Source organism: Novosphingobium sp. NDB2Meth1, assembly GCF_900117425.1.
Classification (GTDB): domain Bacteria; phylum Pseudomonadota; class Alphaproteobacteria; order Sphingomonadales; family Sphingomonadaceae; genus Novosphingobium.
Genome location: NZ_FPEH01000021.1, coordinates 57,258 through 111,966, shown reverse-complemented (window position 1 = coordinate 111,966; position 54,709 = coordinate 57,258). Strand labels below are relative to the sequence as shown.

The following is a 54,709-nucleotide window of genomic DNA, read 5'->3' as shown; positions in this document are numbered from 1 at the left end:
AGCGGCTCCTTCGACTTGGTGAGGCCGAAGAAAGAGCAATTATCTGGAGTAAAATCATGACCAATCGACGCAATCCCACGCCTCCGGCCGCAATGCTCGACATAAATGTCGACTGCAAAGAATACGTGTAATGTTGAGGTCCAGATTACACGATCTCGCGGGGGCTGAGATCGATTTCGAGCGCCTCGCGTTCCTCGTCGGTGAGATCGGCAAGACGGCGGTCGAGCATGGCCTCGGCGGTCGAGACAAGCTGGACCACGACGGCATTGCCTTCGGCAATGGCGGTATCGATGGCAGGCAGCAAGCTCGGCAGCTTCATGGACAGGAGGAGCTGCGCGAAGAAGCGCTGCTTCGTGCCCTCGAAGACCGAGAGCGCCGCGGACTTCGCACCGCTGTTGAGTGTGCCACCGGTTTCCCCATCAACGATGCGGGTGGCTTCGAGGGCCTCGCGGAGGTTTGCATGGATGATGGCCCATGCCTCGGCATAGGCATCGTAGACCGAGACCTGATCCGCACTCAGGGCATGTTCGAGAATCTCGTACTCGACCCCAGCAAACGACAGAGCGCGCGCGGTGTAGAGCCCAAGCGCCTTCAGATCGCGTGCGACGAGTTCCATCGCCGCGATGCCGCCAGCGCGGATGTCGGTGACGAACTCCTCCCGGGTGGCGAAGGCCGTTTCGGGACCCCAGAGGCCAAGCCGGGTCGCATAAGCCAGATTGTTGACGTCCGAGGCGCCGGTCGCCGAGGCGTAGAGGACGCGGGCGCGCGGCAGCAGGTTTTGCAAGCGCACGCCGGCGACACCTTGCTCCGAGCCTTTGACCTTGCCGCGCGAACCTTCGCCGCCTGCGGCATTGGCCATGGCATGGGCTTCGTCGAAGACAATCACGCCATCGAAGTCCGCCCCAACCCAGGCAAGGATCTGGTCGAGCCGGGTTGCATCGGCCCTTCCAGAGCGCAGCGTGGGATAGGTCACGAAGAGGATACCTTCCTGCATCGTGACGGGACTGCCCAGCTTCCAGGTCGCGAGCGGCTGGATGTCGATGGGCAAGCCCCCGAGTGCGGACCAGTCGCGGCGTGCATCCTCGAGCAGCGCTTCGTTCTTCGATATCCAGATATGCCGACGAAAGCCCTGAACCCAGCGATCCAGAATGACGCTCGCAACCTGGCGGCCTTTGCCGGCACCAGTGCCATCGCCGAGGAAATAGCCCATGCGATAGGCTTTACCTTCCGCGCTGGGCTTGAGGATGCAGCCCTTGTCCTCGGGCTCGAACAGTCCGGGAAGGTCACGGGCATGGGCATTCACCGCATAGATGAGGCTCTCGATCTGGGCGGCAGAGAGCAGGCCCTTTGCGATGACGTGGCCCGGAAGCTTGGGCACATTAGTCGGGACGGGCGCGGTGATTGAACCCATCGCGACAGATTCCACGAGGGGGGTCGGGTGCTCCGCAGCGCCCGCTATGGCAATCCGGCTCGGGCGGTAGGGCAGATAGTGACCGACCTGATCGGGCGTCGCAGCCGGCACTTCGAGCGCAGAGAACGCGACAGGCGATGCTCCGGCAGACGATACTGTCCGGGGCGATGGCGCCGGGACGGGTCGTGCCGACGGGCGCAGCAGCGGCAGGACGTTGATCGTCCGTCGCGGCGCGGACGATCCGGTTGCAATAGCGGCGCGCGGCGGCAGTGCGTCAACGAGCGCGCATTGTTCGCCGAAGTCCGAAGTCCGGCCGGTGAGAGTCTGGCCGCTACAGTCGACCTTGTCGATCACCAGCAGCCGCGTCGTGATCGACGTCCCATGCGCGACAAACCCGCGCTCGATTGCGACATCGAGGCGTAGGGTAGCCGGACTGGCAGTACGGTCGAGAAAGCCCGGGAGGTCGAACCACTCGGGCATGATGGCCGTAAGCCGTCCGCCCGCAGCGAGACGGTTCCATGCTGAGCGGAGGTGGCGAATGGCGGTCTTGCCATCGCGGCCCCGCTCGGCGCTCCATGAATAAGGCGGGTTCATGAGGACGACGCTGGGCCGCACGTCAGCAGGCAGGAGCTCATGAATGAGCTCGCCATCATGGCCGGTGATTGCTGCATCGGGGAACTGGTGCCCGAGGCACTCACGGCGCAGCGCTGAAATCTCGTTGAGAACGAGGCCGCTGCCGACCTTCGCTGCCCATACCGCTAGCATGCCTGTCCCGGCTGAGGGCTCTAGGACAAGGTCGCCGCTCGCGGGCGCAGCGGCGCGCGCCGCCAGCCATGCGAGGCGCGGCGGCGTCGCGAACTGCTGCAGTTCGATCTGCTCGTCACTGCGAACGGTCTGACGCGGAACGAGTGCGTCGAGCTTGTCAAACAGCAATGCCGCGTCCGCTGGACTGGAGCTCAAGGCAATCTCCGCCCTTCGCTGCAGCCAGATGATCTGCGCCAGTTCGAGCGCGGCATGAGCATCGCGGACCGACCAGCGCCCGGTAGCGTCGGTTCCGCCGAACTGGGCGCTCAGTTCGGCGTTGAGGATCGATCGTAAGATCGGCTCTGACCGGTCGAGCCGGGCGGCAAGTGCCCGCGCAACCGAGAGGACCGCAGGCTCACAGGATAGCTGCATGGCAAGAGTGGGGTGAGTGGACATGGAAAACCTCCTGACGACACCCGCGCCATGCGGGTCTCGAAAGGCTCCACGCCCCCTCCCCTCTCCTGTGGGTCAGGCTGTGACAGGCTGCCAGGCCCGCAGAACATCGTTGAAGTCAGCACCCGGCTGCTCGGGACGGTGCGTCACGATCACGCGCCCTTCCAGTTCGTAAGCGGCCCGGGCGCGGCGTTCTGCCTGTTCGCCGGCAACGTCGTGATCGATGAAGAGATGTAGCTCGCTCACGCTCTCCGGGATTGAGACCAGCCCGTAGCGTTCGGTACCGAGCGTCGCCCAGCATGGGATACCGAAGAGCTCCCGCGCGGAGAGCGCCGTCTCGATCCCCTCTGCCAGACCGAGCTTGCCGCCGCGAGGCCCATGAAGCCGCACCGCACCCCGACCAAGCGCGCCGAGAGCGCGCTTCGGCCCGTCGAACCGAGCGACCGTAAAGGTCTTGAACTCGAGAAAGGTGCGATGCAGCGCAATAACCCCGAGGTCGGTGCGCACGGCCGCGAGCAGCGCGGGCAAGAACCGCACGGCTCCCTTGGGTCCGAGCGGTGTGCGTGGGTGATACCGCAGATCGGGCGATCCCACGGAGATGCCGCGACCTGCAAGATACCGCTCGGCTGGGCTGTCCGCGAGGCACGTTGCTTCCCGCCAGAGCCGCTGGATGCTCTCGGTCGGCACGGCTTCCGGCAGAGCGGTCCGAACCACCTCCGCCTGCCCATCGAACAGGGAGGAAGCCTTCACGCCCCGCTGGGCCAGCGCAGCCAGCACGGCGTCACTCGTGCATCCGGCAAAGCAGTGGAACAGGATGGCCCGCGAACCCAGCGTCACGCTGAGCGACGGGGTGCGGTCTTCATGGGCCGGACATCGGCACATGCCGCGCGAACGCGACCAGGTGCCACCAAGGTCGGCAACGATCTGGCGAGCACGGACTTCGAGGCGATCGGTAACAAGGGCATTCGGCATCGGGCATCTCCATCAAGGATGCCACCGCCCGCGCAGCCTCCGCTCTGCGCCCATTCGAAACGCGCTTTATTGCGCGCTTTGTTCTATATATGTTCTCACGCGAGTCGGCTAGAGGAACGTTCGAGATGACCAGACTATCAGGGTGTGTCTTGCCATTGGCGCTGGGACTAGCATCGACAAGCACTGCATCGGCCGCCGAAGCTCCACTCGCGATGCCCGCACACGCTTCCAATCCTACTTCAGGCGTAACGACTCAAACTGGCCAAGGCGGGTTTGCGCTTGTGACGTTCGGTGCTTGGCCAAATCAGGAACTGAATCCGCGTCGCAGTCCATCACACCCAGTGACCGTTCGCCCTCTTCGTGCGGTGGCGGGTGGCGATAGGCCTGGGAGTTTCAGACGGGCAATCTACCTCCCCCATGTAGCCGCAGCGGAGCGACAGTTCGCGCTGCCTCCCGGACTGCTCGACGCTCTGATCTGGACAGAATCCCGTTATAACCCCTTGGCACTGAGCAGGGCAGGTGCAGCTGGCCTTGGCCAGTTGATGCCTGGAACAGCTCAGGCCCTCGGAATTGGCAATCGCTATGATCCGCTTGCCAACATCACCGGGGCTGCGCGCTATCTCAGGACGCTTCTTGACCGCTTTGGCATGGTGCATCTTGCTGTCGCTGCCTATAACGCAGGCCCGGGCGCGGTCGAGCGTGCTGGGCGAATTCCGATGAACGGTGAAACGCCGGGCTATGTACAGGATGTTCTGCGCAATTGGCGCTGAAAATGAGGGTATCAGTGAGTACAGAACGCCAGCGAATTGCTGGAACTTTGGATCGTGCCAAGCGCGGACTGATCCTCACAACCGATCAGCACGAGATCTGGGTGATTGAAGCTGAAGACAACGTTGACTCCCTCCTTGGCTCCAAGGTGATCGTCGACGGAGTGATAACTGGCATTGACCGGGTGCGCGCAGACTGGATCGGGCCACTTTGACCAAGGCGGTTACGCTGCGCGCTTGCGGCCACGCTTGATGTCGACGACCGTTCCACCGTTCAAGAAGTCCGCCCAGTCCTGCATCATGAGGCGGCGTGGTGTGAGATACTCTGCGGCGTTGTAGGCGCTGCGAACCTCGTCCTTGTCTGAGTGGGCAAGTTGCATCTCGACCCAATCCTCATGATATCGCCGGATCCAGATTGCCGGCTTGCCGAATTCGACCAGTTGTTCGTTTGCCCAAGTGCTAGCCAGTCCTCGAAAGCCGTGGACTGTCTGACGACTGTGATAGCCGAGCCGGTACAGAGCGTAGATCATCGTGTTTTCCGAAATCGGCTTGTCCGGATGAGTGCCCGGAAAGAGGTAATCGCCTGGCGATGAGGCAATCATCTTTTTGGCAATCGCAGTGGCTTGAGCGGAAAGCGGCACAAGGTGCTCGCGCCCCATCTTCATTCTGTGTGCAGGAATGCGCCAAATGGGTTCGGAGCCATTCAATCCTTCAAACTCCGACTTGACGGCGAACCGGAGTTCCTTGGTTCTGACCCAAGTCAGCAGCGCAAACATGACCGCATCACGCGTGATCGCCGAGCGCCGCTCACCCTCCTCCTGATAGCAACGCAGCTTTTCGAGAAACGCCGGGAGTTCGCTCAGCGGCAGGCGGCTCATGTGCTGAACGCGGGGCCGAGGCTTCAAGGCCCCGCGAAGGTGCGTCGTCGGATCATTGGCAGCCAGACCACATGCTATTGCGAACTGGAAAACCTGGCCAACCCCCTGCTTGGCGCGGCGGCTGATGTCGAGCGCACCGCGTTTTTCGATCTCCCGGATCATGGCGAGCACGTCAGGGGCGGTGATGTCGCTAATGGGCTTGTGGCCGAGGGCAGGAAAGACGTCCCGTTCCAACCGGGACCAAACACGCTCGGCATGAGCCGGATTGAGGGCAGACTTGCGGTTGTCGTGCCAGCGTTTCGCGACCGCCTCGAACGTTTCCAATTCTTCTCGCTGGCTCTGACCCTTCGATTGCATGGGGTCCTGACCTTGGATGAGCAGGGCTTTGGCCTCGGCTCGCCTTTCTCTGGCAGCTGAAATGCCCACCGCCGGATAAGCACCGAACGAAAGCAGCTTCTCCTTGCCCGAATGGCGGTACTTCATCCGCCAAAGCTTCGTTCCGTTTGGCTGTACGAGCAGGAACAAACCTTCACTATCTGAAAGCTTGTAAGCCCGCTCGCGTGGCTTCGCATTCCTGGCCTGAGTCTCTGTGAGAGGCATTGGGGGTATCGCTCCTTTCCGACACTCCGCGAAAATACCCCCAAAATACCCCCACACCAAATCTGGCTGCACGTGGAAGGCACAGGGCGCATGCGGACGCGAATCACCCGCAACCCTCTGCTTTTCTGCCGATTTTTGGAAAAATCCGGACCTTCGTGGAGGTCTCCGGAAACAGGATTGGTAGCGGAGGAGGGACTCGAACCCCCGACACGCGGATTATGATTCCGCTGCTCTAACCGGCTGAGCTACTCCGCCCCGAAGGGATTGCCGCGCGGGGTCAGGCAGGCTGGCCGGGCGGCGTGAGGGCGCCTATTAGGCGCGGCTTGGCGCGGGGTCAACCGGGGAAATGGGCCTTTTGCAGGGTCATTTCAGCGCGCCCGGCCGCGGAAGGCCCAGCGGCCTGCATCCTCCCATGGCCCGCCCAGCCAGCGGTGCATCGCAAGGCCTGCGAAGGTGAAACGTTCCGCGCGGAACGTGACGGCAAGCGCCGCCTGCAGCGCCCTGGCCTCCGCCCGCAGGACCTTGTTCTGCACGGTCACGTGGAGGCGCGGTTCGCCTTGATCCTGCAGCGTCAGCATGCCGTGAAAGCGTTCCGCGATCAGCCCGCGCAAGTCGAGCATGGCGGGGCTGTCGATGGCAAGGGCGGTGCCTGTGCCGAGGTCCATCACCCCGGTGAGCGCCGCGGGCACCGGCGGCATCTCTGCCGCAAGTCCCGCAAGCAGGCTGCGCGCTTCGGCCTCCAGCGAAGGCGGCAGCGCGCGCAGCAGCGTGACGTGCGCCGGCACCTGATTGCGCTCCGCCGGATAGTGCGCGCGGCGCAGGCCCTCGGCCCTGCCCTGAAGCGCTGCGGGCAGCACCGCCGTCACGACCAGCGGCGCCCGCATCATCGCGCCCTATAGCTCCCCGCGCGCACGGCGCAGCGCGAACCAGCGGGCGACGTTGGCATTGTGCTCTTGCAGCGTCGCGGCGAACACGTGGCCGCCCTTCCCGTCGGCCACCATGAAGAGCACGTTGGTCTTTGCCGGGTGCAGCACTGCCTCGATCGAGGCCTTGCCCGGATTGGTGATCGGCGCCTTGGGCAGGCCGACCATCGTGTAGGTATTGTAGGCGTTGACCGCCTGGATCTCCGACTGGCGGATGCGGCGCCCCAGCGGCTTGCCCTTGGTGATCGGGTAGATGATCGTCGGATCGGCCTGGAGCATCATCCCCTGCCGCAACCGGTTGGAATAGAGCCCCGCCACCATCCGCCGCTCGGACGGCTTGCCCGTCTCCTTCTCGACGATCGAGGCGAGGATCACGGCTTCTTCCGGGCTGCGCGCCACGGTATCGCTCGCGCGCTCGGCCCAGAGCTTCTCCAGCACGCGCGCCATCGCCTGCTGCATGCGCATGGCGACCGCGGTGCGGCTCTCGCCGCGCTGGAAAGCGTAGGTATCCGGGAGGACCGAGCCTTCCGCCAGCGTCGGCACCGCGCCAGTCAGCAGCGTGACCTTGGCGAGGCGCTCCTGCACCATGATCGAAGGCATGCCTTCGGGCACGGTGACCATGCGCCGTACCTCGCCGCCCTCGCCCTGCAGGATCGCCAGCACGGCCGAGCCGCTGGCATGCGCCGGGATCGAGTACTCACCCGCCTTCAGTGGCTCGCTCCCGCCCAGCAGACGCGCCCGCAGGCGGAACGTGCTGGCCGAGGCGACGATGCCTTCGGCCTCCAGCTTCTCCGCCACGCCGGCCAGCGTCGCACCATCGGGCACGGAGAATGTGGTCTCCTTGACCAGCGGGCCGCTGCCGTACCAGCCGTAGAGGAAGTGGACGCTCCACGCGCCCACCACCAGCAGCACGGCCAGCGCAATGATCCTGAGGCGGCCAGACTTTCGCATCGGACGCCGCCTCCTGCGCTGCGGGCTCAGATCGCCTTCACGATCACGCTGGCGTTGGTGCCGCCAAAGCCGAACGAGTTGTTGAGCGCCGCACGCACCACGCGCTTCTTGGCGACCTTGGGCACGAGATCGACGCCTTCGGTGCCTTCATCCGGGTTGTCGAGATTGAGCGTCGGCGGCACGATCTGGTCGCGGATCGCCAGCACGCAGAAAATCGCCTCGACCGCGCCGGCACCGCCGAGCAGGTGGCCGATGGCGGACTTCGTGCTGCTCATCGAAGCCCCCGAAAGATCGGGGCCCAGCACGCGCTTCACCGCGCCGAGCTCGATCGTGTCGGCCATCGTCGAGGTGCCATGGGCGTTCACGTAGTCGATGTCGCCCGGCTCCATCCCCGCCTTGCGCAGCGCCATGCGCATCGCCAGTTCCGCACCCTTGCCTTCGGGGTGCGGCGCGGTGACATGGTAGGCGTCGCCCGAGAGGCCATAGCCCACGACTTCGGCATAGATCTTCGCGCCGCGCGCCTTGGCGTGCTCGTATTCCTCGAGAACGAGGACACCCGCGCCCTCGCCCATCACGAAGCCGTCGCGGTCCTTGTCATAGGGGCGGCTCGCTTCTTCCGGACGGTCGTTGAAGCTGCAGTTGAGCGCGCGGGCCTGCGCGAAGCCGGCGACGCCGAGCGGGTTGATCGTGCTTTCCGAACCGCCCGCCAGCATCACATCGGCATCGCCGTCGCGGATCATGCGCGCCGCGTCGCCGATCGAGTGCGCGCCGGTCGAGCAAGCGGTGACGACGGCGTGGTTGGGGCCCATCAGGCCGTACTTGATCGAGACCTGGCCCGAGATCAGGTTGATCAGGCGGCCATGGACGAAGTGCGGGGAGACGCGGCCGGGGCCCTTCTCGTGCAGCACGATCGATTCGTGCTCGATCCCCGGCAGACCGCCGATGCCCGAACCGATCGAGCAGCCCGTGCGCATCTTGAGATCGTCGTCCATGTCGGCCAGGCCGGCGTCTTCGAGCGCCTGTCCGGCGGCATCGATGCCATAGACGATGAACGGATCGACCTGGCGCTGCACCTTGTGATCGACGCGCTTGTTCGCGTCGAAGCCCCACGGATGGTCCGCCGGCTTCACCTCGCAGGCGATCAGGCACTTCTGGCCTGTCGTATCGAAGCGGGTGATCCGCCCCGCGCCGGACTTGCCGGCGATAAGGTTGGCCCAGGTGGTTTCGACATCGCCGCCCAGCGGGGTGACGAGGCCAAGTCCGGTGATCACGACACGGCGCATTGCAGTCTCCGAAACGTCCGCCACGATATGGGCAGACGGACCTTTAAGCACAACAGGCCCAGACCCTTTCGGGGCCGAGCCTGTCGAAGCCCCGGCGGATCAAGGCCGGGGGACGACCGACGTTCCCGTCATGCCGCAAAAAGCCTGCACAACGGGAAGGTTCGGACGGGTGGGCAATCCGAAAGGATCAGCCCTTGTTGTCGTCGATGTACTTGATCGCGTCCGACACGGTGGCGATCTTCTCGGCCGCGTCGTCGGGGATCTCGACACCGAATTCTTCTTCGAAGGCCATGACCAGCTCGACGATGTCGAGGCTGTCGGCACCGAGATCGTCGATGAAGCTCGCGTCTTCGGTGACCTTGTCGGCCTCTACCCCGAGGTGCTCGACAACGATCTTCTTCACGCGGTCGGCGGTATCGCTCATTCTTTTGCCCCTTCAAGGAACTGGGTTGGTATCATCAAATCCGGCCTTCGCCCTAATGTCCCGATTGCAGGCTGGCAAGTGGCCCAGTGCATAGGAGCCATGCAGACGAAGTGTGCGTTATGCGTGACGAGCCGTGAGACTTGTGGACAAACCGCGCGATTGCGCCACTTGCCCCAAGTCGCTCAGCCCTTCGAGGGTTCCACCGTGCGCAGATGAAGTTCACGCAGCTGCGTGTTGGTCGCCGGCGAAGGCGCCCCCATCAGTAGGTCCTCGGCGCGCTGGTTCATCGGGAACAGCGTGATCTCGCGCAGGTTCTGCGCGCCGCAGACCAGCATGACGATGCGGTCCACGCCCGCCGCCATGCCGCCGTGCGGCGGAGCGCCATACTGGAAAGCGCGGTAGAGCCCGCCGAAGCGCTCCTCTACATCCGCCTTGGTGAGGCCGACGAGCTCGAACGCCTTGACCATCAGCTCAGGCGACTGGTTGCGGATCGAACCCGAGGCGATTTCGTAGCCGTTGCACACGAGGTCGTACTGGAACGCCTTGATCGAAAGCGGGTCCTTGCTCGTCAGCGCCTCCATCCCGCCCTGCGGCATCGAGAACGGGTTGTGCGCGAACTCGACCTTCTTGGCATCCTCGTCCCACTCGTAGAACGGGAAATCGACGATCCAGCACAGCGCGAAGCGGTCCTTGTCGATCAGGCCCAGCTGCTCGGCGACGCGTGTACGCGCCGCGCCCGCCAGCTTGGCCGCCTGCTCGGGCTTGCCCGCGGCAAAGAACAGGCCGTCATCCGGGCCGAGGCCAAGCGCCGCGTAGAGCGCTTCCATGCCCTCTTGCCCGTGGTTCTTGGCAATCGGGCCGCCGAACTCGCCGCCCTTGCGGGTCACATAGCCGAGCCCCGCATGGCCTTCGCCGCGCGCCCATTCGTTCATGTCGTCGAAGAACTTGCGGCTCTTGTCCGCCGTCCCCGGCGCCGGGATCGCGCGCACCGTGCCGCCGCCCGCGACGATCTTTTCGAACAGGCCGAAGCCCGAAGTCGTGAAGTGGCTCGCCACATCGCTGATGATCAGCGGGTTCCTGAGGTCCGGCTTGTCCGAACCATACTTCAGCATGGCGTCATCATATGCAATGCGCGGAAAGCTGCCCGAGGGCGTCACCGGCTTGCCGTTCGCAAACGTCTCGAACACGCCGCCGATCACCGGCTCCATCGTCTCCCACACTTCTTCCTGGGTGACGAAGCTCATCTCGAGATCGAGCTGGTAGAACTCGCCGGGCAGACGGTCGGCGCGCGGGTCCTCGTCGCGGAAGCACGGCGCGATCTGGAAGTAGCGGTCGAAGCCCGCCACCATCAGCAGCTGCTTGTACTGCTGCGGCGCCTGCGGCAGCGCATAGAACTTGCCGGCATGGATGCGGCTCGGCACGAGGAAGTCGCGCGCGCCTTCGGGGCTCGAGGCGGTGAGGATCGGCGTCGAATACTCGGTGAAGCCCGCATCTTCCATGCGGCGGCGCATGTCGCGGATCACCTTGGTCCTGGTCATGATGTTGGCATGCAGCGTCTCGCGCCGCAGATCGAGGAAGCGGTAGCGCAGGCGGATATCCTCGGGATAGTCCTGCTCGCCCGCCACCGGCATCGGCAGTTCTTCGGCCGCCGAAAGCACCGTGGCGCCGCGCGCATAGACTTCGATCTCGCCCGTCGCGAGCGCGGGATTGATCGTGCTCGCACTGCGGGCCTTCACTTCGCCGTCGATGGTGATCACGCTTTCGGTGCGCGCAGCCTCCAGAATGGCCAGCGCCGCGCTGTCGCTGTCGGCCACGATCTGGGTGATCCCGTAGTGATCGCGCAAGTCGATGAACAGCACGCCGCCATGGTCGCGCTTGCGGTGCACCCAGCCCGACAGACGCACGTTCTGCCCGACATCCGCCTGTGCCAGCGCGCCGCAGGTGTGAGAACGATATGGATGCATGAGGATAGGTTCCAATTTGGCTGGCAAACCGGCCAGCATTCGGGCAGGGAATGGATGCGGCCAAGAGGCGATGGCCGCGAATTTGTCAAGCCGCAGGCCCCGGACGGGGTCACCACCAGCACCGGTCGGGCATGAGGGTCCGGCCCGGCGCGCATATAGAAAAGCACGATGAAGATACATCCGCTGATCACCACGACCCCGGCCCTCGCCGAGCTGTGCGAGCGCCTGTCCAGGGCCGATTTCATCACGGTCGATACCGAATTCATGCGCGAGAACACGTACTGGCCGGAACTGTGCCTGGTGCAGATTGCCGACGACAAGGAAGCCGCCGCGATCGACCCGCTGGCACCCGGTCTCGATCTCGCCCCGCTGCTTGAACTCCTCGTCGACAATGAGGACGTGCTCAAGGTTTTCCACGCCGGCGGGCAGGACGTGGAAATCATCTACAACCTGACCGGACGCACACCCCATCCGATCTTCGATACCCAGATCGCGATGATGGCGATCAGCCAGTCCGAGCAGATCGGCTATTCGAACCTCGTCGAAAGCTGGCTCGGCTTCAGCATCGACAAGGGTGCGCGCTTCACCGACTGGTCGCGCCGCCCGCTCACCGAACGGCAGATCGAATATGCCATCGGCGATGTCACGCACCTCTCGAAGATCTTCCCGCGCATGCTCAAGCGGCTGATCAAGACCGGGCGCGGCGAATGGCTCGATGCCGAGATGGAAAAACTGGCCGATCCCGAGAACTACCGCTCGGATCCGGATGCAGTCTGGCAGAAGATCCGCGCGCCCAGCCGCAGCCCCGCCGTGCTCGGCCGGCTCAAGGCCATCGCCGCCTGGCGCGAGGTCGAGGCGATGGACAAGAACATCCCGCGCGGCCGGATCATGCGCGACGAGACACTGGCCGATCTCGCCAGCCATCCGCCGCGCGAACAGCACGAACTCGCCAAGGTGCGCGGGCTTTCCGCGGGCTGGAAGGACAACGACATCGGCAAGCGCTTGATGCAGGCCATCGCCGATGCCAAGCCGATGACCGATGCCGAACTGCCCCCGCGCGCGCCGCGCGGCGCGCCGCTCGGCAAGGAAGGCGCGCTGGTCGCCGATCTCCTCAAGCTGCTGCTCAAGATCCGCAGCCGCGAGATTGATATTGCAGCGCGTTTGCTTGCCCGCAGCGACGATCTCGAGGCACTCGCCGCTGGGCAGCGCAAGGGCCTCCCCATCCTCGAAGGCTGGCGCTTCGACCAGTTCGGCCGCGATGCGCTGGAGCTCGTCGAGGGCAAACTCGCCTTCGCAGTGGTCAAGGGCAAGCTCAAGATGGCGCATATCGACGATATCGCCGGGAACAACGATGCGCCCCCCGCCCCCGAGCCGGACGAGGACGACGGCTTCACGCCCCCTGCCGAGGCGGACGAGCTGCCAGCCGACGACGCCTGATGAACAACCCCGAAGTCCCGTTCGTGTCGAGCGAAGTCTGATGATCCGCCCAAACACCCCGTTCGTGTCGAGCGAAGTCGAGACACCATGCGCGGCGCCCGGTGTCTCGACTTCGCTCGACACGAACGGCTGTGGCTGTATTCAGGGCCGTCTAAAGCACCCGGCACGCATCAGATGACCACCTACCTCCCCACGCTCAAGCAGCTGCAATACCTCGTCGCGCTGCACGAGCACGGCCATTTCGGCCGCGCCGCGGATGCCTGCTTCGTCTCGCAGTCGACGCTGTCGGCGGGCCTGCGCGAACTGGAAACCTTGCTCGGCGTGACCTTGGTCGAGCGCACCCGCCGCGTCGTGCGCTTTACCGCGCTCGGCGATCAGGTCGTGGCCAAGGCGCACCGCCTGCTGCGCGAAGGCGAGGAACTCTCCGCGCTCGTCCAGGCCCACGGCGCGCCGCTTTCGGGCGAACTCAGGATGAGCGTGATCCCTACCATCGCGCCATTCCTCCTGCCCCGCATCCTCCCCCGCCTGCGCCATGAGCGGCCCTCGCTGAAGCTGTTCCTGCGCGAGGAGCCCAGCGCCGCCGCCGTCGAATCGCTGCACCATGGCCGCGCCGACTGCGTGCTGCTCGCCTTGCCCTTCGCAACCGGCGAGGTGGAAACCGCGCACCTGTTCCACGACCGCCTGCTCGTCGCCTTCCCCAAGGACGACCCGCGCGATCCGCCGCAGAGCATATCTCCCGCCCTGATCGACGAGGCCCGGCTGCTCCTGCTCGAAGACGGCCACTGCCTCAAGGACCACGTCCTCGCCGCCTGCAACCGCCCCGAACTGCGCGCCAGCGCCAGCGTGATCGGCACGAGCCTGCACACGCTGGTGCAGATGGTCGACAATGGCCTCGGGCTGACGATGCTCCCCGAAATGGCTGTGAAAGCGGGTATCCTGCAAGGCACCCAGATCGTCGCCCGCCCGCTGGAGGCCGAACACGCCAGCCGCGAAATCGCACTCGTCTGGCGCAAGAACTCCCCCCGCGCCGAGGAATTCCGCCTGCTGGCAAGCGAACTGGCAGCGGGTTGATAACTGTTGATAAGAGGATTACCCTCTGCGCGGTATCAGATGCAGCGAGGCAGCCATGATCAGCGCCGATCTCGGACCCAAGCTTGAAGAGTTCGTCGCCGAACTCGTGGCCAACGGCCGCTACAACTCCAAAAGCGAAGTCCTGCGCGAAGGCGTCCGCCTGATTCAGGACCGCGAGGCGCGGCTGGCTGCCATTGATGCGGCGATCATGCGCGGCGTGGCTCAGGCGGATGCAGGTCTCGGGACGCCGGCGGAAGAGGTATTTGAACGGCTGGAGCGCAAGTACCGGGCGATGCTGTGAGGACCTTGCCGGTCATCATCACTCCCTTGGCGCAATCGGACATCGAAGCGATAAGCGACTACATCGCGCAGGACAACCCGGCCAAGGCGCGCGCCTTTGCTCGGGAACTTATCGACAAATGCCAGTCCCTTTCAAAGAACCCCGCGCGGTACCCGCTCGCAGAGCGCCTGCCGGGCAACAGGGTCCGCAAGGCGACCCATGGCAATTATCTGATCTTCTATCTGGTCTACCCTGATGGGGTCAGCATCGCCCGCGTGCTCCACGGTGCCACCGACTACGAAGCAAAGCTGGGCGCCTCATGAACCTCCCCCCCGCCCTCACGCTTGCCATCGCCATCGTGGCCGAAGTCATCGCGACGACCGCGCTCAAGCAGTCCGCCGGCTTCACCCGCCCGCTCCCTCTGGTCGTCACCGCCATCGGCTACGCTGTGGCGTTCTGGTTCCTCGCCATCGCGCTGGAGAAGATCCCGACCGGCATCGCCTATGCGATCTGGTCGGGCGTCGGCATCGTGCTGATCACCGCGCTGGCATGGCTTGTCCACGGCCAGAAGCTCGATGCGCCCGCCTTTGCCGGGATCGGCCTGATCATGGCCGGTGTGCTGGTGCTCAACCTGTTCTCGAAGGCCGGGGCCGGTTAATCCATGTGCTTGAGGCCGACGCGCAGGTAATCCCACCCGGTAATCACCGTCAGCACCGCTGCCGCCCATAGCGTGACGAGCCCCACCGTATGCGGCACATTGGCGTTGATCCCGGCAATCATCACCGTCCATCCCGGCGCCCCCTGCCCCAGGATCAGCGCGCCTAAGGCCACAAACTGGAACGTCGTCTTCCACTTCGCCAGCTTCGAGACCGGCACCGAGACCTGAATGCCCCCCAGAAACTCGCGCAGGCCCGATACCGCAATCTCGCGGATCAGGATGATGAGCCCCGCAATCACATGCAGATCGCCGACATAGGGTCCGGTCAGCACGCCCTGCGCCGTCAGCACGAGGATCACCGCCGCCACCATGATCTTGTCCGCGATCGGATCGAGGAAGATGCCCAGCTTGGAAACCGTCCCCTGCGCGCGGGCGAGGTAGCCGTCGAAGTAGTCGGTCACGCCCATCAGGCCATAGACCGCAAAGCCGATCGCATAGCCCATGTGCCATTCCGGCCACCACAGCAGCGCGGCAAGAAGCGGCACGGTGACAATTCTGGACAGCGTTAGCAGATTGGGAAGTGTCAGCATCGTAGGGGCACCATAAGCACGATGACGATGCGAAGAAACTGCAAGTTGTTCACCATGCCCCTTGTCCGCCCCGTGCACCGCGCTATGGGAGGGGCCGACGATGCGAAAGCTGGCAAAACCCGAATGATCACGCTTAAATGACAACAACCGCGCTGCTCATCCGGAAACGCCGCTTTCTGCCGCTGTTCGCAACACAGCTGCTCGGCGCGTTCAACGACAACCTCTACAAGAACGCGATGATCCTCTATGTGGTGTACACCGTATACCATTCCGAGGCTGCCGAAGCGCGCTTCTCCGCCATCGCTTCGGCGGTGTTCATCCTGCCGTTCTTCCTGCTCTCCGCGCTGTCCGGCCAACTGGCGGACATGCGCGACAAGGCGCGGATCATCCGCATCGTGAAGGCGGCGGAAATCGCGATCATGCTGGTCGGCGCGGCGGGGCTGTTCATGGCCTGGCGCGGCATGGCGGTGCAGATCGTCGCGATACCGCTTATGCTCGCCGCGCTCCTCGCCATGGGCGTCCATTCCACCTTCTTCGGCCCGATCAAGTACGCGATCCTGCCCCAGCACCTGCACAAGGACGAAGTGCTCGCCGGCACCGGCCTCGTCGAGGCGGGAACCTATATCTCGATCCTCGCTGGCACGATCTTCGCGGGCTGGATCCCGGTCGAATGGGCCGCGCTGATCTGCATCGGCACGGCCTGCGTCGGCTTCTTTACCGCGCAGTTCGTGCCGCCCGCGCCCCCGCAGATGAAGCCCGAACCGCTCGATTTCAACGTGATCCGCTCCTCGATCACGCTCGTGCGGATGACCACTCGCCACCCCCGCGTGTTCCTCGCGATCGCCGCGATCAGCTTCTTCTGGACCATCGGCGCGGTGCTGTTCATCCAGTTCCCGCCGCTTGCGAAAAACGTGCTCTCCGCCAGCAAGGAAGTGGCCAGCCTGTTCCTCGTCGTCTTCTCGATCGGCGTCGCCATCGGCTCGGTCTCGATCAATCACCTGCTCAAGGGCACCGTCTCGGCCAAGTACGGCCCCGTCTCGGTGATCGTGATGGGCCTGTTCGTCGTCGCCTTCCATGTTGTCTGCAAGATGTGGCAGCACGAAGTCGGCTCGGCGCTGCTGGACGTGCCGGCGTTCGTGATGCAACCGCTCGCCGTCCCGCTGCTGCTCAGCCTCCTCGGCATCGCCATCTCGGGCGGCATGTTCGTGGTCCCGCTCTACGCCTTCCTGACCACGGTGGTCGACAAGGCCGAGACCGCGCGGACGATTGCGGCGAACAACATCGTCAACGCGGGTGCGATGGTCGTCGGCTCGCTCATTGCCATCGGCCTCAGCGCCGCGGGCGTGGCGCTGGCCGATCAGTTGCTGCTTGGCGCCGCGATGTGCCTCATCGCCGCATGGCTCGCCCGCGTGCTCCACAAGGCCGAACTGGCCCATGTGGGCGAGATCGAACACACGTTCGAGTAGATCAGAAGATGAAGGCCGAAACCGCCAGGAAGCAGGCGCAGTAGGCGAGCAGGAAGTCCTTCACGTCCTGCAGCGTGATCCGCCTGGGATCGACCGGCTTCGATCGCACGCCTTCGGGCAATTGCAGCGCCGCCATCGCGGCTTCCACCTCCGGCTCGAACAGCGGGAGCGGGCGCAGCACGTGCGCGGGCAGCGTGCGGCGGAAGGGATGTCCGGCCAGTTCCGGATTCGGGGCGCGTCGCAGGGACATGCCGCCCGTCTTAAGTCTTTATTTACCATCAGGGGAGGCCGCGACTCGGCTCCCTCCCCACCAAAGCGGGACTGTTTCGATCCGGCACAGCTCGCGCCGGTTCAGACCTGCGTCGTCCCGCCCGCCATATCCAGCACGATATCCCATTCCCCGCCGCGCACCGCCGAGACCGAGAGCCGCGACAGCCGCAGCAATTCCATCTCCGCCAGCGAGGGCGTCGCCTTGATCGCCGCCAGCGTCACCGGCGCGTTCAGCTTCGCGATCGGCGAGACTTTCACCGCCGCCCACTTGCCATCGGGGTCGGTCGGATCGGTCAGGCCCGCCACGCTGATCCGAACGATTCCAACGATCTCCTTGCCGATGTTGGAATGATAGAAGAACGCCAGATCACCGACCTGCATCGTCCGCAGGTTCCGCGCCGCCAGATGATTGCGCACGCCGTCCCACGTGCCTTCCCCTTCGGTGATGAGGTCATCCCAGCCATAGACGTCGGGCTCCGACTTCATCAGCCACGCCTGTTCGGTCGCCTTGATTTTGCTCATGCATGCCTTCCGGGATCGCGATATGGGAGGGCTCATAATCGCTCACGGAACCCGCGCAAGTCATGAACCTCGATACCCTCCCCGTCCTCTCGCTGGCCGCCCCATCGGGCAATCTCGCCGAAGAATTGGGCACCAGCTTCCAGCAGTTCGGCTTCGCGCTGGTGAAAGACCACGGCCTCGATCCCGCCCTCGTCGCGCGCGGGTGGGAACTCACCGCAGTCTTCTTCGCGCAGGACGAAGCCGCCAAGCGGCGCTGGCACGTGGCAGGCGGCGGCGGACAGCGCGGCTATACCCCCTTCCGCACCGAAATCGCCAAGGGCGCGGCACACCGCGATCTCAAGGAATTCTGGCACGTCGGCCGCGAACTGGCCCCCGGCGATCCCCTCGCGGCGACCATGCCCGCCCCAATGCCCGCCAACGTGTGGCCCGATGCACCCGCAGACTTCCGCGAAACCTTCACCGCGCTCTATGCCGAATTCGACCGCATCGGCGCGCAGATCCTCGCCCATATCGCCGTCTGGCTCGGCCTCGCGCCCGATTGGTTCGATCCCGCGATCGACGGCGGCAATTCGATCCTGCGCCTGCTCCACTATCCGCCGATTCCCGGCGACACCGGCGGCGCCATCCGCGCGGGCGCGCATGAAGACATCAACCTCATCACGCTGCTGCTGGGCGCCGAGGAAGCGGGCCTCGAACTGCTCACCCGCGAAGGCCGCTGGATCCCCGCCTCGCCCCCGCCCGGCGCGCTGGTGGTCAACATCGGCGACATGCTCCAGCGCCTCACCAACCACGTCCTGCCCTCGACCACCCACCGCGTCCGCAACCCCGACGGCGCCCGCGCCGCGCACAGCCGCTATTCGATGCCTTTCTTCCTCCACCTGCGCAGCGATTTCACGATCCGCACCCTCCCCGGCTGCGTGAGCGCGGAAAACCCGGACCGCTACCCGGTGCCGATAACGGCGGACGAATACCTCCACGAACGCCTGCGCGAGATCGGACTCACCACCTGAAGCGCATGGCAGGGCTCAAACCCCGGTTTGCGCAGGAATCACAAAAGGTCGGGCCACAAACCAAACCCCGTCGCCCCGTGTTTGACACGGGGCTCGGCTATGCTTCGAGCGCCGCGCCCGAAAAGAACAGCCGAGGCCCGTGTCAAGCACGGGCCGACGATCCTATCTCGTGTAACATGGCATCAGCCCGAGCGAACATCAGCGAACAACTGCTTCCGCCCGCTTACGGACATTGCAAAATGGGCATATGCTGGTGGTATGGTTCGAAAACTGGTCTGCGCGGGTCTACTACTCATGTGGGGGGTGCCTGCTTCAGCACTCTGCATTTATGATGGCGTGAATAACGCAAAGACCAGCATTGCTCGGGAGTTTCACGACTCCAAGTGGGTCGTTCGTGCGCATGTTGTCTCCGCTGATTATCATTGGTCGGATAATGGCGAGTCGTGGACACTTTATCGTCTTAAGGTTGTAAAATCCTATAAGGGCAAGCTGCGGAGCCGCGTCACATTGTTCACTGAGCGTAACAGCGGTGGCTTCTACATGGATGGCGCTGGCGGTGTGCCTGATTTTGATCGGGACTATTTGCTTTTTCTGGTGCCAGCCGGGTGGTCCAAGGCAGGTCGAGCAATCGCCAAGGATGCGCTTTGGGTCAATTATAGCTGCGGCCAATCCAAGGTGTGGAATGAGGTCACAGCTCACGACGTAGCGGAGTTAACCGCCCTTTCGCGAGGCCGCTGAACGTCCGCTTCCCACCGACTTCCAGCCATCCTGGCTCTTCACATCGCCACCAAAACCCATCGTCGCCCCGTGCTTGACACGCGGCTTGGCTACCTTCCAGCGCTGCCCTGCGGCTCATCTCCTGCCGGGTACCACTGGTCCCAAAGGTCGAGCCAATCGGGATTGTCTGCCTCGATCAGCGCGAACTTCCATTCCCGCCGCCATTTCTTGACGAGCTTCTCACGCGCAATGGCGGGTTCGATTTCCTCGTGCCGCTCGGCGTAGACGAGCCTGGTCTTTGCAAAGTCCCTGACATGCATCGAGCCTTCCCCCTCCCGATGCTGCCACACGCGGCGGATCAGATCAGAAGTGACGCCGACATACGTCCCGCCACGATAGCGGTTCGCCATGATGTAGACACAGCCGCCCTTCTCCATCGCTCCAGTATGCCGAACGCTAGGCTGCGAGGAAAGCCAAGCCCCGTGTCAAGCACGGGGCGACGGACAAGGAACTGGCAGAATTGTGCACTTCCCACCAATCCCACCCATCCCGCACACCGTCACCTCGCCCCTCGCACCTCAGACATTCACCCCAAGAACCTCGATCGCCCCCGCCTTCCCGCCGAAGTCGATCTCGTCCCCCGCCTCGGCCCCCATCAGCGCACGGCTGAGCGGCGCGGTGAACGAGAGCAGCCCCGCCGCCGGATCGGCCTCGTCATCGCCGACCAGCGTAACCGTGCGCGCCTCGCCGCCGATCCGGAACGTCACCGTCGAACCGAACGCGACCGCATCGCCTTCCGGCGGCGGCATCAGTTGCGCCGTCGCCTGCCGTGTCCGCCAGTAGCGCAAGTCGCGCTTCACGCGCTTGATCTCGGTCTCCTCGGAAAGGCCCGCCAGCTCCGCCTCCAGCGCCTCGACGCGCGCACCGATCAGCGCAAGGCCGCGCGCCGTCACCAGATTCGGCCCCGGCGGGATCGGCAGCTCGAACTTGGGCTCGAGATGCTCGTCATCACTCTCGCGGCGAAACGCGACGCTCATCGGCCAGTCCTTTGCTCCATGCAGGATTGACCGACATGGGGGAACCGGCGCGGCAGCACAAGAGCGGGAGGCGCCTGCCGATTTTCCTACAGGCGCCGGATGTGGCATGGTCGCTGTACGGGATCAGCAGGACCCGCGCGCTCTTTGATATGGTCAAATCGCCAAGAATCCGCGCGCGCCGGAAACTGTCGCCCTGTCGCTTTTCGCGCTTTTTACAACGCAATTTCAGATATTTGATAGGGAATCCGAAAAGCGACACACTGTCGCTTTTGTCGCTTTTCGCAGCGGGCTAACCCGCCGTTTCCTGCGGCACCACGTTGTATTTGCGCACCTCGTCCTGGCTCAGGCAATAGCGCGTGGTCTTGTTCTGCGCGGTCGCGACCGCCTGCTGCCGGTACATCACTTCGGTCAGCAGCTTGCGGCTGATCCCCATGCGGATCAGGAAATCGTTGTCCTCGCTCGCCAGCAGCGCGCTGTCCTGCTCGATCTGGCCGATCAGGCGCGTCGTCTCCGCGCTGCCTTCCTCGACCGAGATCTCGATCGTGTCGCGGTCGCCGGTGTGGGTGAACATGTGGACCATGAACACCCCGCCCGGATCGACGAAGCGCCGGTCGCCGCCCATGAATACGAAGTTGCAGGCGGAAAAGCACGTCCAGCCCTTGGGAATGCGCGTGACCATGCCGGGATAGCTGCGGATCACCTTGCCGGCGAGGTTCCCGGCGCGGGCATCGCCGCCGCGCGACTTGATCCAGATCTCCTCGATGCGCTCATCGGCATCGAGCGCGGCCTTGAGGCGCTTGGGCAAGGTCGAATCGATGATCCCGTCCGCGATCAGCACGTGCTTGCCGCCCCTGTCCTCCGCGGTCAGCGCAATCGCTTTGGCCTGCCCCCAATCGGGTGCGGCGGGGCACGAGGGGTTGTCCTTGTCCATCACGATGGCGGCAGGCTTCGCGGCCACGAGCGCGAAGCCCGCAAGGCCAAGAGCAAGGGCGCGCAGCCGGTCCATCAGGCCATCAGTGCATAGCGCGCCTGCCCGGGCCTGCGGCACATGCGCTTGTTGGCGGTGGTCTCCTCGCCGTTGACGATGATCACGTCGCTCACGGTGATGCATTGCAGGCCTGCCTGATCATTGTCATTGCGCGCGACCACGGTCGACGTGCCCGACACGTTCTCGCGCGTTTCGGACGTCCATGAGGAGGATGCGCCCACCGGCGGCGGCGCGGTATCCCCGGCCTCGCCGCGGGTCGCCTCGATCGTCGCGTTGGCGGCCTGCTTCTGCTCGGCGGGATCGAGCTTGCAGGCGATGGCATTGGTCAGCGTGCCCGCCACTTCGGAGATCGGAAAGTAGCTCGAAACCCCCGCCGACCCCGCCGCACGGCCAAGGCCCTGCCCGATGAGGCCGCCCAGCACCGCCGAGCCTTCGCTCTTACTCTTGCCCTTGGGGCAACCGTCCGAGCTCTTCGACGAACTGGACGGCACACTCGGCAGCGAGGGCATGCTGAAGCCCCCGAACTGCGCGCTGGCATGCGTCGCCGCGAGGCAGCCGCAGGCAAGAATGCCAAGCGCCGTGCCGAGCCGGTGGCAGAAAGCGGAACGAGACGTGTTCATCACCAATGGCACCCCTGATCTGCGCGGCGCCGCCTGCTTCCGTTCGATCCGGAGCATTGTCCGCCGCTGCAAGGCCTTTGTTATGCGGCGATCCGTTGTACCGCCGATGAACCCGATAGCGCGCATGCCTAGGCAGGGGTGTGATGTGCGTCAATGGCAAGGCAATCCGCGCACCACGCAATTGCGCCGCGCCGAGCCTGATCTGCCGATGTGAAGGAGGGGGAAATGGTGGAGCCTAGCGGGATCGAACCGCTGACCTCCTGCATGCCATGCAGGCGCTCTCCCAGCTGAGCTAAGGCCCCATATCCATTTCGCGAAGTGCCGCTGGAGGCACTGCGGTCCGGCAAGTGTTCCGCCGGAGGACCGCGCCTTTATGCGAGGCCCACCCTGCTGGCAACACAAAATTTGCACCAGAAGAAATTCACCCGCCGGAGCGCCGCGCGATCAGGCCGCGGGGCGCTCCGGCGCGTGGAAACGTCAGACTTCCTCGTCCTCGCCGTCGTGGCCGGGGACGCCCAGATCGTCGTCGCCGCCAAGATCGACGTCGTTGTCCGGCGAATCGGCATCCTCGTCGATGTCGAGATCCTCGTCGGCCAGATCGACGTCGGGCGCGACGTCGGCCTTCTCCTTCTGGATCTCCTCGTAGGGGATCGGCTGCTTCGACTTGAGCACCGGCTCGGGCGTCCAGCTGTACTTGCACTCGACGCAGGTGACCGGGTCATCCTTGCCCAAATCATAGAAGCGGGTGCCGCACTTCGGGCAGCCGTGCTTTGCGCCCCATTCAGGCTTGACCATGCGTAATCCTTAAGTCTGGCGCCCGCAGCAGACGCGGGCGGCTCGATGGCTCTGCTTGATGGGGACTGGTGATCCGGGAATCAAGCGCGGCGCGCGCCTTGCCATAGGCGCGGGGCGCTGTCAAAAGCGCGCCCGCTTCCCCGACCCAGCCAGACCCCGGAAAGACCCGCCAAAGTGCATGCAGCCGAAAACTCCGCCCCGCGCCCCCGCCGCTTCAGCGCCACCGGGCCGCTGACCGGGCGGATCCGCGTCCCCGGCGACAAGTCGATCAGCCACCGCTCGATCATGCTTGGCGCGCTGGCGGTGGGCCGGACGCGGGTCACCGGGCTGCTAGAAGGCGAGGACGTGATGTCCACCGCCGCCGCCATGCGCGCGATGGGCGCCACGATCGACCGCCTGTCCTCTGGCGAATGGGTGATCGACGGCGTCGGCGTCGGCGGCCTGCTCCAGCCCAGGCAGGCGCTCGACATGGGCAATTCGGGCACCTCGACCCGGCTGCTGATGGGTCTCGTCGCCAGCCATCCGATCACCGCGACGTTCATCGGCGATGCCAGCCTGTCGAAGCGTCCGATGGGCCGCGTGATCGATCCGCTCTCGCAGATGGGCGCGGACTTCACCGCCGCCCCGGGCGGACGCCTCCCCCTCACCTTGCGCGGGATCAGCCCCGCGGTACCAATCTCCTACCGCCTGCCGGTCGCATCGGCGCAGGTGAAGAGCGCGGTGCTGCTGGCGGGGCTCAACACGCCGGGGATCACCACGGTCGTCGAACCGGTGCCGACCCGCGACCACTCCGAGCGCATGCTGAAGGGCTTCGGCGCCGATCTGACGGTCGAGGTCGCGGCGGACGGCACGCGCACCATCCACCTCACCGGCGAGGCGGAACTGAGGCCCCAGACCATCGAAGTCCCCGGCGATCCCTCCTCCGCCGCGTTCTTCGTCGTCGCGGCTCTACTTGTCCCGGGCTCGGACCTCGTGATCGAGAACGTCGGCCTCAACCCCACCCGTGCCGCGCTGTTCGACGTGCTGCGCGACATGGGCGGCCAGATCGAGGAAGTGGACCGGCGCGATGTCGGCGGCGAGCCGGTCGCGGACTTGCGCGTGCGCCACTCGGCGTTGACCGGCATCGCCGTCGATCCGGCTGTCGTGCCGAGCATGGTCGACGAGTTCCCCGTCCTGTTCGTGGCGGCGGCGCTTGCCAGCGGGCGGACCGTCACCACCGGCCTCGACGAGCTTCGCGTCAAGGAAAGCGACCGCATCACCGTGATGCGCGTGGCGCTGGAGCAGGCCGGCGCGACAGTGACGGAAACCGAGGACGGCCTGATCATCGACGGGACCGGAGGGGAACCACTGCGAGGGGCCAACAATCAGCCTGTCGCCACCCACCTCGATCACCGCATCGCCATGAGCATGGCCGTGGCCGGCCTCGCCAGCCGCGCCGGCGTTGACATCGACGACACTCGCCCTATCGCCACCAGCTTCCCCGTGTTCGAAGCGCTGTTGGCAAAGGCTACCGCACAGGCAGGAGACGCCGCATGATCATCGCCATCGACGGTCCCACCGCTTCGGGCAAAGGCACCATCGCCAAGGCGCTCGCCGCGCACTACGGCCTGCCGCACCTCGACACCGGCCTGCTCTACCGCGCAGTCGGTCGCCAGGTGTTCCTGACCGGAGGCAATCCCGACGATCCGGACCAGGCTCTTGCCGCCGCCGACTTTCCGGAAATCCTGCTTGCCGACGATGCCTTGCGCAGTGAGGAGACCGGCGCGCTCGCCAGCCGCGTGTCGATCCATCCCGCCGTGCGCGCCGCGCTGCTCGCGCGCCAGCAGGCCTTCGCCCGCCAGCCCGGCGGCGCCGTGCTCGACGGCCGCGATATCGCCACGGTGATCGCGCCCGAGGCCGAGGCCAAGCTGTTCGTCACCGCCAGCGTCGCCGCCCGTGCGCTGCGGCGCTGGGCCGAAATGCAAAAGCGCGGCGAGGACGTGACGCGCGAGGCCATCGAGGCCGACCTTGCCGCCCGCGACGAGCGGGACCGCAACCGCGCCGCGGCGCCGCTGCGCCAGGCCGAAGGTGCCGAACTCCTCGACACCTCCGCCCTTCCGATCGAGGCCGCCATCGCGGCGGCGATCGCACTCGTCGAGAAGCAGCGAAAGGCTTGACATCGCCTCTCCCATAACGCGATATATAACGCGTTATGGGAGAGAGCAGATGATCGATATCCTGCGCGAGGCCGGGCCCGTTTTCCTTGGCAGCCGCCTCAAGCGGCTGGCCGAGCGGATGCAGGCCGAGGCCGCCATCGCCATCGCCGACGCGGACCTCCCCTGCCAACCGGGCCACATGGCGCTGCTCGCCGCGCTAGCCCGGGGACCGCAGAGTGTGAGCCAACTGGTCGCCGCCGTCGGCACCAGCCAGCCGGGCGTGACGCGCGCGGTGGGCCAGATGGCGCAACTCGGCCTTGTCGATACCGTCACCGGTCGCGACCAGCGCCGGCGCCTCGTCTCGCTCACGCCAGACGGCGAGGCGGCCCACGCCGCAGCGGTCACCGAAGTCTGGCCGCGCATCGGCGGCGCAGTGGAAGCGCTGCTCGCGTCCGTCCCCGGCGATTTTCTCACCACCGTCGAACAGATCGAGGATGCCCTTACCGAACGCTCGCTGCTCGACCGCGCCCGTCCGCCCCGCAAGACCGCACTGCGCTTGCGCGAATATTCTGACGATCTCGCGCAGGCGTTCCATGACATCAATGCCGAATGGATCAGCGCGATGTTTGTGCTCGAGCCGGTCGACCGCGAAGTGCTCGAGAACCCGCGCGAGAAGATCATCGACGCAGGCGGCACCATCCTGTTCGTCGAGGCGGATGGGCTCGGCGTGGTCGGGACTTGCGCACTCAAGCCGACCGGCGGCGGCGGTTATGAGCTGACCAAGATGGGCGTGCTCGAAAGCGCGCGGGGCCTTGGCGCAGGGGCATTCCTGCTGGCGGCTGCTATTGCCCGGGCCCAGCGCATGGGCGCCGATCCGCTCTACCTCCTCACCAACCAAACCTGCGCAGCGGCGATCCACCTCTACGAAAAGCTGGGTTTCCACCACGACGCCGGGATCATGGCTGATTACGGTACGCGCTATGCCCGCTGCGACGTGGCCATGCGCTACAACCCCGCTGCGCCCGCATAAGTGCGTATGGCCTGAAGCCTGCCGAATTGCCGCCGTTCTGAATGCAAGTGGTAAACCGGCGGCAGGAGCAGGCCATGTTCGAAGACTACGAGGGCGTGGAGAATATCAATCACCGACGCGCGCGGCGCGTGGGTTTCGAGCTTCCGGTGCGGTGCAAGCATGGCGTTACGCGGTCAACGGTCATGCTTAAGGACATGACCACGCATGGCGCCCGCATCGAAGGCATTCCGCGCCAGCGCATCGGCGATACGGTCACGCTGTTTCTCCCCGAACTCGCGCCGAAGGTCGCGCTGGTCGTGTGGTCGCGGGACAAGACGTCAGGCATCGAATTCGAACTGCCGCTGCACGAAAACGTCTTCGCGAACCTTGTCGCCGATTTTGCGATCGGCCATCTGCAACGGCTGGAACTGGGCCGGCCCGAAACGGATGCCGCCGCACAAGCCAAGCCCGCCGTGCCGCCGGCGCGCCACGCGGCCTGAAAGTCCACTTTCACCTTGCATCTTCGCCGATTCCCGCTAAGGGCCAGCGCTTCCGCGGGCGGGGCGACGGTCTCGTCCGCGGGAACTTGAAGAAAGCCGGAGGGGCCCCGCAATACCGCGGATCAGCCAGCGATCGGTTAGATTGATGAAGGACGCAAGGCCCCATGCCGCTTTACGAGCATGTTTTCCTTGCGCGTCAGGATCTGAGCCAGGCTCAGGTTGACGCGCTTGCCGCCACCGCCACCGAAATCGTCGAACAGGGCAACGGGAAGGTCGTCAAGACCGAGACCTGGGGTCTGCGTTCGCTGGCGTACAAGATCCAGAAGAACCGCAAGGCGCACTTCGTGCTGCTCGACATCGATGCCCCCGCCGGCGTCGTGGCCGAGCTCGAGCGCCAGACCGCGATCAACGAGGACGTGATCCGCTTCATGACCGTGCGCGTCGACGCACACGAAGCCGGCCCCTCGGTGATGATGCGCAAGAACGACCGCGAGCGGACCCGCCGCCGCGAACGCGAAGGGGAATAAGCCATGGCTCGTCCGTTTTTCCGTCGCCGCAAGTCGTGCCCGTTCTCGGGCAAGGGCGCCCCGGTCATCGACTACAAGGACGTGCGCCTGCTGCAGGGCTTCATGTCCGAGCGTGGCAAGATCGTGCCTTCGCGCATCACCGCCGTTTCGGCAAAGAAGCAGCGTGAGCTGGGCCAGGCGATCAAGCGCGCCCGGCACATCGGCCTGCTTCCGTACATCGTCAAGTAAGGAGCGCGAGACATGCAGATCATCCTGCTCGAGCGCATCGAGAAGCTGGGCTCCATCGGCGACGTCGTAACCGTCAAGGACGGCTACGCCCGCAACTTCCTGCTGCCCAACAAGAAGGCTCTCCGCGCCAACGAAGCCAACCGCAAGGTCTTCGAAGCCAACCGCGCCAAGATCGAAGCTGACAACGCGGCCCGCCGCGCCGATGCGCAGGCCGAAGCCGGCAACGTCGAAGGCAAGGAAGTCGTGCTCATCCGCGCTTCGTCCAACGCCGGCCAGCTTTATGGTTCGGTTTCGGTGCGCGACATCGTCGACGCGCTGGTCGATCAGGGCGCCAAGGTGACGAAGTCGATGGTGGTGCTGGAACGCCCGATCAAGACCATCGGCATCTCGACCGTGAAGGTCGCGCTGCACCCTGAAGTGAGCGTGACGGTCAAGGTCAACGTCGCCCGTTCGCCCGACGAAGCCGCGCTGCAGTCGCAGGGCGTCGACGTCATCGACGCGATGTTCGATACCGAAGTCGGTGGCTTCACCGAGGAATACGATCCCAACGCCGAACCGGGTGAAATCCCGGCCGACCTGCTCGAAGAGCGCGCCGCCGACGCGGACGCCTGAGGCCAGAGATCAAGGCAATGAAAGAGGGGCGCTTCCGCAAGGGAGCGCCCCTTTTTCGTGGGCGTCACACCGAGCTTTAGCTCATTCCAGCTCGAGATCCGAGAAGACAACATTGGCGCCGGAACACGAGACGTTCAGTGGCCCCGCCGGCGGATAGCGCAGTCTCAGGGTCTTGGTCACCGGATCGGTCTTCCCCATCGAAATCGTGAGCACGCCGTCCTTCACGGCGACCCGAAACGTGATCGGCACGCCGGGTTTGGCCTGCGCGAACGGTTCTGCGTTGCCGTTGCCATGCACCTCGAACTGGACCTTGAGGCCGCCTTCCGGCTTTGGCACCAGAAAGGCGAGCAATCCGGTGCAACCGCATCCGCCCTCACCCGGCGGAACTTCGACTCGCAGCGCGATCTCGGCGCGCGGCATCCGGTCGGGCCCGATAACGCCATCGACGAATTGGATATGCCCGCTGATCGCCCGCCCTTCCGGAACGATGATCCGGTCATTCTCGCCATAGCCGGTATGGCATTCCCATCGGCCCACATTCTCGGCAAATGCCGGCCCGCCGGTCAAGGCGAAGGCAAGCGCGGCAGCGGCGACCACGCGCAGCCTTGACGTAATTCGGGGCATGCAGCGTTCCTTGCAAGACCGGCAGATGGCTCTGGCAAGCACGATAGGCGGCATCGCTTAACAAGCGGTTGGAATGCGTTTCGGCGAACTGGCCCGAAGTCGGCAGGGATGGCACGCGGTGCGGCCGGCCATCCCTGCCCCTGGCATCACATCACGAAGTCGGCCGCCACGAGCGCGGTCGCGCTGGTCACAAGGATGGCAAAATCGGCCAACTTGTCACCGTTCACGTCGCCCTGGACTAGCCACTGGGTGCCCTGCGCTGCCACCGTCAGCGCACCATGAGTGCCGTCGAAAGCGCTCAGGAGCTTGAACGCGCCCTCGCCCGCATCGGCACCGTTGGCATCGATCTTGGCAAGGTCGATCAGGTCACCGTCCGAGCGTGAGAAGTCGAGGATCTGGTCCCGCCCCTTGTCCTCAACTGTCGAATCGCCAAGGCTGCTGAACACGAAGCGGTCCGCCCCAGCGCCACCGAAGCTGAAATCACGACCGATTCCACCGATCAGCACATCCGCGCCACCGTTGCCGCGCAATGTGTCGTTGCCGGCCGCACCATTGAGCGTATTCGCCGCATCATTGCCGCCGATCCAGTCGGCACCGCTGTTGCCGGTGCCGTTGATCGCGGCGATGCCGGTAAGCTGCAACTGTTCGACATTGGCGGACAGGGTGAAGCTCACAGACGCCTTGACAACATCCTTGCCGCCGTTCGCGTCCTCGATGACCTTGTCGCCTGTGTTGTCGACCACATAGACGTCGTCCCCGCCGCGACCGATCATCGTGTCCGCACCAGCCCTCCCGTCGATGAGGTTCTTTCCGTCGTTGCCGGTGATCGTGTTGGAAAGCGCATTGCCAGTGGCCGAATAGGCGCTCCCGCGGAGAGTCAGATTCTCGAGCGTATCGCCCAGCGTATAGCTGATCGACGATACCACCGTGTCAGTGCCCTGCCCGGCCAGTTCAATGATCTTGTCGTTGACGCTGTCGACCACATAGGTGTCGTTGCCGAGGCCGCCCGTCATCGCATCCGCGCCCGCACTGCCGTCAAGCAGGTCGTTACCATTGCCGCCGTCAAGGATATCGTTGCCGCTTGCGGCGTAGAGGCTGTCGTTGCCGTCACCCCCGCTGATGGTGTCGCTCGCCGACCCACCGCGGATCACATTGTCGAGCGTATTGCCGGTCGCCTTGACCGACACCGACACGTTAAAGGTCAGATCTTCGACGTAGGCGCCCAGCGTATAACTGGTCACCGCGCTGCCGTTGATGACTACGGTATCGAGGCCACCGCGTGGATCTGCGGTTTCCGTCACCACATCGCCGAGATTTTCGACGTAGTATGTGTCGTCGCCAAGACCGCCTGACATCACATCAGCACCAAGACCACCCATGAGCGTATCATTGCCGCCATTGCCGGTCAGCGTGTCGTTACCCGAACCGCCCTCAAGCATGTTGGCCTGCTCATTGCCGATGAGCTTGTTGTCGGCAGCATTGCCCGCACCGTTCATCGCGGTTCCGGACAAGGTTAGGTTCCTTGCGCTTGGGGCGAGGGTGACATTCAGACCTTGCGTAACCGTGACATCGGGTTTCGCAGCGCTGCCAACCAGCGGTGCGGTCCCGGCGCCCGGCGGCGGCAGCGGGGTCGTGCCGAGCAGTTCGTTGAGCCAGTAGGTCACCGTCTCGACACGCGCGTTGGCGTTGCCGTCCTCGTTGACGAAGCGGTCACCCGTGGTGTCGAAGCCGATGTGGTAGATGCCGTCCATCACCGTGTTCACGGCTTCCTCGCCAAGCAGGTAGCTCGCCCCGCCGTCGCCCTGAACGAGGTGGAAGCCGGTCTCGATACCGTTCTCGTCATCGCCATGGGCGGCAATGAACTCCGCCTTGCGGTTGGCGTGGATCCAGTCGGAAAGCTCATAGGTCTCGGCAACGGTGAGGTGGCCATCGTCAAGCGCGCCGGTCGCCTGGATCGCATCGACGATGATGTGGTTGATCTTGTCGGCCGCCGCCGCCCCGCCGCGGATCTGCAGCGCGGAAATGTTGTTCCTGAGGCCGTCATCCTCGCCGATCATCTGGATCAGCTTGTCGAGACCGGTGCCGGTGGTGCCGACCGGGCCATCATAGGCGTAGGGCAAGCCGCCCGCCGGCATGGGCCCGTTCGCCGCCAGCGCAGCCGTGTAGTCGTCGATCGAGGCGTAGAACCTGTCCGCGCCGACCGGATTGCCGTCGAGCTCCAGCCGCAGGCCTTCGGCACCGTTGTTGTCGAAGTAGAACAGATCGATCGCATAGAGCCCCGACTTGGCCACATCGATCTTCTTGCTCGTGCCGGAAAAGCCCCGACCCCACGCATAGCTGGAAAGCTCGTCGCCGCCGAGCTTGAGCAGGAATCCGTCGTCCGAGCGCACGTTGACGAGGTGCTTCCCCTTGTCGAGCCAGACATACCCCTGCAGCCGGAGGCCGATGGTGTTCATCGCCGTATCGGCGCCGCCATCGGTAAGGACCGCCTTGCCATCAAGGAATTCGCCCAGCGTCCTGACCTCGTCAAACCCGCCAAAGTTCACTGTCCTCGCGCCGAGGTGGAAACTGGCCGATTTCGTGGCGGTTTGCGCGATGAGATCGTCGATCGAGTCAAAGGTCGTGCCGCGGTCGAATACTTCGCCCTTGAGACCGGTGCCCGCGCGAACCGCAGGTTGGTCACCCTCGATTGCGGCTGCGCCATTCCATTGGCTCGGCAAGGCACCCGAAGTGTTGATCGCACGCAGCTCGAAAGCGTCCAGCACGCGGTTGTAGACCGCGAGATTGCCAACCTTCCCGTCGAGGTGGCTGTCCAGCTGGCTCGGATGGCTCGAATTCCGGCCCCAGGTACCAGCCCCCAGCGCAAGGCTTCGGGTGTTGGCAGCCAGCCCGGTCACCGCATCGACATCCGCGCCGACGCGCTTGCCGTCGAGGAACAGGCCCAGCCCGTCCGGCCCGAAGGTGACCGCAAGCGAATACTGGCGGCCCGCTTCGATGGTCACGTCTTCGGCCTTGATCCAGCGGTCCTGCTTGCCATCCTGCAGGATCACATAGAGTTCCCCATCGCGGATGAAGGCCGTGATATCCCCCGCCGCATTCGATGCGCCGTCCTTCGAGAACACCACATGGGTGGCGCCATCGTCGGGGTGATTGGCGGTGAAATCGAGCGCGATGGTCCCCGCGGTCAGCGCCGTTCCAGACGGCTTGCCCAGATCCAGCGCGCCCTTGGTGCCGTCATCGGTCACCACGGCCACCCGGCTGAACACCACGCTGGTCTTCAGCGTTGCCGCATCGACCGGACCACGGCCCGACTGAAGCGCGCCGGAAGCAAGATCCTTCGCCAGCAGGATGCTGATCCAGTCCGATGCATCGCTGATCCGCGTGGCGGCGTCGCCGTCCTCGTTCTGGAAGCGGTCGCCCTCGATCTTGAAGCCACTGTGGAACACGCCATCGGCAACCGTATCGACCGCCAGATCGCCGAAGATATACTCGCGCCCGCCGTCTCCGCGCGCGGTGTGGAAGCCGCTCTCGAACGGGCCTTCATCATCGCCGTGGAGCGTTGTCCACTCGGCCAGCTTGTTGGCCCTGATCCAGCGGTTGACGTCGACCATGTCCATCTGGTCGATCTGCCGGTCGTCGGCGACGCCGGTTTCCCGGATCGCCTGGATGAGGATCCTGGCCATGCCGTCGGCGGCCTTGGCTGCGTCGTTGATCTCTTTCTGCGAGATGCGGTGATTGAGGCCGATGTCATCCACCAGCCGCTCGATCAGCAGGTCGAGCCCGGTGCCGGTGGTGCCGTGCGCCTGCGGATCGGCCTTGCTGTTCTTGAGCGTACCAGCTGCAAGTTCGGGCGCCAGCAGCGTATCGAGCCAATGCGCGACATCGTCGACCCCCGGTCCCCAGAAATTGCGCGGCGAGGTGAGGTGCCCGTCGCGGATCTCGAACGCCAGTTCGTAGATCCCGTCCAGCACCCGGTCGACCCCGGCCTGGTCGAACAGGCGGGTGACGGCACCCTCTCCGGAAACACGCTGGAATCCGGTCTCGACGCCGTTTGTGGACCTGCCATAGAGTGCGGTGAACTTGGTGAAGCTGTTCGAGCGCAAGTAGGAGTTGAGCGAATAGATGTCGGAGACGGAGATGTCGCCATCATTGGCAAGGCCGAGTGTCTTGATCGCGCTGACGATCAGCCCGTTCATGCCATCGGCCGCTGCCGCCCCTTCGCGGATCGCCGCAGCCGAAGAACCCATGTTGAGGCCGTAATCGTCGGCAATCAGCGTTATGGCGCGGTCGAGACCGGTGCCCGTAGTCCCCATGATCCCCATTGCGCATCTCCTTGGTTTTCCCGCTTATGTTCGGAGCATGCCCAATGGCGTTTTAAGGTAAATGACTGCGGGAAAGCCCTAAGGCGTTAACCCATTCGCTTAAAGAACGCCGCACCCGACAGAAATGCAGACAACCACTTTCCAGTATATCACCATTTGATTCCAATGATTTGACAGAGCATTTCCAGTAAAGTTGATCGGGAGCATTTCATGAAATTCACGCAAGCCGTCGCAGCTGCTGCACTCCTTGTCGGAGCGGCTCCCGTTAACGCTGCAGCGAAAAGTTCCGAAATAATCGGCGAAGCGAAAATCGAACGCGATGAGTGGGGTATCGCGCATATCTCGGGAAGGACCGATGCGGACGCTGTCTACGGGATGATCTATGCACAAGCGGAGGATGACTTCCCGCGAATCGAGCGCAACTACCTCGTCAACCTGGGCCGGCTGGCCGAGGCGGAAGGGGAAAGCGCTCTCTGGCAGGACTTGCGCCAGCGTCTGTGGATCGATCCCGCCGTGCTCAACGCGGACTATGCGAAGAGCCCGGCCTGGCTGCGCAAGCTGATGGATGCGTGGGCCGCCGGGCTCAACGCCTACCTCGCCGATCATCCCGAAGTTAAACCCCGAGTGTTGACGCATTTCGAGCCGTGGATGGCATTGAGCTTCACCGAAGGCAGCATCGGCGGCGATATCGAACGCGTGCCGGTCTCGCAGGTCGAGGCCTTCTACGGCGCGCGCAAGGTTGCGATGACCGACGACGAACTCGGCCGCCGCCTGAAGGAACCGGCGGGCTCCAACGGCATCGCCATCGCGCCATCGCGTACGGCGGGCGGGCACGCGCTGCTGCTGATAAACCCCCACACCAGCTTCTACTTCCGCGCCGAACAGCAGGTCACCAGCGGCGAAGGCCTCAATGCCTATGGCGCGGCGACCTGGGGGCAGTTCTTCATCTATCAGGGGTTCAACCAGAACGCCGGGTGGATGCACACGACAACTGGGTCCGACCGCGTCGACGAGTTTGCCGAAACGGTGGTGCAGCAACCGGGCAAGGCGCCTGCCTACAAGGTGGGCGATGCGGTCAAGCCGTTCACCACCCAGACCGTCACGCTCAAGGTCCGCCAGCCGGACGGCTCGCTCGCCGAGCGCAGCTTCACGACCTATGCCAGCGAGCACGGCCCAGTGGTGCGCGAAGAGGGCGGCAAGTGGATTGCCTATGGCCTGATGAACCGGCCGGTCCCGGCACTGGAGCAGAGCTTCCTGCGCACCAAGACCAGTGATCTGGCAAGCTTTCTCAAGGTAGCCGGCTTGCAGGCCAATTCGAGCAACAACACCTTGTTCGCCGATACCAAGGGCGAGATCGCGTACCTGCACCCGCAGTTCGTGCCGATCCGCGACAACAGCCTTGACTGGCGCCGGCCCGTCGACGGCAGCAAGCCGGCGGCGCGGTGGCAGGGGCTGCATCCGGTTTCGAGCCTGCCCAACGTGCTCAATCCCGCGAACGGCTGGGTGTTCAACGTGAACAACGCGCCGTGGACGGCGGCCGGGGCGGACAGCCCGAAGCGGGACGCCTTCCCGCGCTACATGGATGAAGCGGGCCAGAACGCGCGCGAAGCCCACGCCCGCGCCGTGCTGACAGGGCGCAGCGACTTCACGCTCGAGAAGCTGATGGCCGCCGCCTACGACCCCGCACTTCCCGCCTTCGACCGCCTGCTCCCGCCACTGTTCGCCGCGCACGCTGCCGCGCCGGACACCAAGCGGGATGGGCCGATCGCGCTGCTGCGGAGCTGGGACCACAAGTGGGCGCTGAACTCTACCGCCACCAGCCTCGCGGTCGGTTTTGCCGAGGCGCTGTGGGCGCGGGTGGTGAAGATCGACGACAGCGACGAGGAAAGCCTGTGGGAGCGGATGAACAATCGGATCACCGATGGCGACCGCCTTGCCGCGCTCGATGACGCGGTGAACCGGCTCGTCAGCGATTTCGGCTCGTGGCAGGTGCAGTGGAGTTCGCTCAACCGCTACCAGCGCAACGATGGGGCGATCACGCAGACCTTCGACGATGCCAAGCCCAGCACGCCGATCCCGTTCGCCAGCGGCAACTGGGGCAGCCTCGCCTCGTTCGGCGCGGCGCGCTATCCGGGGACGAAGCGGATGTATGGCACCAGCGGCAACAGCTTTGTCGCGGTGGTCGAGTTCGGCCCCAGGGTCCGCGCCCGCGCCGTCAGCATCGGCGGGACGAGCGCCGATCCGGCCTCGCCCCACTTCGGCGATCAGGTGGACCGCTATGCCAGCGGCAACCTGCGCGAGGTGTGGTTCTATCCGGAGGACCTGAAGGCCCATATCGTCTCGACCAAGGTGCTCAGACGAATGCGCTGAACGCATGACTTCCAAAGGTCACGGCAGGCAGTTACACCTAGGGCATGGATCATATCGCCTCTGTGCTCGACGAGCTTTCGCGCATCTACACCGCCTCGGTCGCCCGGCTGCGCGAGGACGTCATGGCTTTCGCCGCCAAGGGCACGCTGCCGCCGGACGAGCGGCGGCACGATGGCAGCTATTGCTACCCGGAACTGCGCATCCACTTCGAGGGCGAGCCGAGCATTGAGCCGACTGGCCATTCGTTCGGCCGCCTCGCGCAGAAAGGCACTTATGCCTGCACGGTGACCCGCCCCAACCTGTTTGGCGACTACCTTGCCGAGCAGCTCGCGATCATCCTGCAAGGCTTCGACGTGACGGTGGAAGCCGCCGTCTCGCGGCAGGAAATCCCCTTCGCCTATGTCCTCGACGGCAGCCTCGGCGCGCAGATGGGAAGCGTGACGCCGCAGGAGCTGGCGCGGCATTTCCCCAATGCCGATCTTGCCCATATCGGCGACGAGATCGCGGACGGCGAGTACAACGTCGGCGATGGGCCGCTGCCGCTCTCGCTGTTCGACGGGCTGCGCACCGATTTCAGCCTTGCGCGGCTGGCCCACTATACCGGCACGCCGCCGGAGGATTTCCAGCGCTACATCCTGTTCACCAACTACCACCGCTATGTCGACGAGTTCGTCGACTGGGCGGGCAAGCAGCTGGGCACCGGCGAGTATACCGCGCTGTCGGGCGCGGGCGGGCTCTATCTCGATGCGCCGGTCGACAATGCCCGCGCCCGCATGTCGGACACGGCATGGCGGCGGCACCAGATGCCGGCGTACCACCTCGTCGCGCCGGACGGCAACGGAATCACGCTCGTCAACATCGGTGTCGGCCCGTCGAACGCCAAGACGATCTGCGATCACCTCGCAGTCCTGAGGCCCGAGGCGTGGCTGATGATCGGCCACTGCGGCGGCCTGCGTCCCACGCAGAAGATCGGCGACTATGTGCTGGCGCATGCCTATCTGCGCGACGACCACGTGCTCGATCCGGTGCTGCCGCCGGAAATCCCGATCCCGGCCATCGCCGAAGTGCAGGTGGCGCTGGCGCGGGCGGCGGAGATCGTCAGCGGCGCGGGCGGATCGGACCTCAAGCGGCGGATGCGCACCGGCACCGTCGTCACCACCGACGACCGCAACTGGGAACTGCGCTACTCGCACTCCGCACGCCGCCTGAGCCTGAGCCGCGCGGTCGGCATCGACATGGAGAGCGCCACCATCGCCGCGCAGGGCTATCGCTTCCGCGTGCCCTACGGGACGCTGCTGTGCGTTTCGGACAAGCCGCTCCACGGCGAGCTCAAGCTGCCGGGCCAGGCGAATCGGTTCTACGAGGAGGCGATCTCAAGCCATCTCGCCATCGGCACGACCGCCTGCGCGCTGCTGCGGGCGGAAGGCGCCCGCCTGCACAGCCGCAAATTGCGCGCGTTTAACGAGCCGCCGTTCCGGTGAGAGGTTGACGCAGTTGACACAGTCCAGAGAGAAAACTGTCAACCCTCGCCGCGACTGATTTCAAAGCATTTTCTCCGAGCACTGGCGAGTGCCCGCGCGCAGCGGGTTGGAAACGGGCCGCACGGCACACCGGTCCTGTTCACCGGGAACCCGGTGCGGATGATCGGCGGCGCGGCACTTGGGAAGGAACCACGGTTCAAAGAGCAATGGCCAGCATGGCTCAAACCGCGGCCTGTAGGAAAATGGTTTTTACCCCTCCGACCTGCCTGCGGCAGGCCACCTCCCCATTTGTCCCTTCGGGAAAAATGGGGAGGACGTCATGAAGTCCGGCCCATTTGTGCCTGCGGCAAAAATGGGGAGGATCTAGTGATCACCAGCCGCAGGTCTGGCCCTTGTTCTGGGCCTCGAGCCACTTCTGCAGCGGGGCGAAGTAGCGGATCATCGCCTTGCCGCTCATTTCGCGGCTGCCGGTGAAGGCTTCCAATGCATCAGGCCACGGCTTGCTGGCGCCCATCGAGAGCATCGCGTTGAGCTTCGCGCCGACGGCCTTGTTGCCATAGAAGCTGCAGCGGTGAAGCGGGCCCTGCCAGCCGGCTTCCTTGCACGCCGCTTCGTAGAACTGGAACTGCAGCACGCGGGCGAGGAAGTAGCGCGTGTAGGGCACGACCGCGGGGATGTGGAACTTGGCGCCGGGATCGAAGGCATCGGCCGGGCGTTCCGCCGGGGGCACGAGGCCCTGATACTTGAGGCGCATCTGGTTCCAAGCGGCTTCGTAATTGTCCGGCTTGATCGAGCCGTCGAACACGCCCCAGCGCCAGCGGTCGATGAGAAGGCCGAAGGGCAGGAACGCGACCTTGTCCATCGCCTGACGCAGCAGGAGGCCGGTATCCTTGTCCGCCGCGGGGACCTTGTCGCGCCCCATCAGGCCGATCTGGACGAGGTATTCGGGCGTGATCGAGAGCGCCATGGTATCGCCGATGGCCTCATGGAAGCCATCGTTGGCGCCTTCCATGTAGTAGCGCGAGGGCTGCTGGTTGTAGGCGCGCTGGTAGTAGTTGTGGCCGAGTTCGTGATGGATCGTCACGAAATCATCGCCGTTGACCTTGGTGCACATCTTGATGCGCAGGTCGTCCTTGTTGTCGATATCCCACGCCGAGGCATGGCAGACGACCTCGCGGTCGCGCGGCTTGGTGATCTGCGAGCGTTGCCAGAACGTCTCGGGCAGCGGTGCGAAGCCGAGCGAGGAGTAGAAACCCTCGCCCGCCTTGACCATCTTGACCGGATCATAGCCCTTGGCGACGAGCAGTTCGCCGACATCGTAGCCGAGATCGCCCGAGCCCTTGGGGGCGACCACGTCGTAGATATTGCCCCATTCCTGCGCCCACATGTTGCCGAGGAGATCGGCGCGGATCGGGCCGGTCTTCTTCTGGACGGCGTCGCCGTACTTCTCGTTCAGCTTGGTGCGGGTGTAGCAGTGGAGCTGGACGTAGAGCGGGCGGACTTCGTTCCAGATCTTCTCGGTAAGTGCGGCAAAGGCGGCCGGGTCCATATCGTAGTTCGAGCGCCACAGCGCGCCGGTATCGGCAAAGCCGAGTTCGCGCGCGCCTTCGTTCGAAAGCTCGACCATCTTCGCATAGTCGTCCTTCATCGGCTTGCCGACGCTGTCGTGCCACGAGAGCCACATTTCCTTGAGCTGATCGGGGTTGCGATTGGTGCCCATCGCCTCCTCGATATCGCTGCCGTTTACGGCCAAGCCGTTCAGCGTGCCGTGGCCCTTCCCGTAGAGGCCCTGGATACGGGCCTGGCGGGTGCCGAAGTCTTCCGCCGCGCCGGGGGTGGTCGGCACCGGGCTGGTGATCTGGGTGCGCATCATGACGAGCTTGCGCTGGTCTTCGGCGGTGAGGCCGGGGACCTTGGCCATGCGCGCGGCTTCGGCGGCGGTCTTCACCATGAAGGTGTTCTGCTCGGCGTTGGAGGCGGCGACGAGGGCTTCGGTATCGTCGGTGATATTGGTCTCGTAGACCCACTGGGTGCGGCCGGCACGGACGGTCTCATCGAAGTAGGCCTGGTCGGCGGCCTTGATCCACGCCTGCGCGGACGCAGCATCGGGGGCCTGCTGGGCGAACGCGGGCATGGCCACGCTGGCAGCCGCGAGCGCGGCGAGAGATACAAGTGTTTTCATGGGGCTGGCTCTCCGGTCAGTGGATCTGGACAGCATCCGCGGCTGTCCTTGCCGCGTCCGTCGGCCAGGTCCGTAACGGAGTCAAGCGGTCAGAAATGAAACCAGTTCGGCGCCCATCGCGGGTTCGGTCACGCAGCTCATGTGGGTGCCGGGGATCGTGGAGCGGCGGGCGTTGGGGAGCACTTCGGCAAGGCGATCGGCGCTGCCGTTGTCGTTGTCCTGATCGCCGCAGAGGACGAGCGTGGGCATGGTGATCGCGGCGAGCGTGGCGGGATCGGTATCGTCCATCGTGCCGAGCAGCAGGCGCGCGGCATCGGGATCGGTGCCCATCGTCTTGAGGAACTGCTGGGCCGGATAGCCGCGTTCGCCCGGACGGATCGTGCCGAACTTGTCGAGCACTTCGCTGAAGAAAGCCTGCCGCCGCAGCCAGCCGGCGAGGCCTTCGAGGCCCATGCCGGAGAGCACGAGGCGGCGGGGCTTAAGACCCCCAATCACCGCGCGGGCGGCGGTGCGGGCGCCGAGCGAGAAGCCGACGAGGTCGTAGTCGGTGAGGCCGTAGTGGCGGACCATCGCTTCGAGATCGCGGACGAGCACGTCGGGCGGATAGGCGGCGGGATCGTGCGGCGCGGCGCTCTCACCATGCGCGCGCAGGTCCGGCATAAGGCATTCGAGGCCAGCGGCGGCGAGCTGCGCGGCGGTGCCGAACTTGATCCAGTTGACGTGCGCGGACGAGAACAGGCCGTGGAGCAGGATGACCGGACGGCCTTCTCCCATGCGGTGGAGCGCGAGGGGGGCACCGTCGAAACCGGGGTAGGTCTCGCTCACTGGCTGAGCAGCCGGATGCCGGAGACCATGAGGACGGCGGCCAGCGCAGGGCGCAGCACGTGATCGGGCGAGCGGGACGAGAGCATGCTGCCTATTACCGCACCTGGCAGCGAGCCGACAAGCAGGCTGGCGAGCAGGGCCATGTCGACATCGCCGATGATCCAGTGACCGAAGCCCGCAACCAGCGTGAGCGGCACGGCATGGGCAATATCGGTGCCGACGATCTTGGCGACGCGCAGCGCCGGGTAGAGCATGAGAAGAACGGTGACGCCGATGGCGCCCGCGCCGACCGAAGTGATCGTGACCGCAACGCCGAGCAGCGCGCCGAGCAGGATGGTGGGGATCAATGCCTGCCGGTCGTCCAGCCGCTCGTGCTGCTTGGCCATCACGGCGAGCTGTTTCTGGAACAGCGTGGCGACCGAGGTGACAATCAGCATGGCGCCGAGGCAAAGCAAGACGATGTGACTGGATGCTTTGCTCATCTTGCCGAAATCGGAGATCAGGATCAACGTCACAACCGCAGCGGGAACACTGCCCATCGCAAGGCGGCGCATGATGTGCCAGTCAACCGTCTCGCGCTTGCCGTGGACGGTCGAGCCGGCGATCTTGGTGACGGAGGCGAAGAGGAGGTCGGTGCCCACCGCCGTGCCGGGCGCGACGCCGAACAGCAGCACGAGGATCGGCGTCATCAGCGAACCGCCGCCGACACCGGTCAGACCGACCAGAAAGCCCACGAGCAGGCCGGCAACGCCGTGCAGCAGATCGAAATGGGCCAGCATGGCAATCCCCCGGCAGGTCCCGTGGTCGGGTCCCTTTCGTGCGTTCGGGGTTTAGGGCCGCAAGGGTACGGCGGCAATGCAAGAATCTCTATCGCAGAGGTTGGAAATGCTTTGCGCCGAGTGGGTGCGCACCCCTCCCCAACCCCTCCCCGATCCTTCGACAAGCTCAGGATGAGCGGGGGGAGGGGCTCAAGAGGAAGGGTCAGCCCTTCTTGAGGTGGCGGCGGCCGAGGAGTTCGGCGATCTGCACTGCGTTAAGCGCGGCGCCCTTGCGCAGGTTGTCCGAGACGCACCACAGCGAGAGGCCGCTGTCGACTGTCGGGTCTTCGCGAACGCGGCTGACGAAAGTGGCGAAATCGCCGACGCATTCGATGGGCGTGACGTATCCGGCGTTCTCGCGCTTGTCGATCAGCATGACGCCGGGTGCCTCGCGCAGGATGTCCTGTGCTTCATTGGCGGAAATCTCGTCCTCGAACTCGATGTTGATCGCCTCGGAGTGACCGACGAACACCGGCACGCGCACGCAGGTGGCGGTCAGCTTGATCTTGGGATCGAGGATCTTCTTGGTCTCGGCGACCATCTTCCACTCTTCCTTGGTCGAGCCATCATCGAGGAAGCTGTCGATGTGCGGGATCACGTTGAAGGCGATCTGCTTGGTGAACTTCTTGGGCTCGATGGGATCGCCGACGAAGATCGCGCGGCTCTGCTCGAACAGTTCGTCCATGCCTTCCTTGCCCGCGCCCGAGACCGACTGGTAGGTCGCGACGACGACGCGCTTGATCGTCGCCTTGTCGTGCAGGGGCTTGAGCGCGACGACCATCTGCGCGGTCGAGCAGTTGGGATTGGCGATGATGTTCTTGGCCTTGTAGCCGTCGATGGCGTCGGGGTTCACCTCGGGCACGATCAGCGGCACATCGGGGTCCATGCGGTAGAGCGAGGAATTGTCGATCACCGTGCAGCCGGCCGCCGCCGCGCGCGGGGCGTGGACCTGGGTTGCGGTGCTGCCGATGGCAAAGAGCGCGATGTCCCAGCCGGTGAAGTCGAAGTTCTCGATGTTCTGGACCTTGATCATGCGGCCAGTCTCGCCGAACTCGATCTCGGTGCCCTGCGAGCGCGAGGAGGCCAGCGCCGCGATCTCGTCGATCGGGAACTCGCGCTCGGCGAGGATATTGAGCATCTCGCGCCCGACATTGCCGGTCGCGCCTGCGACCACTACCCGGTAACCCATTGTACTCTCCTTATGGCGGCCTCTGCGGCCCCAGATGGTTATTGGCCGCTACCCACGCCGTTGCGGTCGAGGAAGCGGAATACGGTTTCGTAGAGATGCTTGCTGACTTTCGGCCCGCCGATGCGGTGCGTGAAGCCGGGGTAGAGCATCATTTCGAAGGGAACGGCCTCGCCTTGCAGCTTGGCGATGAGCGCGGTCGAGTTGTCGAACACGACGTTGTCGTCGGCCATGCCGTGGATGAGGAGGAGCGGATCGGTGATCTTCGCGGCATCCTTCAAGGCGCCCGAGGTTTCGTAGACCCTGGGCTCCTTGTTCGGGTCGCCGAGATAGCGCTCGGTATAATGCGTGTCGTAAAGCTCCCAGCGCGTGACGGGGGCGACGGCCACGCCGGCGGCCCATTCGCCCGGGTGCTGTTCGAGCATCTTGAGCGTCATGTAGCCGCCATAGGACCAGCCGAAGATGCTGATGCGCTTGGGATCGACGAACGGGAGAGACTTCAGATAGCGCGCCCCGGCAAGCTGGTCGGCCACCTCGACCGAGCCCATCGCACGATTGATGGCGCTTTCAAACTTGACGCCGCGGTTACTGGAGCCGCGCCCGTCGATGGCGAAGTAGATATAGCCCTTGCCCACGATGGCCTGCAAGAGCGGGAACTGCCAGCCCTTGGCGACCTCTTGCGAATTCGGGCCGCCATACTGGTAGGAAAACACCGGGTAGCGCTTGCCGGGCTCAAGCGGCGGAGTGATCATCATCCAGTGGAGCGGGGTGCCGTCTTCCGCGAGAATCGTGCCGAACTGCGCGGGCCGGTGGCTGGCGAGATAAGGCGCATAAGGGTGCAGGCCCTCAACGCGGTTTTCCTCGATCCACGCGAGGCGCTTGCCGGTGGCGTCAGCAAGATAGGACTGCGGCGGCTGATTGTCGGCGCTGCGGGTGACGACGAGGGTCTGGCCCTTGCGGTCCATCGCGGCGCTGTTGTGGAAGGCGAGATCGGTGAGCCGGTCGAGCTTTTCGGGGTGCTTCAGATCGAAGGCATAGACCTGCGGGGCAAGGACATCATCCTTCGTGCCGACGAAGGTGACACGGCCGGTCTTCTGGTCGACGCCGAGCAGATCGGTGACGACCCATTCGCCCTTGGTGAGCTGAGTGAAGGTCCCTGCCTTGTAGTGATATAAGTGCGCGAACCCGTCGCGTTCGGACGTCCAGATCAGGCTGCCATCGGCGAGGAAGCGGTAGGCATCGGAGAGGTTGATCCAGCTGCCCTTGGCCGCCGTCTCGGTGAAGAGGACTTCCGCCTTGCCGGTGGCGGGATCGACCTTGAGCATGTCGAGCCGGTCCTGCGCGCGGGTCTCGCGCTGGACATAGAGCGTCTTGCCATCGGGCGCCCAATCGACGCGGGCGAGGTAGATGTCCTTCTCGGCGCCGAGATCGACCTGGACGCGGCTCTGGCCATCCGCACCGATGACCCAGAGCGAGACGTCTGCGTTGGGGGTGCCGGCGGCGGGATAGCGCTGCTCGAAGGTCTTGGTGCCGTCCGCGCCGATGGCGGCGCGGGTGACGGTGCCGACCTTGGCTTCGTCGAAACGCTCGACCGCGAGGCGCGCGCCATCGGGCGACCACCAGTAGCCCTTGAAGCGGTTCATTTCCTCCTGCGCAACGAACTCGGCTTCGCCCCAATGGACGGTGGCGGCGGTTTCGACAGGGGTCACCGGCTGCGGATCGGTCTTGCCGTCGACCGGCCCCACGAAGAGGCGCTGATCGCGCACGAAGGCGACATGGCCGCCCTTGGGGCTGAGCGAGGGGTCAAGCTCGCCGCCCTTGGTCCCGGCGATCTTGCGCACCGAACCATCGAGCCCGGCGAGGATCAGATCGCCATCGATGGGCACGAGCACGGCGGTGCTGTCAACCGTCCATTCATAGCGGACGATGCCTTTCAGATCGCCGATGCGCTTGCGCTCGCGCTGCATCTTCTCGGCCTCGCTGAGTTCGCGGCCCGAGGAGAGCTTCTTCGAATCGACCAGCATCCGCCAATCGCCTGCTTTCCGGTCGAAGCCCCACAGGTCATAGCGCTCGCGGTCGTCCGGGCGATTGCGCAGCACGGTGACATAGCGGCCATCGGGCGAAAGCCTGACCGCCCGCGGCGCGGGTCCCGCAAGGCTGGGGCTGGCGAAAACGCGCTCGATGGTCAGAGCGGGTGCGGCTTGCGGTGCAGTCACGGCACTATCCTTCGTCTCGGCGGCAGATGCGGGCGCCGCAGCGACAAGCGCGGTCGCGGCGAGCAGGCCAATTGGCAGTCTGGTCATCAGTCGCATCATGGCCGTGTCCTTGGTCGGGGTATTGAACGTTACCGTTTCACCCGTTCGTCCCGAGCGAAGTCGAGGGATAGTGGCCGGGCCTAGCCGAGGCCTTGCGCCGGTTCTCGGCTTCGCTCGAACGTGTCCCTCGACTTCGCTCGGGACGAACGGACTGTTGGAGAATTGATACCTCAGAAACGAAAAGAGGCGCCCCGGCTGGTTTGCCGGGGCGCCTCTCGAAGCACGCTGCGGTGCCCGCGGGCGGTGGGCTTATGGGCCCTCCCCGGTCAGCTTTCCGTGGTGGTTTTAATCGTCTTGCGCTCGGCAATACGCGCCGACTTGCCGGTGCGGCCACGCAGGTAATAGAGCTTGGCACGACGCACCACGCCGCGGCGGACCACGGTAATGCTGTCGATGTTGGGCGAGTAGAGCGGGAACACGCGCTCCACGCCTTCGCCGAACGAGATCTTGCGAACGGTGAAGTTCGAGCCGAGGCCGCGGTTCGAACGCGCGATGCACACGCCTTCGTAGGCCTGGACGCGGGTACGCTCGCCTTCGACGACGCGCACGCCGACGCGCACGGTGTCGCCCGCGCGGAAATCGGGGATGGTCTTCTTCGCCTTGAATTCGGCGATGGCTTCAGCTTCGAGCTGCTGAATGATGTTCATGACTCAATCGTCCTGCACTTCACGCTGCGCGCCAGAGGCAGACTGGACCCGAACGCCGGTGTGGCGCTCCCAAAGGTCCGGCCTGCGTGACCGAGTATCATCCTCAGACCGACGTTTCCGCCACTGAGCGATCTTCGCATGATCCCCCGATCGCAGCACTTCAGGGATCGTGCGCCCTTCCCATTCCTGGGGGCGGGTATAATGCGGGTACTCGAGGAGGCCGTTCTCGAACGACTCTTCTGCCCCGCTTGAAGGCGCGCCCATTACGCCGGGAAGCAGCCGAATGCAAGCATCGAGAAGCATCAGCGCGGCAGGTTCGCCTCCGGAGAGCACGATATCGCCGACAGAGACTTCCTCGACGGCGCGCCCTTCGAAGATGCGCTCGTCGAAACCTTCGAACCGGCCGCACAAGAGGATGACGCCTGGACCGCTTGCAAGTTCGCGCACGCGGGCCTGTGTGAGGGGTTTGCCGCGGGGAGTCATGGCGATGACGGGGCGGTCTGCGTCCCCTTCCCGCGCATGGTCAATGGCCTTGGCCAGCACGTCGACGCGCAGCACCATGCCCGCGCCGCCGCCTGCGGGCGTATCATCGACAGTGCGGTGCTTGTCGTACGCGAAATCGCGGATCTGGACGGTATCGAGCGCCCACGTGCCTTCCGCCATGGCGCGGCCGGCGAGGCTGACGCCGAGCGGGCCGGGGAACATTTCCGGGTAGAGGGTGAGGACAGTGGCGACGAAGGTCATTTAGAGGCCCAACGGGCTGCGATCATGTTCGCCACCAGATTGATGAGTATTACAGGAAAGCCAACGATAAGGAACATTGCTGGGCTGTACGCAGAATGATCCGCCGCGCCCTCACTCAGCAGCCAGTAGACATGGCCAAACAGGGCCGCAACGAAAACGAAAATCGTCGGCACGAAGCCAGCCAACGCCTGCCCAATACCCAACCTGCGACCGTACTTGGTCAAAAGCAGCACGACAGGGACTGAGATAATCATCGGCATCAATGCGAACACAAAAACGTTGAAGAGATGCTCCATCACACCGTCCAGTTCTCGACCTTGAGCCCCGGCACATCGGCGAAATCGGCTTCGTTGTTCGTCACCACCGTCGCGCCGATGCTGAGCGCATGGGCGGCAAGCAGCCGGTCGAAGCGGGCGCGCTTGAAGGGCAGGCGGGCGTATTCGCGTGCGGCGGATTCGTCGAAGGAAAGGATCGGGATGACGGCGACAAACGCCTCCAGCACGGCAGGCTCGGGCGGCTTGCCCGCCACCGTTCCCACGGCGACTTCGGCAAAACTGATCGATGATATCGCGATATCACCCGGCTCAAGCTGCGAAAGCCGCACGCCGAGGGGCGCGAACCGCGCGGTCATGGCATAGACCGCACAGTCACTGTCGATCAAAAAACGGATCACGCCTCAGGCTTTGCCTTGCGTGCCGCGATCGTGCTGGGCCGTTCCTCGAAATCCTCGCGCGGGGGAAGCGTCAGGCCGGGAGCCTTGCCCCAGAACCCACTGATATCGATCTTGCGCTTGGGGGCGTCTACCGGCTCGATGCGAAAGGTCATGCGGTCCTCCTTGACCATGCGCACTTCGGTGCCCTCTTCAAAGCCGAGCGCCTTGGGCAGGCGCAGCGCGACCGAATTGCCGGACTTGAAAGTCTTGCCGAGAAACTCCTCGCTCACTGCACTTTCTCCCGCTCATCGAGTTCGGCGACCACATCTTCCTTGAGCCAGCGCAGCGCATCCCATGGATAGTCACAGCCCTTCTCCCCCAGCCAGAGCACGCGCGCCAGCAGGGCCTGCGCCGATGGTTCGACGTAGCGATCCTGCACCCGGCCTTCAGCCAAGGCTGGCCCCGTGACATGCACATGATAGCCATCCGCGCCGCGATAGGCGTAGAGATGGCCATCGCTCCATCTGCAGTAGCTCATGACAGACTCCGTATATACATTCCGTATATACAATCCTTGCGCCAAATTCAATCCTTCCCCTCGAACGCATAGCCCAGCGATTGCAGCGTGATCGGCTTGGTCGGCGCAAGCAGCACGGTACCCTCGATGCTCCCCTTCTCGCACTTCCACGTGAAGGTGCCGCTCAGCGCGCCATCGGCGGCGATCGGCGCAGAGGTCTCGCACGTGCCGGATTTGGCCTTGGTTTCCGCCAGCACTTTAGCCCAGTTTACCGCCGTGCGGTCCATCGGGAAGTTCATCGCGACGCGGCCTTGCAGCGCGTCGATGGTGCCGGAGGTCCAGACCGTCTGCGCCGCCGTGTAAAAGCTGGCGAGGTCCGCCGAAACCGGCTCCACACGCTTCACCAGCACACCCTTGGCCGTGAGCAGCGCTGCAATATCCCACACGGGCTGGCTGGGGCCCGAATAGGTGCGGTTGGTGAGCGCAAAGAGCGCAGCGCCGTATTCGGGGAGGACCATGACGTGGCTGCCATAGCCCGGGTAGCCGCCGCCGTGGGCGAGGACCGTGCCGTAATCGCAATCGGTGATGACGCGCCAGCCCATGCCGTAGGCCAGGGCGCCGGGGCACTGCTTGCCGCCGCCGGTGGCATAGCGGTGGAAGACATTGGCGTTGTTCGCGCCGCGCATGATCTGGCGGACAGTGGCGCGCTTGGCAGGGCCAGTGTCTTCGCCGTCGCGCGGGGGCCAGGCGGAGGTGATGAAGCTTAGCCACTTGGCATAGTCGGTTGCGCTCGTTTCGAGGCCGCCCATCGCGTTGAACGCGCCGTCCTTCATCGTGGGTTCCTCGGCCCACGCGTCGTTTTCCCAGCGATAGCCGATCGCGCGCTTGTCCTTCGGGTGGGCGAGGACGTCGAAGCCGCTGGCGGTCATCCCCAGCGGGGTGAGCAGGCGCTGCTCGACGAAGCTGCGGTAGGGCGCCTTCGTGATGTTGGCGATGACGCGGCCGAGGATCGCGTAGCCAAGGTTGGCGTATTCGTGGCGCATCTCGGGCGCGCGGGTGAAGGGGACGCCAGCGCGGAGGAGCGCGGTGAAGGCGGTCTGCGAGAGGACCTGCTGGCGGTCTCCCCACGGGTCGTCGGTTACGAAACCGGCGCTGTGGGTGAGCAGGTCGCGGATGGTGATGCGCGGGGAATCGGTGGTGGGATAGGTCCAGCCGCGCAGTTCGGGGACATAGCGGTCCGCCGGATCATCGAGCGCGAGCTTGCCCTCGTCGCGCAGCTTGAGGATCGACAGCGCGGTGAAGGCCTTGGTCATCGAGGCGATGCGGAACAGCGTGTCGGGCGTAACGGGGCGCTTCTGGACGAGGTCCTGGACGCCTTCGGTTTTGACGTAGGCAAGGCGGCCGTCCTTGACCACGCCGAACACCATGCCGGGGATGTGGTTTTCGGTCATCCAGTTCTTGAGGATGGTCGTGATTTCGGGGTCGAAGCTGGCGGGATCAGAGGATTGGGCGAGAGCAGGGAGCGGTGTGCCCAGCGCCAGAAATGCCAAGATAACTGCCTTGAACCGCATTCGACGCCTCCAACCGTTCAGCGGCAGGTTGGCACCAATTTCTCGTCAATGCGAGCAGTGACGCAATGGGAGGTGGGACTAGCTCCCGCAGCCGCCGCAGCCGCCTCCGCCGCAACCTCCGCCCCCGCCGCTGCAGCCGCTGCTGCTGCTGGTATCGCCGCCGCTGCCTGATGCCGCGCGCATGCGGTGGAAGTCCGAGAGCCACGAGCCGGTGAGTACGGTCGTGCCGAACAGCGCGACCGCCAGGGGGGTTTCGTCAGTCGGCGCGGCGCGGCGCAGGCGATCGGCTTCGAGGCGGGCGTCCGCCAGCGCGGCCTTGCCGGCACGGGTGCGGCGATCGATTACAGCGAAGCGCAGGATCGCAGCAATCGCGGTGACGATGAGCAAGGCGGTGAGGATACCGACCGGGCGATCGCGCAGCGTGCCGACGATCCACTTGGCCATGCCGAACAGGAACAGCAGCGCGAGCGGCGCCGTCTGGATCAGGCGGAGCTGGCGAGCGGCGCGGCGGTCCATCCACAGGCCCTTGGCCTCCAGCTGCCGTTCGGCGGTTTCAGCCGGTCCGGCGAGGGCGCGGTGGATATCCTGCCAACTTGCGGGTGACGTCAGCGCGGCAACGCGGCGCTCCGCCATGGTCTCACCGCCACGCGGATCGCGGATGGCGACCTTTCCGCTGGACTGCACAGTCGCCGCGCCCTTGGCAAGGAGCCCGACTGTCACCGTCTCGGCAAAACGGTCGCGGCCGCCGGCGAGGAGCGCGATCTCGGCTTCGTCGGGGCGGCGGCCGCGCTGGCCGTCGGGGCGGAGGTAGCGGGGGATGACGAAAGCGGCAAACAGCGCGATGAGCGCCAGTTCACAATAGAGGGTCAGGAATTCAGGGCCATGCAGGTCGAAAGGACCAAGACCGGTCATAAGACACTCCACAGAGCGTAAGCGAGAAGCGCGGCCAGCCCGCCGCCGGGAAGCCAGCGGTAGGGCAGGATCAGCGCTTCATGCGGGTGGACGCGCCGCGCCATGGGATCGATCATCAGGCGTCGGCGCGCATCGGGCCAGATGTCTGCGGGCGCGGGGCCGAAGGCGGCCTCGTAGCTGCGCAGGGTCTGGGCATATTGTTCGTGGAACCGCGCGCCTTCCTCTTGGCCGCCCTTGGTGGGGCCGTGGTGGAGCGGGCGGCGGAGGACTTCAGGGCACAGGCGCTCCCAGTAGTCGCGCGTGTAGGTGAGGTGAAGGTGCCAGGCCTGATCGACCGCATCTGAGGGGGTGACGGGGTGTTCGGCTGTCACCGCGAGGTAGAGGAAGCGGCGATATTCCTCGAACACGCGGGCGGCATGCTTGGCACTCCAGCCGTTCTCACGGGCGAGGCGCCGGGTGAACGGCAGCTCCGCATCGGCGGGGCCGACTTCGTAGGTTGAAAGGGAGAGCCACAGCGGGTCAGCTGCCAGCGGGACGGACGAAGCGAAAGGCGCGTTCATCTATTCGTCCCTATACAGCTGGCCTGTTACCGCTTCGTTACGGGCGGCGGCGTCCACACTTCCACAGGTGCCATGCCGCGCGCGCGTTCGGCGGCCATTTCGCTGAGGAGCCATTCGCGGAAACGTTCGATCTTGCGCACTCCGGTGCGGCCTTCGGGGCGGACCAGCCAGAGCGAGAACGGCGGGAAGTACAGCGTGGGGAACGGCTGGACGAGGCGGCCAGTGGCGATTTCCTCGGCCCAGAAGACGGGTGTCATCAGCGCCGCGCCAAAGCCTGCGCCCGCCATGCGGGCCTCTTCGAGCTGGCTGTCGAACAGGATGCTGGCGGCGGGCGGTGCGGGCGGGAGCGCGATTCCCGCCTCGGCGAACCAGCCGGCCCACCACGGATCATCCTGCGCGAGGCGCTGCACGCGCAGCAGGTCCGCCGGTTCCTTGATGTCGTTGGCAACGAGGAAGTCTGGCGAACAGATCGGCGTGACGTGGTAGCGCATCAGGAATTCGGCGGTGTGGCCGGGCCATGGACTAAGGCCGGAACGGATGGTGACGTCGATCCCTTCGCGCGCGAAATCGGTGATGCGGCCCGTCGTTTCGAGGCGGATGGCAAGATCGGGAACGGCGATCTGGAAGCGCCCGATGCGCGAGCTGAGCCAGGTGCCGCCGAACGAGGGAATCGTGCTGATCGCAAGAATGCCACTGTCATCCGCGCCGAGATTGGCGAAAGCCGTGGCGATATCAGACAGCGCTGCGGAAACAGCGGGGGCAAGGCGGCGCCCCGCTTCGGACAGGCGCACGCGGCCCTTTTCGCGCAGGAACAGCGGGCGGCCGACGCGGTCTTCCAATTGGCGGACCTGATAGCTGACGGCGGCCTGGGTCATCCCCAGCTCTTCGGCCGCGCGGCTGAAGTTCTCCAGCCTTGCGGCAGCTTCGAACACGCGGACGGCAGAGAGGGGCGGCAGATCGGGCATGCCTCATGATAAGGCTGCCTTATAGGATATGCCAGAGCATTTGTTGGCCCTGCCCCCGCAAGACAGGCACAATGCGGCCATCAGCGAAGGAGACGAGCGATGATGGACGAAGTGTGGAGCCGCGGTTGGGCCGAAGCCCACAAGGCAGCCTTGCAGGCGCGCGAGGAACAGGCGCGCACTGGCCGTCCGGTGCCGACGCTGTGGGATGAGCTGCGCATGCTGGTGCGCGATCTGATCACGCCGCCCGTGAAGGTGGAACGCTGCGACGCTGGCTGCGATACGCAGACCTGCTGTCAGTCGGCGGCGTAGGCCGCTTCGATCAGCAGGCGTTCGCCGTTCCATTCGGGCACGGCTTCGGGGCGCATGGGGACCATGAAGCGCTTGGAATTGGCGCGCTCGATCTCGAGCACATCGCCTGCGCCGAAGTTTTCGACCGCGATGCAGGTGCCGAGCGCTTCGCCCTCGGTCGAGACGGCGGCAAGACCAATGAGGTCTGTGTAGTAGTATTCACCTTCCGCCAGTGGCGGGAGGCTGGCGCGCGGCACCGTCAGCACGGTGCCGCGCAGCTTTTCAGCCGCAGTGCGGTCTGCCACTTCGGCAAAGCGGGCGATAGCGCCGCCCTTCCCGTCATCACGCAGCTTCTGCAGCGTGAGTGAGCCGTCGTTGAAGGACTTGTGCGCCTTGAGGCTCGCCACCCCTTCCCCGAACAGCTTGAGCCGCACTTCGCCGCCCACGCCATGCGCGCCGCTGATGGCAGCGAGCGTGACGGGGCGGCCGGTCATGCGGACTTAGCCTTCGGCCTGCTCGGCAGCAGCTTCCTCGGCGGGCGCTTCTTCAGCAGCCGGAGCGGCAGCAGCGGCGGCGGCAGCCTCTTCGGCCTCGCGCTTGGCTTCTTCAGCCTCGGCGATCTTGGCGGCACGCTCTTCGGCGCGCTCCTTGGCCTTCTTGCCGGGCTCGCCCTTGTTGGGGTTGTTGGTCGCGGCGCGTTCCTTGATGCCGGCCTTGTCGAGCATGCGGGCAACGCGGTCGGTCGGCTGCGCGCCGACGCCGAGCCAGTAGCGCACGCGGTCTTCGACGAGGCGGACGCGGTTCGCATCATCCTTGGCGAGGAGCGGGTTGTAGGTGCCGACCTGTTCGAGGTAGGCGCCGTCGCGGGGCGAGCGGCTGTTGGCGACGACGACCTTGTAGTAGGGGCGCTTCTTGGAACCGCCGCGCGAAAGACGAAGAGAAACCGACATTATTCAAACCTTTCCGAGTAAACTTGTAGCTGAAACCTGAAATCACTTTTTCCGAAGAAGATCGTTGATGTTGGCGGGCATGTTGCCGCTGCCGAGGCCGGGCAAGCCAGGCATGCCGCCCATCCCTGCCCCCATGCCGCCGCCGGGAAGCTTGTCACCGCCCGGAGCACCGCCGCCAAGGCCGGGCATCGCCGCATCAAGACCGCCGCCGCCGAACATGGCAGCAAGACCCTTGAGCCCGCCCATCTTGCGGATCTGTTTCATGGCTTTCGCCATTTCCATGTGCATCTTGATGATCTTGTTGACGTCCTGCACCTGGGTGCCGGAGCCTTTCGCGATACGGATCTTGCGCTTGGCGTTGAGCAGTTCGGGACGCTCGCGCTCCTTGGGCGTCATCGAGCCGATGATCGCGTCCATGTGAAGCAGCACCTTGTCATCCATGCCCGAGGCGGCCATCGCCTGCTTGGCCTTCTTCATTCCGGGCATGAGGCCCGCGAGCACGCCGAGGCCCCCCATGCGCTGCATCTGCTGCAGCTGGGTGCGCAGGTCGTTCATGTCGAACTGGCCCTTGGCCATGCGCTGCGCGAGCTTCTCGGCCTCGTCGGCCTTGACCGTGGCGGCCGCCTTCTCGACGATCGAGACGATATCGCCCATGCCGAGGATGCGGCCGGCAACGCGCTCCGGATTGAACTGCTCGATCGCATCGAGCTTTTCACCGGTGGCGGCGAACTTGATCGGCTTGCCGGTGACCGCGCGCATCGACAGCGCCGCACCGCCCCGCGCATCGCCGTCCATGCGGGTGAGCACGACGCCGGTGAGATCGACCTCGCCCGCGAAGTTCTGCGCGACGTTGACCGCGTCCTGACCGGTCAGCGAATCGACCACCAGCAGCGTTTCGCGCGGCGCAGAGACGGCGGAGACGGCCTTCATCTCGTCCATCAGCGCAGAATCGACGTGGAGGCGGCCCGCGGTGTCGAGCATCAGCACGTCGACCGCCTGCAGCTTGGCGGCGTTCAAGGCGCGCTTGGCGATGTCGACCGGGGCCTGGCCCGGCACGATCGGGAGCGTGGCGACACCTGCCTGTGTGCCCAGCACCGCAAGCTGCTCCTGCGCCGCCGGACGATTGACGTCGAGCGAGGCCATCAGGACCTTCTTGCCCTGCATTTCCTTGAGCAGCTTGGCGATCTTGGCGGTCGTCGTCGTCTTGCCCGAGCCCTGGAGGCCGACCATCATGATGACGACCGGCGGCGTGGCGGCGAGATCGAGATCGGCGGTTTCCGAGCCCAGCATCTCGACCAGCGCGTCGTTGACGATCTTGACGACCTGCTGGCCGGGGGTGACCGACTTCAGCACCTGCTGGCCGGTCGCTTCCTCGCTCACCTTGTCGATGAAGCGGCGGACTACCGGGAGCGCGACGTCGGCTTCGAGCAGCGCGATGCGCACTTCGCGCATGGCAGCGGTGACATCTTCCTCGCGCAGCGCGCCGCGGCCGCGCAGGCGGTCGAACACGCCTCCAAGCCGGTCTGACAGACTATCGAACACGCCCGTTGCTCCTGTTTCCCGGTCGACCAGCAGTGAAACGCGAAAAACGCCGGTGGGCGAAACCTCGCCGACCAGCGTATGGCGTCCATCACGGAGAACCGGGATAAAACTGACCTGCGAAAGGGCACGGACCCCGTCGCAGTTGGGGGCGCTTACGCGAAATGGCGCGGCGGGGCAAGCCCTTGCGCTTTTGCCGTCCCGGCAAGGCGAACTTAACCAAAACTTCAGGCCGTTTGGATAATCATCCGGATTGGACCCGAAAGGAGTGGGCAAGCCGATCATGGCGACGACCGGAGACGACAGGACCGATACGGCGGGCCGCAAGGCACCGCTCGAACGCGCCGAGCGCGATCTCGTCGCGCTCGGCATCCTGGTCGCGGCGATCTTCCTGTTCGTCGGCACCGGATCGACGGTGATGACCGGCATTGTCCGCAGCTGGATCTATGGTGTGGGCAGCCCCGACGTGCTGCTCACCAACGCGCTGATCCTCAATGTCGCGCTGCTGCTGTTCGGCTGGCGGCGCTACGCCGAACTGCAGCGCGAGATCGCCGAGCGCCGCAAGGCCGAGGAAACCGCGACACGGCTGGCGCAGACCGACGCGCTCACCGGATGCCTCAATCGTCGCAGCCTCGACGAGGCGATCGCGCGGCTGGTCGGGGAAGCGGCGGCGAGCGGCGAAGCGGTCGCGGTGATGATGATCGATCTCGACAAGTTCAAGCGCTCCAACGACTTGCTTGGCCACAAGGCGGGCGATGCGGTGCTGGTCGAGACGGCGCGGCGGATCGAGGGGTTGATACCCGCGCGCGGGGTGGTGGCGCGGCTGGGCGGCGACGAGTTCATCTGCGCGGCGATCTTCGCGCCGGGCAGCGAGAACGCCATCGAGCGGCTGGCGGTGCGGATCAACGACGGTTTGGCCAAGCCGATCATCTGCGGCGGGCTGCGCGCCGAAGTGACGGCCTCGATCGGCGTGTCGCTCGGCTTCGGCAGCGCCGGACAGACCCCGGTGCAGGTGGCGCAGGACCTGCTCCACCGCGCGGACCTTGCGATGTATCAGGCCAAGCGCCGCGGGCGGAACCGCTTCGCGTGGTTCGAGCCAAGCATGGAGAGCGAACTGCGCTTCCGCGGCGAGCTCGAGGCGGGCATCCGCGAGGGACTGAAGCGCGGCGAGTTCGTGCCCTATTATGAAAAGCAGATCGACCTCGAGACGGGCGAGATCACCGGCTTCGAAATGCTCGCTCGCTGGATCTCGTCCCGGCACGGCGTGGTGAGTCCGGACGTGTTCATCCCGGTCGCCGAAGAGATCGGCCTGATCGCGGAGCTTTCCGAAGCACTGATCACTCTGGCGCTCGAGGATGCCAAGGCGTGGGATCCCGGCCTGACGCTTTCGGTCAATATC

General features: G+C 65.1%; 58 protein-coding genes and 2 tRNA genes (1 of these 60 running past the window's edge). 22 read left to right on the top strand and 38 right to left on the bottom strand.

Translation table 11 applies throughout. The features are described 5' to 3' along the window. Positions 1 to 145: 145 nt before the first annotated feature. Complete coding sequence (locus NDB2M1_RS15970) at positions 146 to 2,611, bottom strand: strawberry notch-like NTP hydrolase domain-containing protein (RefSeq protein WP_083554910.1); 2,466 nt, start codon at positions 2,609 to 2,611, stop codon at positions 146 to 148. Between the two features lie 72 nt (positions 2,612 to 2,683). Further along, entirely contained in the window at positions 2,684 to 3,580 is an 897-nt protein-coding gene (locus NDB2M1_RS15965) for a DUF7146 domain-containing protein (RefSeq protein WP_072383871.1), read from the bottom strand. A gap of 212 nt (positions 3,581 to 3,792) precedes the next feature. Here NDB2M1_RS15965 and NDB2M1_RS15960 point away from each other — a divergent pair, with 212 nt between their 5' ends. Together NDB2M1_RS15960 and NDB2M1_RS22130 are read left to right on the top strand one after the other, a co-directional pair. After that, a complete protein-coding gene (locus NDB2M1_RS15960) occupies positions 3,793 to 4,350 on the top strand; it encodes a lytic transglycosylase domain-containing protein (protein ID WP_143146797.1) in 558 nt (185 codons plus the stop codon). Between the two features lie 14 nt (positions 4,351 to 4,364). Further along, positions 4,365 to 4,562 (top strand): DUF5818 domain-containing protein, encoded by a 198-nt coding sequence (locus NDB2M1_RS22130; RefSeq protein ID WP_143146794.1) that lies wholly within the window; start codon positions 4,365 to 4,367, stop codon positions 4,560 to 4,562. A 9-nt stretch (positions 4,563 to 4,571) separates the two neighbouring features. On the opposite strand, the gene NDB2M1_RS15955 is transcribed toward NDB2M1_RS22130, so the two are convergent. The 7 genes from NDB2M1_RS15955 to aspS all read right to left on the bottom strand — a co-directional run bounded on the left by NDB2M1_RS15955 (position 4,572) and on the right by aspS (position 11,370). Continuing rightward, entirely contained in the window at positions 4,572 to 5,825 is a 1,254-nt protein-coding gene (locus NDB2M1_RS15955) for a tyrosine-type recombinase/integrase (protein WP_072383870.1), read from the bottom strand. Between the two features lie 178 nt (positions 5,826 to 6,003). Further along, positions 6,004 to 6,080, bottom strand: a tRNA-Met gene (locus NDB2M1_RS15950). Positions 6,081 to 6,193: 113 nt separating this feature from the next. Next, the gene (locus NDB2M1_RS15945; protein WP_083554912.1) at positions 6,194 to 6,709 is read right to left on the bottom strand and encodes a 2'-5' RNA ligase family protein; all 516 of its coding nucleotides are present in this window, start codon (positions 6,707 to 6,709) and stop codon (positions 6,194 to 6,196) included. Between the two features lie 9 nt (positions 6,710 to 6,718). Further along, entirely contained in the window at positions 6,719 to 7,699 is a 981-nt protein-coding gene (gene mltG, locus NDB2M1_RS15940) for an endolytic transglycosylase MltG (protein WP_072383868.1), read from the bottom strand. Positions 7,700 to 7,725: 26 nt separating this feature from the next. Continuing rightward, positions 7,726 to 8,982, bottom strand: coding sequence for a beta-ketoacyl-ACP synthase II (fabF, locus tag NDB2M1_RS15935; protein WP_054121350.1), 1,257 nt, complete (start codon positions 8,980 to 8,982; stop codon positions 7,726 to 7,728). A gap of 187 nt (positions 8,983 to 9,169) precedes the next feature. Further along, the gene (locus tag NDB2M1_RS15930; RefSeq protein ID WP_054121351.1) at positions 9,170 to 9,406 is read right to left on the bottom strand and encodes an acyl carrier protein; all 237 of its coding nucleotides are present in this window, start codon (positions 9,404 to 9,406) and stop codon (positions 9,170 to 9,172) included. 182 nt (positions 9,407 to 9,588) lie between these two features. Then, positions 9,589 to 11,370: an aspartate--tRNA ligase gene (aspS, locus tag NDB2M1_RS15925; protein ID WP_072383881.1), complete on the bottom strand. Its 1,782-nt coding sequence runs from the start codon at positions 11,368 to 11,370 to the stop codon at positions 9,589 to 9,591. A gap of 168 nt (positions 11,371 to 11,538) precedes the next feature. Between aspS and rnd the strand changes: the two genes are divergently transcribed. The 5 genes from rnd to NDB2M1_RS15900 all read left to right on the top strand — a co-directional run bounded on the left by rnd (position 11,539) and on the right by NDB2M1_RS15900 (position 14,816). Then, a complete protein-coding gene (gene rnd / locus NDB2M1_RS15920) occupies positions 11,539 to 12,807 on the top strand; it encodes a ribonuclease D (protein WP_072383867.1) in 1,269 nt (422 codons plus the stop codon). Positions 12,808 to 12,981: 174 nt separating this feature from the next. After that, positions 12,982 to 13,878 carry a hydrogen peroxide-inducible genes activator gene (locus NDB2M1_RS15915; RefSeq protein ID WP_072383866.1) on the top strand — a complete coding sequence of 299 codons (897 nt, stop codon included), beginning with the start codon at positions 12,982 to 12,984 and terminating at the stop codon, positions 13,876 to 13,878. A 55-nt stretch (positions 13,879 to 13,933) separates the two neighbouring features. Then, positions 13,934 to 14,179, top strand: a complete 246-nt coding sequence (locus NDB2M1_RS15910; protein WP_054122886.1) for a type II toxin-antitoxin system ParD family antitoxin — start codon at positions 13,934 to 13,936, stop codon at positions 14,177 to 14,179. A 5-nt stretch (positions 14,180 to 14,184) separates the two neighbouring features. Then, on the top strand, positions 14,185 to 14,481 hold the full coding sequence (locus NDB2M1_RS15905; protein ID WP_054122896.1) for a type II toxin-antitoxin system RelE/ParE family toxin: 297 nt from the start codon (positions 14,185 to 14,187) through the stop codon (positions 14,479 to 14,481). Next, on the top strand, positions 14,478 to 14,816 hold the full coding sequence (locus NDB2M1_RS15900) for an SMR family transporter (protein ID WP_054122887.1): 339 nt from the start codon (positions 14,478 to 14,480) through the stop codon (positions 14,814 to 14,816). The genes NDB2M1_RS15905 and NDB2M1_RS15900 overlap by 4 nt, the downstream gene beginning before the upstream one ends. Here the strand turns inward: NDB2M1_RS15900 and pgsA are convergent. After that, complete coding sequence (gene pgsA, locus NDB2M1_RS15895) at positions 14,813 to 15,406, bottom strand: CDP-diacylglycerol--glycerol-3-phosphate 3-phosphatidyltransferase (protein ID WP_054122888.1); 594 nt, start codon at positions 15,404 to 15,406, stop codon at positions 14,813 to 14,815. The two genes, NDB2M1_RS15900 and pgsA, sit on opposite strands and share 4 nt — an antisense overlap. Positions 15,407 to 15,543: 137 nt before the next feature. Here pgsA and NDB2M1_RS15890 point away from each other — a divergent pair, with 137 nt between their 5' ends. Beyond that, positions 15,544 to 16,872, top strand: coding sequence for an MFS transporter (locus NDB2M1_RS15890; protein ID WP_072383865.1), 1,329 nt, complete (start codon positions 15,544 to 15,546; stop codon positions 16,870 to 16,872). A gap of 1 nt (position 16,873) precedes the next feature. Here NDB2M1_RS15890 and NDB2M1_RS15885 read toward each other — a convergent pair whose 3' ends face one another. After that, on the bottom strand, positions 16,874 to 17,122 hold the full coding sequence (locus tag NDB2M1_RS15885) for a hypothetical protein (protein WP_054122890.1): 249 nt from the start codon (positions 17,120 to 17,122) through the stop codon (positions 16,874 to 16,876). Between the two features lie 101 nt (positions 17,123 to 17,223). Then, positions 17,224 to 17,664, bottom strand: a complete 441-nt coding sequence (locus NDB2M1_RS15880; RefSeq protein ID WP_072383864.1) for an EVE domain-containing protein — start codon at positions 17,662 to 17,664, stop codon at positions 17,224 to 17,226. Between the two features lie 62 nt (positions 17,665 to 17,726). On the opposite strand from NDB2M1_RS15880, the gene NDB2M1_RS15875 reads away from it, so the two are divergent. Together NDB2M1_RS15875 and NDB2M1_RS22125 are read left to right on the top strand one after the other, a co-directional pair. Further along, positions 17,727 to 18,674 (top strand): isopenicillin N synthase family dioxygenase, encoded by a 948-nt coding sequence (locus tag NDB2M1_RS15875; RefSeq protein WP_072383862.1) that lies wholly within the window; start codon positions 17,727 to 17,729, stop codon positions 18,672 to 18,674. A gap of 336 nt (positions 18,675 to 19,010) precedes the next feature. Further along, positions 19,011 to 19,412 carry a hypothetical protein gene (locus NDB2M1_RS22125; protein WP_143146793.1) on the top strand — a complete coding sequence of 134 codons (402 nt, stop codon included), beginning with the start codon at positions 19,011 to 19,013 and terminating at the stop codon, positions 19,410 to 19,412. Between the two features lie 89 nt (positions 19,413 to 19,501). On the opposite strand, the gene NDB2M1_RS15870 is transcribed toward NDB2M1_RS22125, so the two are convergent. From NDB2M1_RS15870 to NDB2M1_RS15855, 4 genes are all read right to left on the bottom strand, one after another. Then, positions 19,502 to 19,828: a GIY-YIG nuclease family protein gene (locus NDB2M1_RS15870; RefSeq protein WP_072383860.1), complete on the bottom strand. Its 327-nt coding sequence runs from the start codon at positions 19,826 to 19,828 to the stop codon at positions 19,502 to 19,504. A 141-nt stretch (positions 19,829 to 19,969) separates the two neighbouring features. Then, complete coding sequence (locus NDB2M1_RS15865; RefSeq protein ID WP_072383858.1) at positions 19,970 to 20,428, bottom strand: GreA/GreB family elongation factor; 459 nt, start codon at positions 20,426 to 20,428, stop codon at positions 19,970 to 19,972. A 289-nt stretch (positions 20,429 to 20,717) separates the two neighbouring features. Beyond that, a complete protein-coding gene (locus tag NDB2M1_RS15860; RefSeq protein WP_072383856.1) occupies positions 20,718 to 21,434 on the bottom strand; it encodes a COG3904 family protein in 717 nt (238 codons plus the stop codon). After that, a complete protein-coding gene (locus NDB2M1_RS15855) occupies positions 21,434 to 22,036 on the bottom strand; it encodes a hypothetical protein (protein ID WP_216234033.1) in 603 nt (200 codons plus the stop codon). The genes NDB2M1_RS15860 and NDB2M1_RS15855 overlap by 1 nt, the downstream gene beginning before the upstream one ends. Between NDB2M1_RS15855 and NDB2M1_RS22120 the strand changes: the two genes are divergently transcribed. Beyond that, entirely contained in the window at positions 22,029 to 22,250 is a 222-nt protein-coding gene (locus NDB2M1_RS22120) for a hypothetical protein (protein WP_143146792.1), read from the top strand. The two genes, NDB2M1_RS15855 and NDB2M1_RS22120, sit on opposite strands and share 8 nt — an antisense overlap. Before the next feature lie 12 nt (positions 22,251 to 22,262). Here NDB2M1_RS22120 and NDB2M1_RS15850 read toward each other — a convergent pair. After that, positions 22,263 to 22,338 (bottom strand) — tRNA-Ala (locus NDB2M1_RS15850). Between the two features lie 175 nt (positions 22,339 to 22,513). Then, a complete protein-coding gene (locus tag NDB2M1_RS15845; RefSeq protein WP_054121784.1) occupies positions 22,514 to 22,831 on the bottom strand; it encodes an FYDLN acid domain-containing protein in 318 nt (105 codons plus the stop codon). Between the two features lie 174 nt (positions 22,832 to 23,005). Here NDB2M1_RS15845 and aroA point away from each other — a divergent pair, with 174 nt between their 5' ends. From aroA to rplI, 7 genes are all read left to right on the top strand, one after another. After that, on the top strand, positions 23,006 to 24,367 hold the full coding sequence (gene aroA / locus NDB2M1_RS15840) for a 3-phosphoshikimate 1-carboxyvinyltransferase (RefSeq protein ID WP_072383854.1): 1,362 nt from the start codon (positions 23,006 to 23,008) through the stop codon (positions 24,365 to 24,367). Further along, entirely contained in the window at positions 24,364 to 24,987 is a 624-nt protein-coding gene (cmk, locus tag NDB2M1_RS15835) for a (d)CMP kinase (protein WP_054121786.1), read from the top strand. The genes aroA and cmk overlap by 4 nt, the downstream gene beginning before the upstream one ends. Before the next feature lie 49 nt (positions 24,988 to 25,036). After that, entirely contained in the window at positions 25,037 to 25,996 is a 960-nt protein-coding gene (locus NDB2M1_RS15830) for a bifunctional helix-turn-helix transcriptional regulator/GNAT family N-acetyltransferase (RefSeq protein ID WP_072383852.1), read from the top strand. A 74-nt stretch (positions 25,997 to 26,070) separates the two neighbouring features. Beyond that, a complete protein-coding gene (locus NDB2M1_RS15825; protein ID WP_143146791.1) occupies positions 26,071 to 26,475 on the top strand; it encodes a PilZ domain-containing protein in 405 nt (134 codons plus the stop codon). A 164-nt stretch (positions 26,476 to 26,639) separates the two neighbouring features. After that, positions 26,640 to 27,002, top strand: a complete 363-nt coding sequence (gene rpsF, locus NDB2M1_RS22115; RefSeq protein WP_054121789.1) for a 30S ribosomal protein S6 — start codon at positions 26,640 to 26,642, stop codon at positions 27,000 to 27,002. 3 nt (positions 27,003 to 27,005) lie between these two features. Beyond that, on the top strand, positions 27,006 to 27,230 hold the full coding sequence (rpsR, locus tag NDB2M1_RS22110) for a 30S ribosomal protein S18 (protein ID WP_054121790.1): 225 nt from the start codon (positions 27,006 to 27,008) through the stop codon (positions 27,228 to 27,230). 12 nt (positions 27,231 to 27,242) lie between these two features. Next, entirely contained in the window at positions 27,243 to 27,842 is a 600-nt protein-coding gene (gene rplI, locus NDB2M1_RS15815; RefSeq protein WP_072383848.1) for a 50S ribosomal protein L9, read from the top strand. Between the two features lie 81 nt (positions 27,843 to 27,923). On the opposite strand, the gene NDB2M1_RS15810 is transcribed toward rplI, so the two are convergent. Next, entirely contained in the window at positions 27,924 to 28,439 is a 516-nt protein-coding gene (locus NDB2M1_RS15810; RefSeq protein WP_072383846.1) for a hypothetical protein, read from the bottom strand. A 173-nt stretch (positions 28,440 to 28,612) separates the two neighbouring features. Continuing rightward, positions 28,613 to 32,788 (bottom strand): LamG-like jellyroll fold domain-containing protein, encoded by a 4,176-nt coding sequence (locus NDB2M1_RS21795; protein ID WP_083554909.1) that lies wholly within the window; start codon positions 32,786 to 32,788, stop codon positions 28,613 to 28,615. Positions 32,789 to 32,998: 210 nt separating this feature from the next. Here NDB2M1_RS21795 and NDB2M1_RS15795 point away from each other — a divergent pair, with 210 nt between their 5' ends. Next, positions 32,999 to 35,158, top strand: a complete 2,160-nt coding sequence (locus NDB2M1_RS15795; RefSeq protein WP_072383844.1) for a penicillin acylase family protein — start codon at positions 32,999 to 33,001, stop codon at positions 35,156 to 35,158. Between the two features lie 44 nt (positions 35,159 to 35,202). After that, a complete protein-coding gene (locus tag NDB2M1_RS15790) occupies positions 35,203 to 36,639 on the top strand; it encodes an AMP nucleosidase (protein WP_054121795.1) in 1,437 nt (478 codons plus the stop codon). 370 nt (positions 36,640 to 37,009) lie between these two features. Here the strand turns inward: NDB2M1_RS15790 and NDB2M1_RS15785 are convergent, their stop codons facing one another. From NDB2M1_RS15785 to NDB2M1_RS15715, 15 genes are all read right to left on the bottom strand, one after another. Continuing rightward, complete coding sequence (locus NDB2M1_RS15785; protein WP_072383842.1) at positions 37,010 to 38,821, bottom strand: M2 family metallopeptidase; 1,812 nt, start codon at positions 38,819 to 38,821, stop codon at positions 37,010 to 37,012. 81 nt (positions 38,822 to 38,902) lie between these two features. Beyond that, positions 38,903 to 39,595, bottom strand: a complete 693-nt coding sequence (locus NDB2M1_RS15780) for an alpha/beta fold hydrolase (RefSeq protein ID WP_082364598.1) — start codon at positions 39,593 to 39,595, stop codon at positions 38,903 to 38,905. A 47-nt stretch (positions 39,596 to 39,642) separates the two neighbouring features. Continuing rightward, a complete protein-coding gene (locus tag NDB2M1_RS15775; protein WP_054121798.1) occupies positions 39,643 to 40,425 on the bottom strand; it encodes a sulfite exporter TauE/SafE family protein in 783 nt (260 codons plus the stop codon). A gap of 202 nt (positions 40,426 to 40,627) precedes the next feature. Next, positions 40,628 to 41,653 carry an aspartate-semialdehyde dehydrogenase gene (locus tag NDB2M1_RS15770; protein ID WP_072383840.1) on the bottom strand — a complete coding sequence of 342 codons (1,026 nt, stop codon included), beginning with the start codon at positions 41,651 to 41,653 and terminating at the stop codon, positions 40,628 to 40,630. 38 nt (positions 41,654 to 41,691) lie between these two features. Beyond that, positions 41,692 to 43,953, bottom strand: coding sequence for a S9 family peptidase (locus NDB2M1_RS15765; RefSeq protein WP_171955421.1), 2,262 nt, complete (start codon positions 43,951 to 43,953; stop codon positions 41,692 to 41,694). Positions 43,954 to 44,231: 278 nt separating this feature from the next. Then, positions 44,232 to 44,612: a 50S ribosomal protein L19 gene (gene rplS, locus NDB2M1_RS15760; RefSeq protein ID WP_072383836.1), complete on the bottom strand. Its 381-nt coding sequence runs from the start codon at positions 44,610 to 44,612 to the stop codon at positions 44,232 to 44,234. Positions 44,613 to 44,615: 3 nt separating this feature from the next. Continuing rightward, positions 44,616 to 45,356 (bottom strand): tRNA (guanosine(37)-N1)-methyltransferase TrmD, encoded by a 741-nt coding sequence (gene trmD / locus NDB2M1_RS15755; RefSeq protein ID WP_072383834.1) that lies wholly within the window; start codon positions 45,354 to 45,356, stop codon positions 44,616 to 44,618. After that, the gene (locus NDB2M1_RS15750; protein ID WP_054121156.1) at positions 45,353 to 45,652 is read right to left on the bottom strand and encodes a hypothetical protein; all 300 of its coding nucleotides are present in this window, start codon (positions 45,650 to 45,652) and stop codon (positions 45,353 to 45,355) included. Before NDB2M1_RS15750 ends, trmD begins: the two co-directional genes overlap by 4 nt. Next, positions 45,652 to 46,029, bottom strand: a complete 378-nt coding sequence (locus NDB2M1_RS15745; RefSeq protein ID WP_171955420.1) for a type II toxin-antitoxin system VapC family toxin — start codon at positions 46,027 to 46,029, stop codon at positions 45,652 to 45,654. Before NDB2M1_RS15745 ends, NDB2M1_RS15750 begins: the two co-directional genes overlap by 1 nt. After that, the gene (locus tag NDB2M1_RS15740; protein WP_054121157.1) at positions 46,026 to 46,298 is read right to left on the bottom strand and encodes an AbrB/MazE/SpoVT family DNA-binding domain-containing protein; all 273 of its coding nucleotides are present in this window, start codon (positions 46,296 to 46,298) and stop codon (positions 46,026 to 46,028) included. Before NDB2M1_RS15740 ends, NDB2M1_RS15745 begins: the two co-directional genes overlap by 4 nt. Beyond that, on the bottom strand, positions 46,295 to 46,546 hold the full coding sequence (locus NDB2M1_RS15735; RefSeq protein ID WP_072383832.1) for a hypothetical protein: 252 nt from the start codon (positions 46,544 to 46,546) through the stop codon (positions 46,295 to 46,297). Before NDB2M1_RS15735 ends, NDB2M1_RS15740 begins: the two co-directional genes overlap by 4 nt. A 47-nt stretch (positions 46,547 to 46,593) precedes the next feature. After that, the gene (locus NDB2M1_RS15730; protein ID WP_253185912.1) at positions 46,594 to 48,075 is read right to left on the bottom strand and encodes a serine hydrolase domain-containing protein; all 1,482 of its coding nucleotides are present in this window, start codon (positions 48,073 to 48,075) and stop codon (positions 46,594 to 46,596) included. 99 nt (positions 48,076 to 48,174) lie between these two features. After that, on the bottom strand, positions 48,175 to 49,008 hold the full coding sequence (locus NDB2M1_RS15725; RefSeq protein ID WP_054121160.1) for a TIGR04222 domain-containing membrane protein: 834 nt from the start codon (positions 49,006 to 49,008) through the stop codon (positions 48,175 to 48,177). Continuing rightward, positions 49,005 to 49,568: a glycine-rich domain-containing protein gene (locus tag NDB2M1_RS15720; protein WP_072383828.1), complete on the bottom strand. Its 564-nt coding sequence runs from the start codon at positions 49,566 to 49,568 to the stop codon at positions 49,005 to 49,007. Before NDB2M1_RS15720 ends, NDB2M1_RS15725 begins: the two co-directional genes overlap by 4 nt. A 26-nt stretch (positions 49,569 to 49,594) precedes the next feature. Continuing rightward, entirely contained in the window at positions 49,595 to 50,533 is a 939-nt protein-coding gene (locus NDB2M1_RS15715) for a LysR substrate-binding domain-containing protein (protein WP_072383826.1), read from the bottom strand. Between the two features lie 99 nt (positions 50,534 to 50,632). Between NDB2M1_RS15715 and NDB2M1_RS15710 the strand changes: the two genes are divergently transcribed. After that, positions 50,633 to 50,842 carry a hypothetical protein gene (locus tag NDB2M1_RS15710; protein ID WP_072383824.1) on the top strand — a complete coding sequence of 70 codons (210 nt, stop codon included), beginning with the start codon at positions 50,633 to 50,635 and terminating at the stop codon, positions 50,840 to 50,842. Here the strand turns inward: NDB2M1_RS15710 and rimM are convergent. Genes rimM through ffh form a run of 3 tightly spaced genes read right to left on the bottom strand, consistent with a single transcriptional unit; the run spans position 50,827 to position 53,313 of the window. Next, positions 50,827 to 51,315 (bottom strand): ribosome maturation factor RimM, encoded by a 489-nt coding sequence (gene rimM / locus NDB2M1_RS15705; RefSeq protein ID WP_072383822.1) that lies wholly within the window; start codon positions 51,313 to 51,315, stop codon positions 50,827 to 50,829. The two genes, NDB2M1_RS15710 and rimM, sit on opposite strands and share 16 nt — an antisense overlap. Positions 51,316 to 51,321: 6 nt before the next feature. Beyond that, on the bottom strand, positions 51,322 to 51,771 hold the full coding sequence (rpsP, locus tag NDB2M1_RS15700) for a 30S ribosomal protein S16 (RefSeq protein ID WP_054121165.1): 450 nt from the start codon (positions 51,769 to 51,771) through the stop codon (positions 51,322 to 51,324). 42 nt (positions 51,772 to 51,813) lie between these two features. Then, the gene (ffh, locus tag NDB2M1_RS15695) at positions 51,814 to 53,313 is read right to left on the bottom strand and encodes a signal recognition particle protein (protein WP_072383820.1); all 1,500 of its coding nucleotides are present in this window, start codon (positions 53,311 to 53,313) and stop codon (positions 51,814 to 51,816) included. A gap of 280 nt (positions 53,314 to 53,593) precedes the next feature. Here ffh and NDB2M1_RS15690 point away from each other — a divergent pair, with 280 nt between their 5' ends. Then, positions 53,594 to 54,709: the 5' portion of a putative bifunctional diguanylate cyclase/phosphodiesterase gene (locus NDB2M1_RS15690; RefSeq protein ID WP_072383879.1), read on the top strand. The gene runs 540 nt beyond the window's last position; 1,116 of the gene's 1,656 nt are visible here — the first part of the coding sequence; its start codon is at positions 53,594 to 53,596; its stop codon lies beyond the right edge, outside the window.

Coding starts and splice junctions, on each gene's coding strand:
- NDB2M1_RS15970 (WP_083554910.1), bottom strand. CDS start 2,611: ATGTCCACTCACCCCACTCTTGCCATGCAGCTATCCTGTGAGCCTGCG.
- NDB2M1_RS15830 (WP_072383852.1), top strand. CDS start 25,037: ATGATCGATATCCTGCGCGAGGCCGGGCCCGTTTTCCTTGGCAGCCGC.
- NDB2M1_RS15720 (WP_072383828.1), bottom strand. CDS start 49,568: ATGAACGCGCCTTTCGCTTCGTCCGTCCCGCTGGCAGCTGACCCGCTG.
- NDB2M1_RS15965 (WP_072383871.1), bottom strand. CDS start 3,580: ATGCCGAATGCCCTTGTTACCGATCGCCTCGAAGTCCGTGCTCGCCAG.
- NDB2M1_RS15860 (WP_072383856.1), bottom strand. CDS start 21,434: ATGGACCGGCTGCGCGCCCTTGCTCTTGGCCTTGCGGGCTTCGCGCTC.
- NDB2M1_RS15890 (WP_072383865.1), top strand. CDS start 15,544: ATGACAACAACCGCGCTGCTCATCCGGAAACGCCGCTTTCTGCCGCTG.
- NDB2M1_RS15880 (WP_072383864.1), bottom strand. CDS start 17,664: ATGAGCAAAATCAAGGCGACCGAACAGGCGTGGCTGATGAAGTCGGAG.
- NDB2M1_RS15770 (WP_072383840.1), bottom strand. CDS start 41,653: ATGGGTTACCGGGTAGTGGTCGCAGGCGCGACCGGCAATGTCGGGCGC.
- rimM (WP_072383822.1), bottom strand. CDS start 51,315: ATGACCGGCCGCCCCGTCACGCTCGCTGCCATCAGCGGCGCGCATGGC.
- NDB2M1_RS15855 (WP_216234033.1), bottom strand. CDS start 22,036: ATGAACACGTCTCGTTCCGCTTTCTGCCACCGGCTCGGCACGGCGCTT.
- NDB2M1_RS15945 (WP_083554912.1), bottom strand. CDS start 6,709: ATGCGGGCGCCGCTGGTCGTGACGGCGGTGCTGCCCGCAGCGCTTCAG.
- NDB2M1_RS15710 (WP_072383824.1), top strand. CDS start 50,633: ATGATGGACGAAGTGTGGAGCCGCGGTTGGGCCGAAGCCCACAAGGCA.
- pgsA (WP_054122888.1), bottom strand. CDS start 15,406: ATGCTGACACTTCCCAATCTGCTAACGCTGTCCAGAATTGTCACCGTG.
- NDB2M1_RS15885 (WP_054122890.1), bottom strand. CDS start 17,122: ATGTCCCTGCGACGCGCCCCGAATCCGGAACTGGCCGGACATCCCTTC.
- aspS (WP_072383881.1), bottom strand. CDS start 11,370: ATGCATCCATATCGTTCTCACACCTGCGGCGCGCTGGCACAGGCGGAT.
- NDB2M1_RS15915 (WP_072383866.1), top strand. CDS start 12,982: ATGACCACCTACCTCCCCACGCTCAAGCAGCTGCAATACCTCGTCGCG.
- NDB2M1_RS15930 (WP_054121351.1), bottom strand. CDS start 9,406: ATGAGCGATACCGCCGACCGCGTGAAGAAGATCGTTGTCGAGCACCTC.
- rplI (WP_072383848.1), top strand. CDS start 27,243: ATGCAGATCATCCTGCTCGAGCGCATCGAGAAGCTGGGCTCCATCGGC.
- NDB2M1_RS15870 (WP_072383860.1), bottom strand. CDS start 19,828: ATGGAGAAGGGCGGCTGTGTCTACATCATGGCGAACCGCTATCGTGGC.
- rplS (WP_072383836.1), bottom strand. CDS start 44,612: ATGAACATCATTCAGCAGCTCGAAGCTGAAGCCATCGCCGAATTCAAG.
- NDB2M1_RS15765 (WP_171955421.1), bottom strand. CDS start 43,953: ATGACCAGACTGCCAATTGGCCTGCTCGCCGCGACCGCGCTTGTCGCT.
- rpsF (WP_054121789.1), top strand. CDS start 26,640: ATGCCGCTTTACGAGCATGTTTTCCTTGCGCGTCAGGATCTGAGCCAG.
- rpsP (WP_054121165.1), bottom strand. CDS start 51,771: ATGTCGGTTTCTCTTCGTCTTTCGCGCGGCGGTTCCAAGAAGCGCCCC.
- rnd (WP_072383867.1), top strand. CDS start 11,539: ATGAAGATACATCCGCTGATCACCACGACCCCGGCCCTCGCCGAGCTG.
- trmD (WP_072383834.1), bottom strand. CDS start 45,356: ATGACCTTCGTCGCCACTGTCCTCACCCTCTACCCGGAAATGTTCCCC.
- NDB2M1_RS15735 (WP_072383832.1), bottom strand. CDS start 46,546: ATGAGCTACTGCAGATGGAGCGATGGCCATCTCTACGCCTATCGCGGC.
- mltG (WP_072383868.1), bottom strand. CDS start 7,699: ATGCGAAAGTCTGGCCGCCTCAGGATCATTGCGCTGGCCGTGCTGCTG.
- NDB2M1_RS15900 (WP_054122887.1), top strand. CDS start 14,478: ATGAACCTCCCCCCCGCCCTCACGCTTGCCATCGCCATCGTGGCCGAA.
- rpsR (WP_054121790.1), top strand. CDS start 27,006: ATGGCTCGTCCGTTTTTCCGTCGCCGCAAGTCGTGCCCGTTCTCGGGC.
- fabF (WP_054121350.1), bottom strand. CDS start 8,982: ATGCGCCGTGTCGTGATCACCGGACTTGGCCTCGTCACCCCGCTGGGC.
- NDB2M1_RS15750 (WP_054121156.1), bottom strand. CDS start 45,652: ATGGAGCATCTCTTCAACGTTTTTGTGTTCGCATTGATGCCGATGATT.
- NDB2M1_RS15960 (WP_143146797.1), top strand. CDS start 3,793: ATGCCCGCACACGCTTCCAATCCTACTTCAGGCGTAACGACTCAAACT.
- NDB2M1_RS15790 (WP_054121795.1), top strand. CDS start 35,203: ATGGATCATATCGCCTCTGTGCTCGACGAGCTTTCGCGCATCTACACC.
- NDB2M1_RS15955 (WP_072383870.1), bottom strand. CDS start 5,825: ATGCCTCTCACAGAGACTCAGGCCAGGAATGCGAAGCCACGCGAGCGG.
- NDB2M1_RS15910 (WP_054122886.1), top strand. CDS start 13,934: ATGATCAGCGCCGATCTCGGACCCAAGCTTGAAGAGTTCGTCGCCGAA.
- NDB2M1_RS15795 (WP_072383844.1), top strand. CDS start 32,999: ATGAAATTCACGCAAGCCGTCGCAGCTGCTGCACTCCTTGTCGGAGCG.
- NDB2M1_RS15725 (WP_054121160.1), bottom strand. CDS start 49,008: ATGACCGGTCTTGGTCCTTTCGACCTGCATGGCCCTGAATTCCTGACC.
- cmk (WP_054121786.1), top strand. CDS start 24,364: ATGATCATCGCCATCGACGGTCCCACCGCTTCGGGCAAAGGCACCATC.
- NDB2M1_RS15785 (WP_072383842.1), bottom strand. CDS start 38,821: ATGAAAACACTTGTATCTCTCGCCGCGCTCGCGGCTGCCAGCGTGGCC.
- NDB2M1_RS15875 (WP_072383862.1), top strand. CDS start 17,727: ATGAACCTCGATACCCTCCCCGTCCTCTCGCTGGCCGCCCCATCGGGC.
- NDB2M1_RS15825 (WP_143146791.1), top strand. CDS start 26,071: ATGTTCGAAGACTACGAGGGCGTGGAGAATATCAATCACCGACGCGCG.
- NDB2M1_RS21795 (WP_083554909.1), bottom strand. CDS start 32,788: ATGGGGATCATGGGGACTACGGGCACCGGTCTCGACCGCGCCATAACG.
- NDB2M1_RS15780 (WP_082364598.1), bottom strand. CDS start 39,595: ATGGGAGAAGGCCGTCCGGTCATCCTGCTCCACGGCCTGTTCTCGTCC.
- NDB2M1_RS15845 (WP_054121784.1), bottom strand. CDS start 22,831: ATGGTCAAGCCTGAATGGGGCGCAAAGCACGGCTGCCCGAAGTGCGGC.
- NDB2M1_RS15715 (WP_072383826.1), bottom strand. CDS start 50,533: ATGCCCGATCTGCCGCCCCTCTCTGCCGTCCGCGTGTTCGAAGCTGCC.
- NDB2M1_RS15865 (WP_072383858.1), bottom strand. CDS start 20,428: ATGAGCGTCGCGTTTCGCCGCGAGAGTGATGACGAGCATCTCGAGCCC.
- NDB2M1_RS15775 (WP_054121798.1), bottom strand. CDS start 40,425: ATGCTGGCCCATTTCGATCTGCTGCACGGCGTTGCCGGCCTGCTCGTG.